The 56953-nt window shown below is 52.7% G+C and carries 61 protein-coding genes (1 of these 61 cut by a window edge); 22 read left to right on the forward strand and 39 right to left on the reverse strand.

The genetic code is table 11. The features are described from left to right. The 4 genes in view from thiK to hinT are tightly spaced (at most 18 nt apart) and all read right to left on the reverse strand, a layout consistent with a single transcriptional unit that may run on beyond the window. On the reverse strand, positions 1 to 329 hold the start of the coding sequence (gene thiK / locus F3J38_RS05165) for a thiamine kinase (RefSeq protein ID WP_167135796.1). Its footprint begins 487 nt before the window's first position; only the first 329 of its 816 coding nucleotides appear in the window; its start codon is at positions 327 to 329; its stop codon lies off the left edge, out of view. After that, positions 316 to 912 (reverse strand): penicillin-binding protein activator LpoB, encoded by a 597-nt coding sequence (gene lpoB / locus F3J38_RS05170; protein WP_167135798.1) that lies wholly within the window; start codon positions 910 to 912, stop codon positions 316 to 318. The genes thiK and lpoB overlap by 14 nt, the downstream gene beginning before the upstream one ends. 10 nt (positions 913 to 922) lie before the next feature. Further along, positions 923 to 1288: a YcfL family putative periplasmic lipoprotein gene (locus F3J38_RS05175; protein WP_167137043.1), complete on the reverse strand. Its 366-nt coding sequence runs from the start codon at positions 1286 to 1288 to the stop codon at positions 923 to 925. An 18-nt stretch (positions 1289 to 1306) separates the two neighbouring features. After that, on the reverse strand, positions 1307 to 1657 hold the full coding sequence (gene hinT / locus F3J38_RS05180; protein ID WP_084935316.1) for a purine nucleoside phosphoramidase: 351 nt from the start codon (positions 1655 to 1657) through the stop codon (positions 1307 to 1309). A 357-nt stretch (positions 1658 to 2014) separates the two neighbouring features. Between hinT and F3J38_RS05185 the strand changes: the two genes are divergently transcribed. Together F3J38_RS05185 and bglB are read left to right on the forward strand one after the other, a co-directional pair. Next, positions 2015 to 3619 carry an MFS transporter gene (locus F3J38_RS05185; RefSeq protein ID WP_167135800.1) on the forward strand — a complete coding sequence of 535 codons (1605 nt, stop codon included), beginning with the start codon at positions 2015 to 2017 and terminating at the stop codon, positions 3617 to 3619. Beyond that, entirely contained in the window at positions 3616 to 4755 is a 1140-nt protein-coding gene (gene bglB / locus F3J38_RS05190; protein ID WP_167135802.1) for a beta-galactosidase BglB, read from the forward strand. The genes F3J38_RS05185 and bglB overlap by 4 nt, the downstream gene beginning before the upstream one ends. A 309-nt stretch (positions 4756 to 5064) precedes the next feature. Here bglB and ptsG read toward each other — a convergent pair whose 3' ends face one another. The 14 genes from ptsG to yceD all read right to left on the reverse strand — a co-directional run bounded on the left by ptsG (position 5065) and on the right by yceD (position 17294). After that, a complete protein-coding gene (ptsG, locus tag F3J38_RS05195; RefSeq protein WP_167135804.1) occupies positions 5065 to 6498 on the reverse strand; it encodes a PTS glucose transporter subunit IIBC in 1434 nt (477 codons plus the stop codon). Positions 6499 to 6781: 283 nt separating this feature from the next. Then, a complete protein-coding gene (locus F3J38_RS05200; protein WP_084935312.1) occupies positions 6782 to 7573 on the reverse strand; it encodes a metal-dependent hydrolase in 792 nt (263 codons plus the stop codon). Positions 7574 to 7591: 18 nt separating this feature from the next. Then, a complete protein-coding gene (gene holB / locus F3J38_RS05205; RefSeq protein WP_167135806.1) occupies positions 7592 to 8581 on the reverse strand; it encodes a DNA polymerase III subunit delta' in 990 nt (329 codons plus the stop codon). Then, positions 8578 to 9213, reverse strand: coding sequence for a dTMP kinase (gene tmk / locus F3J38_RS05210; RefSeq protein WP_167135808.1), 636 nt, complete (start codon positions 9211 to 9213; stop codon positions 8578 to 8580). Before tmk ends, holB begins: the two co-directional genes overlap by 4 nt. Then, positions 9203 to 10222 carry an endolytic transglycosylase MltG gene (gene mltG / locus F3J38_RS05215; protein WP_167135810.1) on the reverse strand — a complete coding sequence of 340 codons (1020 nt, stop codon included), beginning with the start codon at positions 10220 to 10222 and terminating at the stop codon, positions 9203 to 9205. The genes tmk and mltG overlap by 11 nt, the downstream gene beginning before the upstream one ends. Beyond that, positions 10219 to 11031 (reverse strand): aminodeoxychorismate lyase, encoded by an 813-nt coding sequence (pabC, locus tag F3J38_RS05220; protein ID WP_167137044.1) that lies wholly within the window; start codon positions 11029 to 11031, stop codon positions 10219 to 10221. The genes mltG and pabC overlap by 4 nt, the downstream gene beginning before the upstream one ends. Before the next feature lie 122 nt (positions 11032 to 11153). After that, positions 11154 to 12395, reverse strand: coding sequence for a beta-ketoacyl-ACP synthase II (fabF, locus tag F3J38_RS05225; RefSeq protein ID WP_034830699.1), 1242 nt, complete (start codon positions 12393 to 12395; stop codon positions 11154 to 11156). 86 nt (positions 12396 to 12481) lie between these two features. Next, a complete protein-coding gene (acpP, locus tag F3J38_RS05230) occupies positions 12482 to 12718 on the reverse strand; it encodes an acyl carrier protein (RefSeq protein WP_007885774.1) in 237 nt (78 codons plus the stop codon). A gap of 153 nt (positions 12719 to 12871) precedes the next feature. After that, positions 12872 to 13606: a 3-oxoacyl-ACP reductase FabG gene (fabG, locus tag F3J38_RS05235; protein ID WP_034830697.1), complete on the reverse strand. Its 735-nt coding sequence runs from the start codon at positions 13604 to 13606 to the stop codon at positions 12872 to 12874. Positions 13607 to 13616: 10 nt separating this feature from the next. Beyond that, positions 13617 to 14549, reverse strand: coding sequence for an ACP S-malonyltransferase (gene fabD / locus F3J38_RS05240; RefSeq protein WP_167137047.1), 933 nt, complete (start codon positions 14547 to 14549; stop codon positions 13617 to 13619). A 16-nt stretch (positions 14550 to 14565) separates the two neighbouring features. After that, positions 14566 to 15519 (reverse strand): beta-ketoacyl-ACP synthase III, encoded by a 954-nt coding sequence (locus F3J38_RS05245; protein WP_167135812.1) that lies wholly within the window; start codon positions 15517 to 15519, stop codon positions 14566 to 14568. Beyond that, the gene (gene plsX, locus F3J38_RS05250) at positions 15520 to 16560 is read right to left on the reverse strand and encodes a phosphate acyltransferase PlsX (RefSeq protein WP_167135813.1); all 1041 of its coding nucleotides are present in this window, start codon (positions 16558 to 16560) and stop codon (positions 15520 to 15522) included. Between the two features lie 27 nt (positions 16561 to 16587). Continuing rightward, on the reverse strand, positions 16588 to 16758 hold the full coding sequence (gene rpmF, locus F3J38_RS05255) for a 50S ribosomal protein L32 (RefSeq protein WP_007885783.1): 171 nt from the start codon (positions 16756 to 16758) through the stop codon (positions 16588 to 16590). Positions 16759 to 16772: 14 nt separating this feature from the next. Beyond that, positions 16773 to 17294 carry a 23S rRNA accumulation protein YceD gene (yceD, locus tag F3J38_RS05260; RefSeq protein WP_167135814.1) on the reverse strand — a complete coding sequence of 174 codons (522 nt, stop codon included), beginning with the start codon at positions 17292 to 17294 and terminating at the stop codon, positions 16773 to 16775. Positions 17295 to 17437: 143 nt separating this feature from the next. On the opposite strand from yceD, the gene F3J38_RS05265 reads away from it, so the two are divergent. Next, positions 17438 to 18019, forward strand: a complete 582-nt coding sequence (locus F3J38_RS05265; protein WP_205298161.1) for a Maf family protein — start codon at positions 17438 to 17440, stop codon at positions 18017 to 18019. A gap of 11 nt (positions 18020 to 18030) precedes the next feature. Here the strand turns inward: F3J38_RS05265 and rluC are convergent, their stop codons facing one another. Beyond that, a complete protein-coding gene (rluC, locus tag F3J38_RS05270; protein WP_167135816.1) occupies positions 18031 to 18987 on the reverse strand; it encodes a 23S rRNA pseudouridine(955/2504/2580) synthase RluC in 957 nt (318 codons plus the stop codon). A 299-nt stretch (positions 18988 to 19286) separates the two neighbouring features. Here rluC and F3J38_RS05275 point away from each other — a divergent pair, with 299 nt between their 5' ends. Together F3J38_RS05275 and rne are read left to right on the forward strand one after the other, a co-directional pair. Then, positions 19287 to 19496 (forward strand): hypothetical protein, encoded by a 210-nt coding sequence (locus F3J38_RS05275; protein ID WP_167135817.1) that lies wholly within the window; start codon positions 19287 to 19289, stop codon positions 19494 to 19496. Positions 19497 to 19561: 65 nt separating this feature from the next. Then, a complete protein-coding gene (gene rne, locus F3J38_RS05280; RefSeq protein ID WP_167135818.1) occupies positions 19562 to 22933 on the forward strand; it encodes a ribonuclease E in 3372 nt (1123 codons plus the stop codon). Between the two features lie 276 nt (positions 22934 to 23209). On the opposite strand, the gene flgL is transcribed toward rne, so the two are convergent. From flgL to flgB, 11 genes are all read right to left on the reverse strand, one after another. Further along, positions 23210 to 24172, reverse strand: coding sequence for a flagellar hook-associated protein FlgL (gene flgL / locus F3J38_RS05285; protein ID WP_167135819.1), 963 nt, complete (start codon positions 24170 to 24172; stop codon positions 23210 to 23212). A gap of 21 nt (positions 24173 to 24193) precedes the next feature. Beyond that, complete coding sequence (gene flgK / locus F3J38_RS05290) at positions 24194 to 25840, reverse strand: flagellar hook-associated protein FlgK (protein ID WP_167135820.1); 1647 nt, start codon at positions 25838 to 25840, stop codon at positions 24194 to 24196. A gap of 118 nt (positions 25841 to 25958) precedes the next feature. After that, positions 25959 to 26900, reverse strand: coding sequence for a flagellar assembly peptidoglycan hydrolase FlgJ (flgJ, locus tag F3J38_RS05295; protein ID WP_167135821.1), 942 nt, complete (start codon positions 26898 to 26900; stop codon positions 25959 to 25961). After that, positions 26900 to 28006, reverse strand: coding sequence for a flagellar basal body P-ring protein FlgI (locus F3J38_RS05300; protein WP_167137050.1), 1107 nt, complete (start codon positions 28004 to 28006; stop codon positions 26900 to 26902). Before F3J38_RS05300 ends, flgJ begins: the two co-directional genes overlap by 1 nt. Positions 28007 to 28017: 11 nt before the next feature. Further along, positions 28018 to 28728: a flagellar basal body L-ring protein FlgH gene (locus F3J38_RS05305; RefSeq protein ID WP_167135822.1), complete on the reverse strand. Its 711-nt coding sequence runs from the start codon at positions 28726 to 28728 to the stop codon at positions 28018 to 28020. 61 nt (positions 28729 to 28789) lie between these two features. Continuing rightward, the gene (gene flgG / locus F3J38_RS05310) at positions 28790 to 29572 is read right to left on the reverse strand and encodes a flagellar basal-body rod protein FlgG (protein ID WP_039333642.1); all 783 of its coding nucleotides are present in this window, start codon (positions 29570 to 29572) and stop codon (positions 28790 to 28792) included. Between the two features lie 17 nt (positions 29573 to 29589). Beyond that, positions 29590 to 30348 carry a flagellar basal body rod protein FlgF gene (locus F3J38_RS05315; RefSeq protein ID WP_167135823.1) on the reverse strand — a complete coding sequence of 253 codons (759 nt, stop codon included), beginning with the start codon at positions 30346 to 30348 and terminating at the stop codon, positions 29590 to 29592. A 20-nt stretch (positions 30349 to 30368) separates the two neighbouring features. Next, positions 30369 to 31589 (reverse strand): flagellar hook protein FlgE, encoded by a 1221-nt coding sequence (flgE, locus tag F3J38_RS05320; RefSeq protein WP_167135824.1) that lies wholly within the window; start codon positions 31587 to 31589, stop codon positions 30369 to 30371. A gap of 25 nt (positions 31590 to 31614) precedes the next feature. Further along, positions 31615 to 32289, reverse strand: coding sequence for a flagellar hook assembly protein FlgD (gene flgD, locus F3J38_RS05325; RefSeq protein ID WP_167135825.1), 675 nt, complete (start codon positions 32287 to 32289; stop codon positions 31615 to 31617). 12 nt (positions 32290 to 32301) lie between these two features. Then, positions 32302 to 32706, reverse strand: a complete 405-nt coding sequence (flgC, locus tag F3J38_RS05330) for a flagellar basal body rod protein FlgC (RefSeq protein WP_034830669.1) — start codon at positions 32704 to 32706, stop codon at positions 32302 to 32304. Between the two features lie 2 nt (positions 32707 to 32708). Beyond that, positions 32709 to 33122, reverse strand: a complete 414-nt coding sequence (flgB, locus tag F3J38_RS05335) for a flagellar basal body rod protein FlgB (protein ID WP_034830667.1) — start codon at positions 33120 to 33122, stop codon at positions 32709 to 32711. Positions 33123 to 33275: 153 nt separating this feature from the next. Between flgB and flgA the strand changes: the two genes are divergently transcribed. From flgA to flgN, 3 genes are all read left to right on the forward strand, one after another. After that, a complete protein-coding gene (gene flgA, locus F3J38_RS05340) occupies positions 33276 to 33935 on the forward strand; it encodes a flagellar basal body P-ring formation chaperone FlgA (RefSeq protein WP_167135826.1) in 660 nt (219 codons plus the stop codon). A gap of 105 nt (positions 33936 to 34040) precedes the next feature. After that, positions 34041 to 34349, forward strand: a complete 309-nt coding sequence (flgM, locus tag F3J38_RS05345) for a flagellar biosynthesis anti-sigma factor FlgM (protein ID WP_167135827.1) — start codon at positions 34041 to 34043, stop codon at positions 34347 to 34349. Positions 34350 to 34354: 5 nt separating this feature from the next. Further along, complete coding sequence (gene flgN / locus F3J38_RS05350; RefSeq protein ID WP_167135828.1) at positions 34355 to 34786, forward strand: flagellar export chaperone FlgN; 432 nt, start codon at positions 34355 to 34357, stop codon at positions 34784 to 34786. A gap of 219 nt (positions 34787 to 35005) precedes the next feature. Here the strand turns inward: flgN and F3J38_RS05355 are convergent, their stop codons facing one another. The 5 genes from F3J38_RS05355 to rimJ all read right to left on the reverse strand — a co-directional run bounded on the left by F3J38_RS05355 (position 35006) and on the right by rimJ (position 39388). Next, positions 35006 to 35545, reverse strand: a complete 540-nt coding sequence (locus F3J38_RS05355; protein WP_167135829.1) for a hypothetical protein — start codon at positions 35543 to 35545, stop codon at positions 35006 to 35008. A 24-nt stretch (positions 35546 to 35569) separates the two neighbouring features. After that, positions 35570 to 37108, reverse strand: a complete 1539-nt coding sequence (gene murJ, locus F3J38_RS05360; RefSeq protein WP_167135830.1) for a murein biosynthesis integral membrane protein MurJ — start codon at positions 37106 to 37108, stop codon at positions 35570 to 35572. 121 nt (positions 37109 to 37229) lie between these two features. Next, entirely contained in the window at positions 37230 to 38150 is a 921-nt protein-coding gene (locus F3J38_RS05365) for a Gfo/Idh/MocA family protein (RefSeq protein WP_167135831.1), read from the reverse strand. 1 nt (position 38151) lies between these two features. Then, the gene (locus F3J38_RS05370; protein ID WP_167135832.1) at positions 38152 to 38781 is read right to left on the reverse strand and encodes a DUF480 domain-containing protein; all 630 of its coding nucleotides are present in this window, start codon (positions 38779 to 38781) and stop codon (positions 38152 to 38154) included. Between the two features lie 19 nt (positions 38782 to 38800). Next, the gene (gene rimJ, locus F3J38_RS05375; protein WP_167137052.1) at positions 38801 to 39388 is read right to left on the reverse strand and encodes a ribosomal protein S5-alanine N-acetyltransferase; all 588 of its coding nucleotides are present in this window, start codon (positions 39386 to 39388) and stop codon (positions 38801 to 38803) included. Positions 39389 to 39633: 245 nt separating this feature from the next. Here rimJ and mdtH point away from each other — a divergent pair, with 245 nt between their 5' ends. The 10 genes from mdtH to F3J38_RS05425 all read left to right on the forward strand — a co-directional run bounded on the left by mdtH (position 39634) and on the right by F3J38_RS05425 (position 47365). Then, the gene (mdtH, locus tag F3J38_RS05380) at positions 39634 to 40836 is read left to right on the forward strand and encodes a multidrug efflux MFS transporter MdtH (protein WP_167135833.1); all 1203 of its coding nucleotides are present in this window, start codon (positions 39634 to 39636) and stop codon (positions 40834 to 40836) included. A gap of 89 nt (positions 40837 to 40925) precedes the next feature. After that, complete coding sequence (gene grxB / locus F3J38_RS05385) at positions 40926 to 41573, forward strand: glutaredoxin 2 (RefSeq protein ID WP_167135835.1); 648 nt, start codon at positions 40926 to 40928, stop codon at positions 41571 to 41573. A 110-nt stretch (positions 41574 to 41683) separates the two neighbouring features. After that, positions 41684 to 42247 carry a lipoprotein gene (locus F3J38_RS05390; RefSeq protein ID WP_167135837.1) on the forward strand — a complete coding sequence of 188 codons (564 nt, stop codon included), beginning with the start codon at positions 41684 to 41686 and terminating at the stop codon, positions 42245 to 42247. A 134-nt stretch (positions 42248 to 42381) separates the two neighbouring features. Beyond that, positions 42382 to 43428: a dihydroorotase gene (gene pyrC, locus F3J38_RS05395; RefSeq protein WP_167135839.1), complete on the forward strand. Its 1047-nt coding sequence runs from the start codon at positions 42382 to 42384 to the stop codon at positions 43426 to 43428. 68 nt (positions 43429 to 43496) lie between these two features. Then, positions 43497 to 43742, forward strand: a complete 246-nt coding sequence (dinI, locus tag F3J38_RS05400; RefSeq protein WP_167135841.1) for a DNA damage-inducible protein I — start codon at positions 43497 to 43499, stop codon at positions 43740 to 43742. A gap of 143 nt (positions 43743 to 43885) precedes the next feature. Further along, on the forward strand, positions 43886 to 44155 hold the full coding sequence (locus F3J38_RS05405; protein ID WP_167135842.1) for a hypothetical protein: 270 nt from the start codon (positions 43886 to 43888) through the stop codon (positions 44153 to 44155). A 287-nt stretch (positions 44156 to 44442) separates the two neighbouring features. Next, positions 44443 to 44697 carry a biofilm formation regulator BssS gene (gene bssS, locus F3J38_RS05410; protein ID WP_013508627.1) on the forward strand — a complete coding sequence of 85 codons (255 nt, stop codon included), beginning with the start codon at positions 44443 to 44445 and terminating at the stop codon, positions 44695 to 44697. Positions 44698 to 44802: 105 nt separating this feature from the next. Next, positions 44803 to 45918 carry an N-methyl-L-tryptophan oxidase gene (gene solA / locus F3J38_RS05415; protein WP_167135844.1) on the forward strand — a complete coding sequence of 372 codons (1116 nt, stop codon included), beginning with the start codon at positions 44803 to 44805 and terminating at the stop codon, positions 45916 to 45918. Between the two features lie 294 nt (positions 45919 to 46212). Further along, complete coding sequence (locus tag F3J38_RS05420; protein WP_369410991.1) at positions 46213 to 46788, forward strand: cytochrome b; 576 nt, start codon at positions 46213 to 46215, stop codon at positions 46786 to 46788. Position 46789: 1 nt separating this feature from the next. Continuing rightward, complete coding sequence (locus F3J38_RS05425; RefSeq protein ID WP_167135848.1) at positions 46790 to 47365, forward strand: YceI family protein; 576 nt, start codon at positions 46790 to 46792, stop codon at positions 47363 to 47365. 44 nt (positions 47366 to 47409) lie between these two features. Here the strand turns inward: F3J38_RS05425 and trhO are convergent, their stop codons facing one another. Further along, complete coding sequence (gene trhO, locus F3J38_RS05430) at positions 47410 to 48465, reverse strand: oxygen-dependent tRNA uridine(34) hydroxylase TrhO (protein WP_167135850.1); 1056 nt, start codon at positions 48463 to 48465, stop codon at positions 47410 to 47412. Positions 48466 to 48732: 267 nt separating this feature from the next. On the opposite strand from trhO, the gene F3J38_RS05435 reads away from it, so the two are divergent. The 3 genes from F3J38_RS05435 (at position 48733) to F3J38_RS05440 (ending at position 50999) form a co-directional block, all read left to right on the forward strand. Continuing rightward, positions 48733 to 49656, forward strand: a complete 924-nt coding sequence (locus F3J38_RS05435) for a Kdo(2)-lipid IV(A) acyltransferase (protein WP_167135852.1) — start codon at positions 48733 to 48735, stop codon at positions 49654 to 49656. Positions 49657 to 50214: 558 nt separating this feature from the next. Beyond that, positions 50215 to 50481, forward strand: a complete 267-nt coding sequence (locus F3J38_RS28075) for a hypothetical protein (RefSeq protein WP_084935275.1) — start codon at positions 50215 to 50217, stop codon at positions 50479 to 50481. 119 nt (positions 50482 to 50600) lie between these two features. Then, complete coding sequence (locus tag F3J38_RS05440) at positions 50601 to 50999, forward strand: MysB family protein (protein WP_167137055.1); 399 nt, start codon at positions 50601 to 50603, stop codon at positions 50997 to 50999. A gap of 3 nt (positions 51000 to 51002) precedes the next feature. Here the strand turns inward: F3J38_RS05440 and F3J38_RS05445 are convergent, their stop codons facing one another. The 3 genes from F3J38_RS05445 to F3J38_RS05455 form a co-directional block, all read right to left on the reverse strand. Continuing rightward, on the reverse strand, positions 51003 to 51242 hold the full coding sequence (locus F3J38_RS05445) for a YceK/YidQ family lipoprotein (RefSeq protein WP_167135854.1): 240 nt from the start codon (positions 51240 to 51242) through the stop codon (positions 51003 to 51005). 174 nt (positions 51243 to 51416) lie between these two features. Next, complete coding sequence (gene mdoH / locus F3J38_RS05450) at positions 51417 to 53966, reverse strand: glucans biosynthesis glucosyltransferase MdoH (protein ID WP_167135856.1); 2550 nt, start codon at positions 53964 to 53966, stop codon at positions 51417 to 51419. After that, positions 53959 to 55494, reverse strand: a complete 1536-nt coding sequence (locus F3J38_RS05455) for a glucan biosynthesis protein G (RefSeq protein ID WP_205298165.1) — start codon at positions 55492 to 55494, stop codon at positions 53959 to 53961. Before F3J38_RS05455 ends, mdoH begins: the two co-directional genes overlap by 8 nt. A 279-nt stretch (positions 55495 to 55773) precedes the next feature. Here F3J38_RS05455 and mdoC point away from each other — a divergent pair, with 279 nt between their 5' ends. Then, a complete protein-coding gene (gene mdoC, locus F3J38_RS05460) occupies positions 55774 to 56913 on the forward strand; it encodes a glucans biosynthesis protein MdoC (RefSeq protein WP_167135860.1) in 1140 nt (379 codons plus the stop codon). Positions 56914 to 56953 lie beyond the last annotated feature (40 nt).

Here is a 56953-nt window from a genome sequence, read left to right on the forward strand (position 1 = left end):
AGCACCGCGACCTGCTGCTGGTTGAATTGTTCGGGCGTCAGCACCGTACCTGCTAGCCAACTCTGTAATAGCCAGGGCTGATACCAGCGGGCAGGCTCAGGGCCGAGTGATGCATGGCGCATTTTGCGCAATACACGAAATTCGCGCTGTCGATCGACAAACGGGATGGGTTGCAGCGGCGCACGTCTTGCCAGCAGTTCACCCTGCTCTGTTTGCACGTGGATACTGTTGCCGCTTAATCCGGGAAGCGCGAAAAAATGACCGCCAGCTTGCGCCGTCGGCCATTGTTGCTCAATCAGGTGTTGCAGCAGTGGATCAGGGTTGTGCAATACCATTACCTGACCAGATGATTTCACCGGTCTGCACCAGCATCAGCTGCATTTGCAGAGTGGGTGATTTCACATCACCTTGCGCATTACTGTAGAGCACATACTGCGCGTTGACGTTGCGTGCCAGGCCAATGGCCTTGCTGCGCGAGTTCAGGCTGTCATCTGCGGATAATCCCAATGTTTGCTTCGCTTGCGCCAACTGATCGGGAGTAACCAGCGTAAATTTCCCATTGTTCGCCAAAGCACTTTGAATCGCATCGGTAGCTTTATCGCTTTGCAGCGCGCCATTGGTACTGTTTTTAATCCGATCCACCAGCAATACGCTGCCTGGGTTGACCCCGGCCGACTGCACCATGTTTGCCACTAATGGCTGTACGCTGGCACTCCAGTTAATGGTTTTCAGCTTAGGAGGCTGCGGCACGTTTTGCGGCGGTGGTACCGGCTGCGTTGGCGGCTGCTCCGGTTGTGCCGGCGTGGTTGGCTGAGTCGGTTCGACCGGTGCCGGAGTTTGTTGTTTCACCACACAACCGGTGAGCATCAGCGCAAATAAAAGCGCGCTGGAACGTTTTACACTGCGAATCACAGCTTACTCCTCAGAGAAAAAGATAGAGACGCACCTTGCTGGCGGTCAAATTGCCGATTTGCGAGACAACTTCTGTGCTGCCATGCGCCGGAACGGTTTGAGTTTGCGCCGGTTCTTCAGGCGTAATCTCCAGACCTTTGTCGTCATACCAATAGAAACGATAGTGCACTGTCACCGGAGTTTCACGCTCATTATAGAGCACGCTTGACGCACGCTTCTGCCCATCACGGCTCGCCAGCGTGGGTTCATCGGTGATGATACCGGCAGAAAGCACCGAGGATTCCATCACCAGCGACTGCGAGGTGTTGATCATCGGTTTGTTGCTGCTACAACCCGCAAGAGTCATTAACAGCAGTCCACACAGACATAGACGCATCACAAGGTCCGCCTGAGATTAAATAGCCAGCATCGGACCCAGTGGCTGTCCGCCCACCAGGTGCATATGAATGTGATAAACCTCCTGACCGCCGTGACGATTACAGTTCATGATCAGGCGATAACCATCCTCGGCAATGCCTTCATCACGCGCAATTTTCGCCGCCACAGTAATCATACGACCCAGCGCCTGTTCGTGTGCTGCTTGCACATCGTTGGCCGTAGGAATCAATACATTTGGGATGATCAGAATATGCGTCGGTGCTTTGGGCGCGATATCGCGGAAGGCGGTGACCAGTTCGTCCTGATAAACCACGTCGGCGGGGATTTCGCGACGGATGATTTTACTGAAAATCGTTTCTTCAGCCATGGTGCATTTCCTTAAGCCTGGAGTTCAGTCAGGCAGTATGCGTGAGGAATTCTATTTCTTTCAACCTCAGTACCACTTTTCTTGCACTAATTGGCTGCCTTTACGCCATTTTTTCTGTGGCAACACCGGTGTGAGTCACCTCGCATTTTTAATCTTCGGATAAACAAAAAAATGAAACGCTGTTTTATAAATTAGAGATATCGCGTCAATATCTTTGTGTTTTTGCCACTTGCTTGCCAACCCTTGCCAAATTGCGAAGGTTTGCAGGGGCGTGGCGCTCTACTTTCTATCCAATCCGGGCAAGCAGTACGGAGTAAAGAGGGATGTGCAATCCGTCGATTTCAAGGAGAACCTGCCATGCAGTCTCGTAAGATTGGTCTGGGCCATTATCTGGCTTACGGTTCCGGGGATTTCCTCGGTGCAGGCACCACGGCGCTCACCGCCGCCTGGTTGCTCTATTTTTACACCACCTTCTGCGGGCTTTCGCCCATAGAAGCCACGTTTATTTTTGCTGCTGCCCGCGTGCTGGATGCCGTCGTGAGTCCGCTAATGGGCTTCCTGACGGATAATTTCGGCTCTACCTGGCTCGGCAAACGCTTCGGCCGTCGCAAATTCTTTATCCTGCTCGGGATCCCCTGTGTCTTCAGCTATAGCCTGATGTGGCTGAGTGACATGAGTTTCTGGTGGTATCTGCTGACCTATCTGCTGTTCGATATGGTCTACACCATGATTCTGGTGCCTTACGAAACACTGGTTCCGGAAATGACCGACGACTTCAAACAGAAAACCCGATTTTCCGGTGCGCGTATCGCGCTGGCACAACTGTCATCCATTTTGGCCGCCTTCCTGCCGGGCATTCTGATTGGCTGGTTCGGTAAAGAAAACCCTATCTCGTTCTTCTATGCCAGTCTGGTGTTCGCCGTGATCTGCGCCCTGGTGCTGACGTTGGTATGGCGCTTTACCTGGGAACGTGAGCCAGACGATTTTTCCGCTGAATCGCGCCGCGCGGAAGCAGATAAAGCGCAACTCTCGCTGTTGCAAAGTCTCAAGCGTCTGTATGTCGAACTGGCCTCAACGCTGCGTGTGCGTATCTTCCGCCAGCATCTCGGCATGTATCTGGGTGGCTATATCGCGCAAGATGTCTTTAATGCGGTCTTCACCTGGTACGTGGTGTTTGTCCTGATGCAGAGTGCGCAAATTGCCTCAAACCTGATGGGGACGATGGCGGTACTGCAATTTATTGCGGTGATGGCCATGATCCCACTCTGCATCCGCATTGGGCCTGCACCGGCCTATCGCTTGGTCGTGGTGCTGTTTGGTCTGAGCGCCCTCTCCTACGCTGCGCTCTGGTACACCGGCATGAACGATAACTTTGCCTTGCTGGTGCTGATTTCCGCATTAGCCGGTTTGGGCCGTGGCGGCATTAACTATGTGCCCTGGAATACCTATACCTATATTGCCGATGTGGATGAAGTGATCACCGGTCAGCGCCGAGAAGGCATTTTCGCTGGGATCATGACGCTCACCCGTAAAGCCTCTCAAGCCGGAGCCGTAATGATTGTAGGCATTGTGCTGCAGTTAGCCGGTTTTGCCTCCGGCAAAGCGGAACAGGTTCCTGCGGTTGGCCACACTATTCTGCTGATCCTCAGTGTGGGCACTGTCTGCGTCTTAATTTGTGGCTTTATCGTTTCACTGCGTTTCAAACTGAATCTGCATACTCATACCGTGTTACGTGAAGAGACACTTAAAATGCGCGAGGCCGGGCGCGTGGTGCCTGAACACATTACGCCGCAAGCGCGCGCCATCGTCGAATCCCTGGCGGGGATGCCCTATGAGAATCTCTGGGGCAATAACAACGTCGGTTACCTCAACCGCCATAAGCCTGCTGCAACTTCACTGCCTACACAGCGCGGCACACTACACCCTCTCCCTACCCTGATTAATGATAGGAATGAACCATGACTGTATTTCCTGTAAAGCACAGCGCGTTGTTGCGCCAGCCTGAGTATCTTTTGCCGCGCAGTGAGTTAGTGCAGCTAATCCATAAACTGACCGACAATTTAGTGAACATCACCGACCACAGCGGCGAATTTTTGCTACGCCTGGATGATGGCCGAGTGATTGATACCAAAGGCTGGGCCGGTTGGGAGTGGACGCACGGTATCGGTTTGTACGGCATGTTGCATTACACACAGCAGACCGGCGATCAGGAAACGCTGAAAATTATCGATGACTGGTTCAGTGCCCGACTGGCAGAAGGCACACCGACGAAGAATGTGAACACCGTATGTCCGTTTTTGACGCTGGCTTATCGTTACGAGGAGACAGGCAATGCGGCATGGCGCCCGGTGTTGGAGCGCTGGGCAGAGTGGGTGATGTATGAGATGCCACGCACCGAGCAAGGGGGTCTACAGCATATCGTTTATAACAACGAAAATACGCAGCAGCTGTGGGATGACACGCTGATGATGAGTGTCATGGCACTGGCGAAGATTGGTCAGTTGTTGGATCGCCCAGAATTTGTCGAAGAAGCCAGCTATCAGTTCCTGATTCATACCCAATATCTAATGGATCGCCAGACCGGCTTATGGTTCCACGGCTGGACATTCGACGGTCGCCATAATTTCGCCAATGCCCGCTGGGCACGCGGTAACAGTTGGCTGACCATCGTCATTCCGGATTTCCTCGAAATGATGAACTGGCCGGAACAGCACGCGACACGCCGTTTTCTGCAGCAGGTGCTGGCAAGCCAGGTAAAAGCTCTGGCAGCCTGCCAGCACAGCAGCGGATTATGGCATACCCTGCTCGACGACCCACAAAGTTATCCGGAAGCCTCAGCCACTGCGGGATTCGCCTATGGCATTCTCAAAGCGGTGCGTAAGCGCTATTTGTCCGAAGAGTATCGCCCGATGGCGGAGAAGGCATTGCGCGGGGTGATCGCCAATATTGACGAGGACGGAGAGTTGAAACAGGTATCCTTTGGCACCGCGATGGGAAGCGATCTGGACTATTACCGTCAAGTACCGCTGACGTCGATGCCTTATGGCCAGGCGATGGCGCTGCTGTGTTTGACGGAGTATTTGCGGGTGTATTTGTGATCAAAAACCCTTACCGGGGGGAGACGGTAGTTCCATTGAGTTTCTCCAATCTCAATGTCTTATGGCACAGCAATGGCGCTTCTATGCCAAACGAAGCTATAGCGGTTTTACAAAAAACCGCACCCCAGTTGGGGTGCGAGGGAGCGGCGCCAGAGGAGTAAAGCGTCCCGCGACAAGGATGTCGCGGGACGAGCCCCAGGGATGGTTTATGGCGTCTTTACGATCTGCCGACGCTTCATCGCACAGGCTCGACCTCTGCCCTGACTTCGACCTTGACCTTAAACTCAGCCTCAATCCAAGCCCCAGCCTTTACATATTACGAATATAATCATCCATTTCAGTTTTCAGGTTATCGGACTTGGTGCCGAAAATCGCCTGCACACCGGAACCTGCCACCACGACACCACGTGCGCCAAGATTTTTCAGCTCAGCTTGATTAACCTTAGCGACATCCGCCACGCTGACACGCAGACGGGTAATACAGGCATCAAGGTTGGTGATGTTCTCTTTGCCACCAAATGCGGTAACCAGTTTACCCGCCATTTCACTGCCAGTTGCACTGCTCTGTTCCATTGCCGTGTCCTCACGTCCAGGTGTTTTCAGATTCAGTTTCACGATCAGCACACGGAAAACGGTGTAATAGATCAGGCCGTAAATGATACCAACAATCGGGAACAGCCAGATCTTGCTGCTGTTACCGCTCAGCACCACGAAATCGATCAAACCGTGTGAGAAACTGGTGCCGTCGCGCATACCCAACAGAATACAGATAGGGAATGCCAGACCAGCCAAAATCGCATGGATCACGTAAAGAATTGGAGCCACGAACATGAATGAGAATTCAATCGGCTCGGTGATACCGGTCAGGAATGAAGTCAGCGCGGCGGAGATCATGATGCCGCCTACTTTGGCGCGGTTTTCCGGCTTAGCTGAGTGCCAGATAGCAATTGCAGCGGCTGGCAGGCCATACATTTTGAACAGGAAGCCACCAGAAAGTTTACCCGCAGTCGGATCGCCCGCCATGTAACGAGGGATATCACCGTGGAACACCTGACCCGCGGCGTTGGTGAACTCACCAATCTGCATCTGGAAAGGAACGTTCCAGATGTGATGCAGGCCAAACGGCACCAATGAACGCTCAACCACACCATAAATGCCGAACGCAACAACCGGGTTTTGATAAGCCGCCCACTGTGAGAAGTCCTGAATCGCGCTACCAATCGGTGGCCAGATAAAGGACAGCACAATACCGGTGAAAATCGCGGTCAGACCCGAAATAATCGGTACGAAACGTTTACCGGCAAAAAAGCCGAGGTACTCAGGCAGTTTTATGCGGTAGAAGCGGTTGAACATATACGCGGCAATCGAACCGGCAATGATACCGCCCAATACCCCTGTATCGGCCAAATGCTTTGCATCAATCTCCGCAGCGGGTAGATGTAACACCAGAGGTGCAACCACCGCCATGGTCTTCACCATGATGCCGTAGGCCACCACGGCAGCCAGTGCCGAAACACCGTCATTATTCGTAAAACCTAAGGCGACACCAATCGCGAAGATCAACGGCATATTAGCAAAGACGGAACCGCCCGCCTCTGCCATCACATGGGAAACAACAGCAGGTAACCAGCTGAAGTTTGCTGAACCAACACCTAGCAAAATACCGGCAATCGGCAGAACCGAAACCGGCAACATCAGCGATTTACCTACTTTTTGCAGGTTCGCAAATGCGTTCTTGAACATAGAAGCTCCTGAGTATGAGTGCATTTTTGCGCAGTGCGCATGGCAAAGGGGGAGGATCCTTCACCGGGGTGACGCTGAGCGTCTTTTGATTTATTACGAAGGGTAAAATAAATAGAGATTTGGTACTTTGACGGCTATCACGTTTCGCTGATGATCATCACTTGCTTTCAGTTATTTCTGACTGACTTGCCTTAAAATACAGCAATAAAACACTGCCCGAACCGCCTTATCGGCAGCTCAGGTCAGTGCTATCAAATTAATTCAGAGTTTGAAATAAAACGAATCAGCCGCCGAGACGACTCATTGGAACATGGAAGAGACGTGAGAAGTTTTCAGTCGTTGCAGCCGCCAGCGTTTCGATATCCACCCCTTTGAGTACTGCCATGTAATCGGCCACATCACGGGTAAAGGCGGGCTGATTCTCTTTGCCACGGTGCGGCACAGGGGCGAGGTAGGGTGAATCGGTCTCCACCAGCATGCGATCCAGCGGCACGTAACGCGCCGCGTCACGGATTTGCTCGGCATTACGGAAGGTCAGAATACCGGAAAACGAAATATAGAACCCCATATCCAACAATTTTGCGGCGGTGGCTTGGTCTTCTGTAAAGCAGTGCAGCACACCACCACACTTTTCAACTTGCTCCTCACGCAGAATGGCGAGCGTATCTTCGCGCGCGTCACGCGTATGCACGATGATCGGCTTATTCAACGCAATGCCGGTACGGATGTGTTCGCGAAATGAGGCTTGCTGCTGCGCTTTGGTTTCCTGCTGATAAAAATAATCCAGACCCGTTTCACCCAGCGCGATAACCTGCTCTTCTGCAGCCAAACGACGAAACTCTTCCACATCGTAAGGCGCTTCCTGATTGAGCGGATGCACACCGCACGCCAGTGCGATGTTCTCACGCCCAGCCACCAGCTGTTTGATTTTGTAGTAATCCGGCAGCGTAGTGGCAATCGCCAGCATAAACTTCACGTCACGCGCTGCGGCTTTTGCGATCACATCATCAAGGTCGCGGTGCTGCTTTTCATAATCAAGGCCATCAAGATGGCAATGCGAATCAACAATAAACATAGTTTTCTCTTTGTTCATTTAACCGACGGTCGCGGGCGTAATCAACTGTCCCCAGGCTAACAGTCGGTCGGTCAAAATCAGTTCACGATTCAGTGCAGCGACATGTAAAAGCTGCTTACGGCACTGCATCCACTGCTGTGCGCTGGCATTCAAGGCGCTGCTGTTGAGCTGCTGAGCCAGCTGTGTGACCACATCAGGACGATCGCCATTGCTGAGCCAATTACTGGCACCTTGCTGCACTTTCATTGCATCAACCAGCAGCGAAATCAGCCAACTCAGACGCTCTGCCACATCGTCACTGTTTAACGCAGGCAAAAGTTGCAATACATCACCGTTCAATGCGGTCAACAACATTGCGCACAGCTTCTCACGTGCCTGCCAGCGTTCAGGCTGCAGCAGTGCTAAGGCTGCTGCAGGTGCTCCGTTGCTTAACCGCAAAGCGGCACGCAACACCGCTTCCGATTGCGGCTGCTGCTTTTGCAGCCAGGGTAAACTCTGAATCTCCTCCGGCGGAGACAGATGCCACGTCATACAGCGACTGCGTAGCGTGGCCAGTAACCGCGAGGGTTCGCGTACGCTGAGAAAGAACCAGCAGTTTGCAGGCGGCTCTTCCAGCGTTTTCAACAGGGCGTTGGCCGCAGCTTCAGTGAGCTGAGCAGCATCCGGTAGCCAGACAATCTTGGCCCCACCCTGCTGAGCAAAATGGTAGAGCTTTTCAGTGACATCTCTGACCGCGTCGATGCCCAATGAAGATTTGCCCTTTTCAGCTTCCAACCGATACCAGTCAGGGTGTGTATGCGCCTGCATCAACTGACAGCCATGGCAATGCCCGCAACTTTTTAACCCCTCCGGCTGCTGGCACATCAACCATCGGCTGACACCCCAAACCAGCGCATCATCTCCCATACCCTCAATGGCTTGAATCAGTAAGGCGTGATGCGCCTGCCCAGCCTGATGACGGGTGATAATCTGCCGATAAGGCTGGTTCAGCCACGGATACCAGTTCATGCCATCTGGCCTGCTAGCCAGTTACGCAATGCCAGCTGAAGCGATGATGTTACGCCACTGATATTTTGTGTCGCATCGATGGTGATAATCGAAGGGTCGGACTCCGCTAAGGCGAGATAACGTTCACGCGTGCGCTCAAAAAAGCGCAGCGATTCCTGTTCGATGCGATCCAGCTCTCCGCGTGCACGTGCACGTTGCAAACCAATTTCTGGCGTCACATCCAGATAAAGCGTGAGGTCGGGACGAAAATCACCGAGCACGGCATCGCGTAGCGTGGTCATCAACTGCGTGTCCAAACCACGACCGCCGCCCTGATAGGCTTGTGAGGATAAATCATGACGATCGCCAATCACCCACGCGCCGCGTGCCAGAGCAGGTTTGATCACATTCTCCACCAACTGCACACGTGCTGCGTACAGCATCAACAATTCGGCTTTATCAGTCACCTGTTCGCCATCTATCCCCTGTTTAACCAGGACACGTAATTGCTCAGCGAGCGGCGTCCCACCGGGTTCACGGGTAAAGACGACATCATGAATACCCTGCTCATGCAGAACCGCGACCACTGCATCACGCGCTGTGGTCTTGCCTGCACCCTCCAGGCCCTCAATGACGATAAACTTACTTTTCATTTTTTTCCTTCATAGCCAGTCGGTATACCTGCACCGCTTTATTGTGACTGGCGAGATTGGTGGTAAAGGTATGACCGCCTTTACCATCAGCAACAAAATAGAGGTAATTTGTTTTCTCTGGATGCGCCGCAGCTTCCAGTGAGGCACGCCCCGGCATGGCAATGGGACCGGGCGGCAAGCCACTGATGCTATAGGTATTGTAATCGGTTGGCGTTTCCAGATCTTTACGCGTCAAGGTGCCGGTATAGCTGTCTCCCATCCCATAAATCACGGTGGGATCAGTTTGCAACTTCATGCCGGTACGCAGGCGGTTGATAAACACTGACGCAACCCGTGCGCGCTCTTCACTCACGCCGGTTTCTTTCTCGATGATCGATGCCATCGTCACCAGGTCCTGCTCTTTTTTATAAGGCAGATTATCCATGCGGCCCTGCCAGATTTCATCGACCAGCTTATTCATGCGGGCGTGAGCACGCTCTAACAGCGCCACATCGCTGGTATTGGCGGTGTAGAGGTAAGTATCCGGGTAAAAAGCGCCCTCGAGCTGGCTGGCATCCAGTTTCAAGGCGGTCGCCACCGTGGCAAACTCATCGTCCGTCAGCGTGTGTTTGATGTAAGGCGCTTTGCGCAGTTCTGCCAGCCACTCTTTAAGACGAGAGCCTTCAACAAAACGTACCGGGAATTGAGCCTCTTTGCCACTGGCTAACAACTCAAGCAGTTGGCGCACCGTCATGTTGCTTTCCAGCCGATAGGTTCCCGCTTTGAATTTGGCCAACTCCGGCTCAAGTTTCAGCAACGGGCCGAACCAGATGCTGTCAGGAATGATGTGCTGGCTCTCCAGCTGCGCTTCCAACACCACGCGACCACTGCCTGCGGGTAGCGTGTAAATGGTTTCCTGGTTGATGGTCAAAGGTGTATCGGCTAAACGTTGAATCTGCCAATAACTAAATGCAGCCGCGAGGCCTGCAATCGCCACCGCGCTGGCGAAAATTTTTTTCATTCGGGTCATGATGCTTCCATCGTCTGGCAACTGGCCTGCAGTTGCTGATACAGCGTGCGTGCGGTAAATGAGACATCGTCAATTTTCCGCACAGGTAAAACCGGCATCAGGGCATTGCAAATCACCACTTCATCGGCGTTCAGTACATCGTCCCTGCTGCCGTCAATCAACTGACAAGCCTGGCCTGATCGCGCCATTTGCGCCATCAGATAACGGCGCATAATGCCGTTAACGCCTGCTTGTTCAAGGCGCGGCGTAAAAATGTTATTGCCTTTGCGCCAGAATAAATTGGCCGCACAGCATTCCACCACCGTCCCCGCAGTGTCAAGCACCAGCGCTTCGTCAGCTTCCGACTGATCAAGATGATGGCGAATCAGTACTTGTTCCAGTCGGTTAAGATGCTTAAGTCCCGCCAGCAAGGGATTGCGCGCCAGCGTGATCGGGCTGGTCACAAGGGACGCACCCTGCTGTTGCAAGGTTGCGTAATGCTGCGGCCAGGGTGAAAGTGACAGAATGCGTGTCGGTGCCGCGCAGCCCTTGCGGCTGTAGCCTCGACCGCCTGCGCCTGGCGTCAAAATCACTTTCAATACAGCTTGGCTTTGCTGGGCGGCAATCTGCTGCATCTCGGTTGCCAACTGCGGCAGATTGGGTAATGGCATAAACAAGCGCTCACAGCTTTCTTGCAATCGCTGTAAATGGGCTGCCAATAACTGGATTTTGCCGTCCAGTATGGCCGCCGTTGTAAAACAACCGTCACCAAACTGTACCGCGCGATCCCGCGCAGCAATGTCGGTCTGTTCAATGCCGTTTATCCACATAGCCATTGCCCCTAACTACTGTGCTGTCTGAATACCACTGACAGAAGTAAGAATCCACGTTGTTGCGTGACAAAATATAAAAAAGGCCCGCAATGCGGGCCTCTGTTTGGGCTAGGTAGGGATTATACCTTGCGGAAGATCAGCGAGCCGTTGGTGCCGCCAAATCCGAAGGAGTTACACAACGTGTACTCCAATCCACTCACCTGACGCGCCGTATGCGGCACGAAGTCAAGGTCGCAACCTTCATCTGGGTTATCCAGGTTGATGGTTGGTGGAACCGCTTGATCGCGCAGCGCCAGAATCGAATAAATCGCTTCTACCGCGCCTGCTGCACCCAGCAAGTGGCCGGTCATGGATTTGGTAGAGCTCACCATAACGCTGTGAGCCGCTGCACCAAATACAGACTTGACCGCCTGAGCTTCAGCTTTGTCACCCGCTGGCGTTGAGGTGCCATGCGCGTTGACGTAGCCAATCTGTTCAGCATTCAGCTGCGCATCACGCAATGCATTCACCATCGCGGCGGCTGCACCTGAACCATCCTCCGGCGGAGACGTCATGTGGTAAGCATCGCTGCTCATGCCGAAACCGATGATTTCAGCATAAATTTTCGCACCGCGCTTTTTCGCATGCTCGTACTCTTCCAGCACCACAATGCCCGCACCGTCACCCAACACGAAACCATCACGGTCTTTATCCCACGGACGGCTTGCCGCCTGCGGATTATCGTTGTTGGTGGAAAGCGCACGTGCAGCACCAAAGCCACCTACACCCAGCGGGGTACTGGCTTTTTCAGCACCACCGGCCAGCATGACATCGGCGTCGTTGTACGCAATGATACGCGCAGCATGACCAATGTTATGCACGCCTGAAGTACAAGCGGTAGCAATTGAAATGCTTGGACCTTTCAGACCGTACATGATGGTCAGGTGACCAGCCACCATGTTAACAATGGTAGAAGGAACAAAGAACGGGCTGATTTTGCGCGGACCGCCGTTGACCAGAGAACTGTGGTTATCTTCAATCAAACCCAGTCCGCCGATGCCGGAACCGATTGCCGCACCGATGCGACCGGCATTCTCATCAGTTACGACCAGACCGGAGTCTGCCATAGCTTGAATACCGGCAACAATCCCGTATTGGATGAAGTCATCCATCTTGCGCTGATCTTTGCGCGAGATGAATTCATCGCAATTAAAATCTCTTACTAAGCCCGCAAAGCGTGTTGCGTAGGCACTAGTATCAAAATGGTCGATCAGGCTGATGCCGCTCTGACCGGCAAGGAGAGCACTCCAGGTAGACTCTACGGTATTGCCGACAGGAGACAACATGCCAAGACCAGTCACAACTACACGACGCTTAGACACGTACGTCCTCCAGGGAGGGAAAAAATAACGCTATGTGGGGCAAACATAAAACTCAGGCGGTCGAGGTGACCGCCTGAAGATATTCATTAGCCTTGGTGGCTATTGATGTAATCGATCGCTGCCTGAACGGTAGTGATTTTCTCAGCTTCTTCGTCTGGAATTTCAGTATCAAACTCTTCTTCCAGAGCCATTACCAGCTCAACGGTGTCAAGAGAATCTGCACCCAGGTCTTCAACGAAAGAAGCAGTGTTAATCACTTCGTCTTCTTTAACACCCAGCTGCTCAGCTACGATTTTCTTAACGCGTTGTTCGATATCGCTCATACTATTTAATTTCCTATCAAAACTCGCTTTCGCGATGGTTTTCGTAGTGTATAAAATGTTGAAAAAGATGCAACAAAATCCCGGCTGGTCGAACCACGATTTTGCGCTATTCTGCGGTGTTTACCGCAGATAATGCAAATGTTTTCGTGATTATCAGACCATGTACATGCCGCCATTGACGTGCAGCGTCTCACCCGTGATGTAAGAGGCTTCGTCAGAGGCTAAGAATGCAACAGCATTGGCAATCTCCTGCGGGTCGCCTAAACGACCTGCCGGCACTTCTGCCAAAATACCAGAACGTTGATCTTCGTTCAGTGCACGCGTCATGTCCGTCTCAATAAAGCCCGGAGCCACGACGTTTACGGTAATGCCACGTGACGCGACTTCTCGCGCCAGTGATTTGCTAAAGCCAATCAAACCTGCTTTTGCTGCCGCATAGTTTGTTTGGCCCGCGTTACCCATGGTTCCAACTACAGAACCGATGGTAATGATACGGCCCACGCGTTTTTTCATCATGGCACGCATAACCGCCTTAGAAAGACGGAAGACAGATGTCAGGTTGGTATCGAGGATATCCGCCCATTCATCGTCCTTCATGCGCATCAGCAGATTGTCACGCGTAATGCCTGCATTATTGACTAAAATATCCACTTCGCCAAATTCAGCGCGAACTTTCTCGAGCACGCTCTCAATGGAAGCGGCATCGGTGACGTTCAACAGCAGACCTTTACCGTTATCGCCGAGGTAAGCACTGATTGCTTCCGCACCGCTTTCACTGGTGGCAGTTCCCACCACTTTCGCACCGCGTGCCACCAACGTTTCCGCGATCGCACGACCAATGCCGCGGCTTGCGCCAGTCACCAGCGCTACTTTACCTTCAAAGCTCATGTTTTTCCTCTTATTCCTGTGTAAGCGCAGCATTCAGTGATGCAGAGTCGTTCACTGCGGCTGCGGTCAGGCTGTCCACAATACGTTTGGTCAAACCGGTCAGGACTTTACCTGGACCGATTTCCAGCAACTGGCCAACGCCTTGTGTTGCGATAAATTCAACGGCTTCCGTCCAACGCACCGGGCTATACAGCTGGCGGACCAGTGCACTGCGAATCGCAGTTGCATCGGTTTCGCACTTCACGTCAACGTTGTTAACAACCGGCACGGTTGGCGCACTGAAGGTAATGCTTTCCAGTGCAACCGCCAGTTTATCCGCTGCGGGCTTCATCAACGCACAGTGTGATGGCACGCTGACAGGCAACGGTAAAGCACGCTTTGCACCTGCAGCCTTACAAGCTGCACCAGCACGTTCAACGGCTTCTTTGTTGCCCGCAATCACCACTTGGCCCGGCGAGTTAAAGTTGACAGGAGACACCACCTGACCTTGCGCACTCTCTTCGCAAGCTTTACGGATCGATTCATCATCGAGGCCGATAATCGCTTGCATCGCACCTGTGCCTTCCGGTACGGCTTCCTGCATCAGCTTACCGCGCAGTTCGACCAGTTTAATGGCATCGGCAAAGTTCAGCACGCCAGCACAAACCAGCGCAGAGTATTCACCCAAGCTGTGGCCAGCCATCAGCGCAGGCTGTGGGCCGTTTTTGCTCTGCCAGACGCGATAGATGGCAACAGAAGCCGCCAGCAATGCAGGTTGGGTCTGCCAGGTTTTATTCAGCTCTTCAGCCGGGCCTTGTTGCACCAGCTGCCATAAGTCGTAACCCAGTGCATCAGAAGCTTCACGGAAGGTGGCTTCAACCTGCGGATTTTCGACAGCCAAGTCAGCCAACATGCCAACGGTCTGCGAACCCTGTCCTGGGAAAACAAAAGCAAATTGCGTCATCATTCGTTCCTGTCAATCAAAAGCGAACCAGCGCCGAACCCCAGGTGAAACCGCCACCAAAGGCTTCAAGCAGAATCAGATGTCCTGGCTTGATACGACCATCGCGCACCGCTTCATCCAGTGCAGTAGGCACTGACGCAGCAGAAGTGTTGCCGTGGCGATCCAGTGTCACCACCACTTTTTCCATACCCATGCCGAGCTTTCTGGCGGTTGCGCTGATAATGCGCAGGTTGGCCTGATGCGGCACCAGCCAGTCGAGCATTTCACGGTCAAGGTTATTGGCTTGCAGCGTCTCGTCCACGATGTGGGCAAGTTCGGTCACAGCCACTTTAAAGACTTCGTTACCGGCCATCGTGAGATAGGCAGGCTCATCCTGATGTTCACGATCTTGGTACGGTAGCGTCAACAGCTTGCCATAACGACCATCAGCATGCAGATGCGTTGACAGGATACCCGGTTCTTCACTTTGACCCAGTACCACAGCACCTGCGCCGTCACCAAACAGAATAATGGTGCCACGATCGTTAGGATCGAGGGTGCGGGCTAAGACGTCCGCACCGATCACCAACGCATGTTTAACCGCACCATTCTTGATGTACTGATCGGCAACGCTAAGTGCATAAGTGAAACCTGCACATGCAGCAGCCAGATCGAAAGAAGCACAGTCATTAATCTCCAGCATCTGCTGGATCATGCACGCTGAACTTGGGAAGGCATGGCTTGAAGAGGTGGTCGCCACAATAATCAGGCCGACATCGCTGGCCGCAACACCTGCCATCTCTAGCGCGCGCTGTGCAGCCGCAAAGCCCATAGTGGCAACCGTTTCATCTGGCGCGGCAATGCGGCGCTCACGGATACCGGTACGCGTGACAATCCACTCGTCCGAAGTCTCCACCATTTTTTCCAGATCCGCATTGGAGCGAACCTGCTCAGGCAAATAGCTGCCCGTACCGATAATTTTGGTAAACATCTACGCTTTGTCACTCCTGGCTAATACAGCGTCAAGGCGCGCCGCAATCCTCTCTGGGACTTGCCTGCGCACCGCCTGCTCTGCCTGCTCTATCGCCACGGCAAACGCACGTTGATTCGCCGCACCGTGGCTTTTGATCACTGTCCCGCGCAATCCTAACAGACAAGCGCCATTGTACTGGTCGGGGTTGAGATGGCCGAAACGTTTAGCCAGACGCTTTTGTAACCAGCGCCCGACCCATTTCAACCACCACGCCCGTTTTTTCCCATCCTCTGACGACTTGAGCAGAGAAAGAAACATTCTTACCACGCCTTCCATGGTTTTAAGCGTGACGTTTCCCACGAAGCCATCACAGACCAGCACATCCGTCTTGCCGGTGAGGAGATCGTTCCCCTCAAGGTAACCAATATAGTTGATTTGCGGTGAGTCTCGCAGAACCGCAGATGCTGTACGAATCGTTTCCAGCCCTTTGGTCTCTTCCTGACCAATGTTGAGTAAGGCAACACGCGGTTGCGTTATCTCCAACACCTCTTCGGCCATCACCGCACCCATAATGGCAAACTGCACCAGCATTTCGCTGTCGGAGTCGACGTTGGCCCCGAGGTCTAACACCACCGTTTTGCCATGCTGCTGATGCGGTAACACTGTCATCAACGCCGGGCGTTCAATGCCCTCCAGCGGCTTCAACAGCATTTTTGCCAGCCCCATTAACGCGCCGGTATTACCCGCACTGATACAGGCTTGCGCGTTACCCTCTTTCACCTGTTCTAACGCCACACGCATCGAGCTGCCGCGGCTGTTTCGAATGGCTTGAGAAGGCTTGGCATCACTTGCAATAACCGATTCGGCAGGAATAACCTGCACACGCCCCAGTAACGAGGAATCTGCTTTGGCAAGAAATGACGAGATGATGTCGGGATCACCGACCAGAAGAAGAACCAGATGCGTATGAGAGGCCAGTGCCTGCAAGGATGCAGGCACTGTCACGCAGGGACCGAAGTCCCCGCCCATGGCATCAACTGCCAGGGTCAAACGTGTCAAGGTATCGCCTTGCGTAACCGCAAAGAATTACTTGGTGATAACCTTGCGACCGCGGTAGTAACCATCCGCAGTGATATGGTGACGCAGATGAGTTTCGCCAGAAACTTTATCTACTGACAGAGCTGCGGTGGTCAGCGCATCGTGCGAACGACGCATACCACGCTTAGAACGGGTTGGTTTATTCTGTTGTACGGCCATGGACCTTACTCCTATTACTTACGCTTTAAACTGGCTAATACGGCAAATGGATTTGGTTTTTCTGCCTCTGCAGGCAACTTCCCAAATACCATGTCCGCGTCGGACACTTCACAGTGTTCAGAATCATGCACCGGAACTACAGGCAGCGCGAGGATGAGTTCATCTTCGATAACTGCCAGCAAGTCGATTTCGCCGAAATCATTGATATCAACTGGCTCGTAAGCTTCCGGCAGTGCCTCGGCCTGCTCATCAGAAGAGACAGGACTGAAGCAATAGCTTACGTGGACAGCATGCGGGAATGACTGGTTGCAGCGTTGACACGACAATGTCACCTGCACATCAGCTGTTCCTTGCAGAACCGCTAAGCGCTGGTTGTCAATCGCAAACGACATGGTGCATTCCACATCACTGTCCACACTCACGACCGTTTCGGCCAAGCGCGCCACCAATTCAGGTGCATACACACCTTGGTAATCAAGGCGCTTTTGCGCGGCACGGGCCACATCGATCGTCAGGGGTAATTTTACCTTTTGCATAGGGCGCGCATATTAACTTTGTAACGTCATAGAGTCAAAGAAAAAGGCCGGTTTACAGCATCTTTCACCCGTTAGTCGCATCCAGTGCGGCGCATAGTTTAAAATGACTGTCATCTTTACGCTATCTATTCTGAAAAAAAATGATGACACCCCTAATCCTTGCTTCCACCTCGCCTTTCCGTCAGTCACTTTTGAGCAAACTTGGCCTGCCGTTTATGGCTGTCGCGCCACAGTGTGACGAAACCCCACGGGCCGGTGAATCTGCGCAAAATCTGGTTCAGCGTCTGGCATTAGGCAAGGCGCAGGCGTTAGCCACCGACTATCCCGGCCACTGGATTATCGGTTCAGACCAGGTTTGTGTACTGAATGGCTCCATCACGGGTAAACCTCATACTGTCGAGAATGCCTGTCAGCAACTCGCTGCAGCGAGCGGCAAAATTATTACCTTTTATACTGGCTTGGCACTGATTCAACCGCAAAGCGGGCAACAGTTCGTCATCTGTGAACCTTTCAACGTGCACTTTCGCTCATTGAGCACAGCTGAGATTCGTCACTATGTCGAAAAGGAGCAGCCGTTGAACTGTGCGGGTAGTTTTAAAAGTGAAGGGATGGGGATTTGTCTGTTTGAACAGCTAGAAGGACGTGATCCCAATACGCTGATTGGTTTACCGCTGATCGCTTTGAATCAGATGCTGCTAAAAGTGGGCATCAACGCATTAAGCTGATGCCCGGAACATCAGGCTTTTTTGTTACGCAACTGTGTCAGACAGCGCTTTAGCGCGCCATCAAGCGGCGCTTCCATCCGCAACACTTCTCCGGTGTTCGGATGGGTGAAGGTCAGTGCTGCCGCGTGCAAGAACAGCCGCGCCAAACCCGTTGAAGCGAGTTGGCGATCAAACTCACGGTCGCCATAGCGATCGTCGAAAGCGATAGGATGGCCGCCATGCAGCGTATGGACGCGAATCTGATGCGTGCGGCCGGTCACCGGACTCGCCTTCACTAAGGTCGCGAAACCAAAACGCTCTTCCACTTTGAAACGCGTTTCTGAAGGTTTACCTTCAGCACTGACACGCACCACGCGTTCACCGCTCTGCAGAATGTTTTTCAGCAGCGGTGCCTGCACCACTTTCAGATGCGAAGGCCAGTCACCACGCACCAGTGCCAGGTAATCTTTCTGCATCCCTTTTTCGCGTAACTGCTCGTGCAGCGAACGCAATGCCGAACGTTTCTTAGCCACCAGCAAAATGCCGGAGGTGTCACGATCGAGGCGATGGACTAATTCCAGGAAACGCGCTTCCGGTCGTAACGCGCGCAAACCTTCAATCACGCCAAAACTCAGCCCGCTGCCACCATGTACCGCTGTACCTGAAGGCTTATTGAGGACTAACAGGTGATCATCTTCATACAGGATGGCATCCGCCAGCGCGGCAACCTTATCCAGTTTCGGTGATACCGCCTGGTCTTCACGCTCGGCCACGCGCACCGGCGGAATGCGTACTTCATCCCCTTCTTGCAACTTGTACTCGGGTTTGACGCGCCCTTTATTCACTCGCACTTCGCCTTTACGCAAAATGCGATAAATCATACTTTTCGGCACGCCCTTGAGTTGGGTGCGCAAAAAGTTATCAATTCGTTGTTCGGCATTTTCAGCCGTAATGGCGACATAAAGTACGCCGGGATTCTCTGTTTTCATGGCGGCGATTCTAAATAGTGTCCCCGGATAGCGCCACCCCTTTTTCTGTGCTTAACTCTCTCTTTATCGCGTTGGGAAAAGGTCATAATGATGACTTTTTCATCGATACGATGTTAAGCCCTGCAAATGAACAGGTTAAGGACGCACAAACTTCACAGCTCGGCAAAAGTCGCCTTGCTATATGTTGGTGAGCAATGGAATAATGCAGGGGTTTCTGTCCTGGAAAGAGTCAGGCAGGAAAAAGAGCGAAATTAAGGTATTTTGCCGGATAAAACGGACACGCAGCAATGGCGTAAGACGTGATGTTTAATCAGGCACTTAGCGGGCTGCGGGTTGCGGCCTGGACGACAGACTGGGATGTGTGGATTTCTGAATACTCTGTAGCATTTCCACCTTCAGGCGCTGGTTTTCCTTATGAAAAACAGGCCACCGACAAGATTTGCGCCTCTTTAGCCGCCGACAACCGTGAGGTTGACGTCAGTGCATTAAGACACGAGGCCATCGGTTGATTCTCGTCCATGGGTAACGATGCCCGCAGCTTTATCACTCATGTGAGAATAACGAGTAAGTCACGATGAAAAGAATGTTAATTAACGCAACTCAGCAGGAGGAGTTGCGCGTTGCCCTTGTTGACGGACAACGTCTGTACGATCTGGATATCGAAAGCCCCGGACACGAGCAGAAAAAAGCCAACATTTACAAAGGTAAAATCACCCGTGTTGAACCCAGCCTTGAAGCTGCGTTTGTCGACTACGGTGCTGAACGTCACGGTTTTCTCCCTCTTAAAGAAATTTCCCGCGAATATTTCCCTGCCAATTACAACGCACATGGTCGTCCAAACATCAAAGATGTGCTGCGTGAAGGCCAGGAAGTTATCGTTCAGATTGATAAAGAGGAGCGCGGAAATAAAGGTGCAGCACTGACAACCTTTATTTCACTGGCCGGTAGCTATCTGGTTCTGATGCCTAACAACCCTCGCGCCGGTGGTATTTCTCGCCGTATCGAAGGTGATGACCGTACCGAGCTGAAAGAAGCCCTCTCCGCGCTGGAATTGCCAGAAGGTATGGGGCTGATCGTCCGCACCGCAGGCGTCGGCAAATCTGCCGAGTCACTGCAGTGGGACCTCAGCTTCCGCCTGAAACACTGGGAAGCGATTAAAAAAGCCGCCGATAGCCGCCCTGCTCCTTTCCTGATCCATCAGGAAAGTAACGTGATTGTGCGCGCTTTCCGCGACTACCTGCGCCAGGATATCGGTGAAATCCTCATCGATAACCCAAAAGTCCTGGAGCTGGCTCGTCAGCACATCGCGGCTCTTGGCCGTCCAGACTTCAGCAGCAAAATCAAACTGTACACCGGTGAAATCCCGCTGTTCAGCCACTACCAAATCGAATCGCAGATTGAATCTGCTTTCCAGCGCGAAGTGCGTTTGCCTTCCGGTGGTTCGATTGTTATCGACAGCACCGAAGCGTTAACCGCTATCGACATCAACTCCGCTCGCGCAACACGCGGGGGTGATATCGAAGAAACGGCGTTTAACACCAACCTGGAAGCAGCCGATGAGATCGCTCGCCAACTGCGTCTGCGTGACCTCGGTGGCCTGATTGTCATCGACTTCATCGACATGACCCCTGTTCGCCACCAGCGCGCGGTAGAAAACCGTCTGCGCGAAGCGGTGCGTCAGGATCGTGCGCGTATTCAGATCAGCCATATCTCTCGCTTTGGCCTGTTGGAAATGTCGCGTCAGCGTCTCAGCCCATCTTTGGGTGAATCCAGCCATCACGTCTGCCCACGCTGTAGCGGTACGGGTACCATTCGTGATAACGAATCGCTGTCGCTGTCGATTCTCCGCTTAATCGAAGAAGAAGCGCTGAAAGACAACACCAAAGAAGTGCATGCGATTGTGCCTGTGCCTGTCGCGTCCTACCTGCTGAACGAAAAGCGTGATGCAGTCAGTGCGATTGAGAAACGTCAGGGCGGCGTGCGTGCCGTTATCGTGCCAAACGATCAGATGGAAACGCCACACTACTCAGTCCTGCGCGTGCGCAAGGGTGAAGAGACACAAACGCTCTCTTATCACCTGCCGAAACTGCATGAAGCGGAAATGGCTCTGCCTTCCGAGGAAGAGAGTGCCGAGCGTCGTCGTCCTGAGCAGCCAGCACTGGCTGCTTTCGTGATGCCAGATGCGCCACCTGCGCCAGTTGAGGTTGAACAAGAGATTAAGCCAACTGCAAAAGCAGAAGCTAAGCCGACTAAAGCAGTGGCGGCACCTGCCGCTGCCGCTAACCCAGGCTTTATTGCACGTCTGTTAGGCGGCTTGAAAAAACTGTTTGCCGGCGATGCGCCAGCAGCTGCACCAGCAGAAGTGAAAACGGAAGAGAAACCGGCTGCTGAGAGTGAAAATAACGCTCAGCGTGGTGACCGTCGTAACAATCGCCGCAGCAATAATCGTCGTGAGCGCACACCGCGTAATGGCGAGAATGCTCAGGGTCGTGAAGGCCGCGAGCCACGTGAAGCACGCGAACCTCGCGAGTCTCGTGAACCGCGCGAAGCCCGCGAGCCACGTGACAACCAAGACAATCGCCGCAACAAGCGTCAAAACGAGCCACGTGGCGAGCGTCCGGCACTGACCGAAGAGCAGTTGCAGCAGCGTGATGAGCAGCAGCAACAACGTCGCGAACAGCGTGCTGAGCGTCAGCGTCGTCGTCAGGAAGAGAAACGTAATCAGCAGCAGGATCAAAAAGCCGCTGAGACCGTGGCCCAGACCGATACCGTTGATGAAGGCGTTGCGCAGGAAGAAGAGCGTGTGCAAGTGATGCCTCGTCGCAAACAACGTCAATTGACCCAGCGCGTGCGTGTGGGTGATACGACTGAAGTCGCGGCCGAGATTCCAACACCTGTCGCCACCGAAGCTGCCGTTGAAACCGCACAGCGTGTGCAGTTCAATGAACAAGCTGAAGTGGTGCAGGAAGACCAGGAAGAAGGCGATAGCCGTGATAGCGCCAATATGCCGCGCCGTTCACGTCGTTCCCCGCGTCATCTGCGTGTCAGTGGCCAGCGCCGTCGTCGCTATCGTGACGAGCGTTACCCAACACAGTCTGCAATGCCGCTGGAATCTGCTGCTGCCTCTCCAGAGATGGCGTCAGGCAAAGTTTGGATTACCTACCCGGTTGCCCAGACCCACGAGCAGTTCACCTCTCAGGAGGCGCTGAACGAAATGCCAGAATACGGCTATGATGCCCCAGCGGCGGAAGAACAGCCGGTAGCCGTTGAAGCCGCATCAGCCGTCGTGGCGCAGCCAGAAACACAAGAAATTGTTCATCAGGTTGAACCGCAGGCACACACTGAAGTGCCGGTGGTGAATACCGATGATCTTTCACCTGTAGCTGCCCCTGTTAACGAAGAGCCTGCTGTGATTTCTGCAGCTCAAGAGCAGACGGCACAAGCAACAGCTGCTGAAGCCGTCTCGGCGGTTGAAGTTGAAGATGCACCTATTGCAGCTGTTCCGGTTACTGAGGTTGAAACGGCTCCAGTAGAAGCGGTTGCTGCTCCGGTTGAAGAAGCCGCAGCTGAACCTGTCACCGCGCGCGTAAGCGAAGCCGTTGAGACAGCTCAGCAGGCACCGGCAGAGGTTGCACCAGCGGTTGAAGCCCAGGTGGAAGAAGTTCTGAGTGCGCCTGTTGCTGCGGAAGCACCTGTTACCTCAGTGGTTGAACCTCATGCCCCTGTTGCTGCACGTGATACCGCAGTGAACCATGCTGAAACCCGCTGGAAACATCACGCAACGGCACCGATGACGAAAGCACCAGCCCCCGCTTGGGAGCCAGAACCCGTTCGCCACAGTGACTGGGTACGTCCGGTGTTCGACTTTGACGGTCGCGGTTCTGCAGGTGGCCACAGCGCTACCCATCAGGCAACTGCACCGGCAACGCGTCCAGAGAGCGTTTAAGTCTCAGCAGTAAAATAGCCTTACCTAAACCCCGACTTGTTCGGGGTTTTTTATTGGTTTTTTTCCTGAAAAGTAAGACTGTTATCCATCGCGCAGTCTCTCAGCAAGAGCGCCAGTGACAGATGGCATTGCCAGATCACCCCACTCTCTTCAGCGCTTCACAACCTTCGCGGTTGGCGATTCGAAACAGGCAAAAAAAATCCCACGCCTCGAAAGGCAGTGGGAGAAACTAAGCGCGCCCGGTTTAAGCACGCTCAAATTTTCAGGTCAGATAAATTAAGAGTTCAGCTGGAACAGCGACATCTTCGACATATCAGTGAAGGTTTTATAAGACGCTTGCAGCGCTGTTTGTTGCATGGTGTAGCTGGAGATCGCTGAGGTGTAATCCACCTCGACCAGATTACTCATCTGCGTGGCCATAATGGTGTCATTGGTGTCACCTTGCGCATCGAGCGTATCCAGTTCATCCAATTTAATACCGACATCAGAACGCACCGCCAATACGTTGTTCAGTGAGTTAGACAAACCACGGTTGGTTTTATCCATCGCGTCCTGAAACGCCTGTTTTGTCGCATCATCGGCATCATCCTGCGGAACTTTCAGCGCCGCAATCGCACTATCCAGCATGTCAAACAGATTAGTTTCGCTGGCGCTGCCGTCAGGTTCAGCCTTAGCGTTACTGGTGATCGACATAAATACGGAATCACCGGTGTTACCCACCGTCATTGTGCGGCTGTCATCCACTTTCTGACTAATCGCATCGGTGCTACCGACATAGGTCACACCCGTGCCAGTATCGCTAAAAGGTTCAGACTCTGTTTTATAACCGGCAAAGATGTAGCGCCCACTGGCATCTTTACTGTTTGCCAGTCCCAGAAGTTGGTCACGCAGCCCCTGTAATTGAGTGGCGTAAGATTCACGGTCGTCATCGCTGAGCGTACCCGTCGATGCAGCAACAATAGCGGTCTGAGCATCCTGAATAGCAGACGTTACACCCTGCAACGTATTCTCTTCCAATGACAGACTCTGATTCGCGAATGTTCTTGCCGTCGCATACTGACTGCTTTTCGCCTGCGATTGAGCCAGTACCACTGAACTTGCGGCGGCAATAGGATCATCAGAAGGTGTGTTAACGCGCAGACCGCTAGAAAGCTGCTGCCCTACTTTCAACCACGAGGATTGCGAATCGGTAATACCGCGCACTTGCTGATTGAAAATCATATTCGTACTAAGACGCATGGGTTCTTATCCTCTGTTTGCTTAGCTCATGATGCCGATCAGTGCATTGAAAATCGTATTCGCCGTTTGCAATACCTGCGCATTCGCTGTGTAAAATTGCTGATACTTGGTCAGGTTGGCGTACTCTTCATCAAGGTTAACGCCGGAGACGGATTGCTGGCGATCGGTTAACTGATTGACCACGCTTTCTTGAGTCGTGCTGGCGGTTTCCAGTGAGCTGGTTTTGTTACCGACAGTGCTAACAATGGTGGCATAGGCTTGCGCAAGTGTGGCATTGCCCCCTACTAGATTCGCATCCTGTAAATCGAGCATTTTTTGCGCATTGGTGTTATCACTCTCACCGCTAGTCGCAGATGAGGCGGCGGCAATTTGCGACTCATCGGTAATCGCGACCGACATATCACCGATCACGTTTTGTACCGGCTTCACCAAGAAGCTATCTTTGGCTTTCGCATCACCACTTACCGTCAGGTCTAAGCCATCAAAGCTCAGCGTGGTATTGCCATCACTGTCTGTTCCCTGCGTCGCGGTCACTTTGACGTTATCCGACATGCGTGTCACAGACCAGTTGGTGCCGTCATAGCTCACGGTGTAATTTGATGCCTTTAACGCGCTGCTGTCAGACCATTCAGCAGTCACTTCAGCACTACCCGTATTCTTGGTATTGCTTAACACCGTGGGGCTGCCGATGGTAAAGAAATCAGTGCCCTGATCGCCGTTGCTATCGTAACCCGCAGTCTGCACCGCATTGAAGCTGGTGGTGAAAGCGGCAGCCAACTGACCCAACTGATTCTGCGCAGTATCCAAATCCTCAGTACGGAAAGCCAGTAATCCACCCAATGAACCGGTAGTCAGCGTTTTTTCTGGGATTTCAACATTACCGGCAAGCTTATCAACATAGCCAACCGTGGTACGTGATGGATCGCTACTGGAAGGCATCGCCACTAACTGCGTGGTGTTTTTGCCGTTAACCAACGTGGTGCTACCCATCGAGACGATATAACTGCCGTCCTGCTGTGACACGCTAACGCCAACAATATTATTCAGGTTATTGACCAACTCATCGCGTTGGTCGAGTAAATCATTTGGCGCAGCGCCGCCTGCCGTGGTCAGTTTGGCGATCTGAGTATTAAGATCGGCAATCTGGCTGGTGTAGGTATTGATCTGATCAACACTGGACGTGATATCGGTATTCACGCTGCTCTGCATGTTCGTGAGGTATTGCGCGGTGGTCTGGAACTGGTTCACCAGTCCTTGGGCATAGCTTAGCATTGACTGACGCGCCGAGGGGTCATCTGCGTTGCTGACCACGTTAGAGACGTTGGTAAAGAAGCTCTGAATCGACGTTGACAGACTGGTGGTAGACGTTGACATCAGATCGTCAATATTCGAGATCTGCGAATATTGTGAGTTCACCGCACTATAGCTCGCGCTGGAACCGCGCAGTTGGGCAGTAATGAACTCATCATATTCACGTTGCACACCCGTGACAGTCACACCGTTACCGTAATAGCTGCTGCCCGAGAGGGTACTGTTTGCCTGGTTCAACAGAATGGTCTGACGCGAGTAACCCGCTACGGTGTAATTACTGATGTTGTTACTGGTGGTGCTTAATGCGGCCTGTGCGGCGCTCAGCCCACTCATCGCTGAGTTAATTATGCTGGACATCTCGGTTCCTTAATTTCCCGTTAACCGGGCTGGCAGTCATCAGTGCGATTGTGCGGGCCAAGGTGCCCGCAGCTTATGATGGTTATCGGCGTGCTTAAGTGAAACTTGAGGTAAAAAATCAGAACAAATCAGTAATATCCTGGCTGTAAGCCTTCACCACTTTTTCGCCCATGTTTTTGAATTGCTGGATCATTCCTACTAATTTTTGTGCATATTTAGGATCGGTAGCGTACCCGGCCGCCTGAAGAGCACGCGCGCCCTGTTCAGGCGTGGCGGCATTGGCCACAGCCGCATAGCGAGGGTTATTGGAGAGCAATTTGACGTAGTCGCTGAGCGCTTCCATATAAGAGCCATACACACGGAATGTGGCACGCACTTTTTTCGCCACGCCACCTTCGTACTCCGTGGTCATAATATCGGTGGTCTCGCCCTTCCAGTCTCCGCCCGCCTTAATGCCAAACACGTTGTAACTTGGCTTGCCATCACGGGTGAGAATCTGACGCTGGCCCCATCCCGATTCCAACGCCGCCTGAGCCAAAATCAGGTGATGCGGAATACCACTCTGTTGGCTGGCCACCTGCGCCGGTTGTGCCAACTGAGCAATAAAGTCATTGCTGTCAGCCGGGAAGCTTGAGGGTGAAACCGGCAAGCGTGGCACCGCTTTACGCACCATCTGCTCCAGTTGGCTGGAGGGCAGATTGCTATAGATAAAGCTGTTATCCAGCTTCATCGGGACCGTACCAGCGGTTTCATCAGGCTCTTGTGCCGGCTGCATCTGCTTGACGATCAGATCTGCCATGCCTAACCCATGCTTGCCAATCTCCTGCGCAATCTGCTGATCGTACATCGAGGTATACATACGTGTTGAATCGCTGCTGAAAATGCCATCTTTCGGCAGCGTGTCACGCATACTCTTCAGCATCATCTGCACGAACATGCCCTCAACCTGCTTAGCGACCTGCAGCGCCTTCCCTTTCGGGTCGGCGGCGGCTTCACGTTTTAGGTCGTTAAGCGAGCGGCTGTCATACGCCGCATTCATCAGCGATTGCGTATCCGTCATCAGATGATTTCCAGTTTGGCGCGCAGGCAACCTGCACTTTCCATCGATTGCAGAATCGACATCAGCTCAATCGGGGTTGCTCCCAAGGCATTCAGTGCGCGCACCACATTGTTCAGGTTGGCGCTGGAGTTAACCCGCTGCAGTGCCCCACCACTCTGGCGTAAATCGATCTGCGTCTGCGTCGTCGCGACAGTCTGACCACCAGCAAACGGTGTGTTCGGCTGGCTGACATTCTGCTGCTGGTTCACCGTCACTGAGAGATTGCCTTGCGCAACGGCACAGGTATTGAGCGTCACTTCGCGGTTCATCACTACAGAACCGGTACGCGAGTTGATAATGACCTTGGCATCTTCAAGCGGCACCGCGACATCGATATTCTGGATTTCAGATAACAGACGCACCTGCGAACTGTTATTCGGTGACACACGAATCTGCACCGTACGGGCATCCAATGGCTGTGCTGAACCCATTCCACGGCTATTGATGGCATCTGCAATGCGCTGTGCCATGGTGAAATCTTCATTATTCAACTGCAGGTTAATGGTGTTCTGGCTACCAAAATTACTCGACAGCTCACGTTCAACCGTCGCCCCTCCGGTGATGCGACCACCGTTGAGTTGGTTGACCTGCACGCTGCTGCCGCCCGCTGACGCACCGGCACCACCGACCAAAATGTTCCCTTGCGCCAACGCATAGACCTGGTTGTCGACACCTTTCATCGGCGTCATCAGCAGCGTACCGCCACGCAGGCTTTTGGCGTTACCGAGTGAGGAAACCACCACATCGATGTTTTGCCCCTGACGCGCAAAAGAGGGCAACTTGGCCGTTACCATCACCGCCGCCACGTTTTTCAGCTGCATATTAGTACCAGTTGGTACCGTAATACCCAACTGTGACAGCATGTTGCTAACCGTCTGGGTGGTGAACGGGGTCTGCGTGGTCTGGTCACCGGTACCATCTAAACCCACCACTAAGCCGTAACCGATCAGTTGGTTATCGCGCACGCCCTGCACGGAAGTCAGATCGCGAATACGATCAGCGTGAGCCATCAGGCTGACACCGAGCAGGAAGCTCAGGCTCAGACGCAGCAGAGTGTTTATTTTCATCATTACCTCGATTACATCGGCGAGACGTTCAGGAAGAAACGCTGGAACCAGCCCATGGTCTGCGCCTCATTGATATAGCCATTTCCGACATACTCTATACGTGCATCGGCCACCTGCGTTGACAACACGGCGTTGCTGGCGCTGATGGTGCGTGGGTTAACCACACCCGAGAAGCGAATAAACTCGGTTCCCTGGTTAATCTCGATCTGCTTCTCACCGACCACGCGCAGGTTGCCGTTTGATAGCACCTGATTGACGGTAACGGTGATGGTGCCGGTAAAGGTGTTATTCGCCGTTGCGCCACCTTTGCCAGCGAAATCATTTTTACCTTCCGCATCCAGTCCCACTTTTTCACCGCTGGCGCCAAGTAAGCCACTCATCGCAGTTGGAACCGAACTTACCGCTAAACTGTTACTGCCATCACGGCTGGCATTGGCGGAAGAACTTTTGCTGGCGCTGACGTTCTCTTGCAGCGTGATCGTCAGTGTGTCGCCAATATTACGTGGGCGGCGATCCTCAAACAGCGGCTGATAGCCGTAGTTCAGTGGCGCCACGCCCTGAAAAATAGACCCATTCACCACCGGCGGTGCAGACGGCGTTGGCTCTGCCGTGGTTGCACCCTGTACCAGTGGTGTGCGCGGAACCAGCGCACAACCGTTAAGTGTCAGTAGCAGCGTGGCTACTAACCAATGCCCAGGCTTGAGAATCACTTGCTTCGCCACGGAGTTCTGACCTTTTTCATGTTCTTAATCAGGCCAGTTGGACTGGCCCAATGACACCAGATTAGATCTGGGTTAATTTCTGCAGCATCTGATCAGAAGTGGTGATCGCTTTGCTGTTGATTTCATAAGCACGCTGCGTCTGAATCATAGTGACCAACTCTTCCGCCACGTTGACGTTAGAGGTTTCAACATAACCCTGATACAGCAAGCCCGCGCCGTTCTGGCCCGGTGTACTCTGTGTTGCCGCACCTGATGCCTGCGTTTCCTGATAGAGGTTTTCACCCAGGCTATCGAGACCCGCATCGTTCATAAAGGTGCTCAGCGTCAGCTGTCCAACCTGCGCTGGGTTAGTCTGCCCCTGCTGCGTGACGCTCACCACACCGTCACGGGAAATGGTGATGCTGGTGGCGTTGGCCGGAATAGTGATCCCTGGCTGCACCGGATAACCGGCGTTGGTCACTAACTGACCATTCTGATCGACCTGGAATGAACCATCGCGGGTATAAGAAGAGGTGCCGTCCGGCATCTGCACTTCGAAATAACCCTGACCATTAATCGCGACGTCTTTGGAGTTGCTGGTCTGCGACAAGTTACCTTGCGTATGCAGGCGTTCGGTGGTCACCGGACGCACACCCGTACCAATCTGTAAACCAGACGGCAGTGTGGTTTGTTCGGAGGACTGGGTGCCCGGCTGACGCAACGTCTGATACATCAGGTCTTCAAACACCGCACGCGAACGCTTGAAGCCGTTGGTCGACACGTTGGCGAGGTTGTTGGAGATGACGTCCATATTGGTTTGCTGGGCGTCAAGGCCGGTTTTGGCGATCCATAAAGAACGAATCATGCTGTTTTCCTTACGCCTTAGCTGCTCATATTGAGCAACTGGTTGGCTTTTTGTTCGTTTTCATCGACGTTAGTGATGACTTTCATCTGCATCTCAAAACGTCGGGCGTTGGCGATCATATCGACCATGGTTTCCACGGGCTTGACGTTGCTGCCCTCCAGCACGCCCGGCATCACCGCCACAGTGGCGTCGTTAGCCAGTGCGGCACCGCGCGTGGCCTGAGTCGCTTGGGTCGGACGGAACATACCGTCATCACCACGTTGCAGCTCTTTGCCCGTGGCCTTGACCAGCTTCAGCTTGCCAATCTGCACCGTGGCGTTCGGTGCATCGCCCGCATTACGCGAGGTGATGGTACCGTCGGCCGCAATGGTCAGTTCGGAGCCTTGTGGAATAGCGATTGGACCGCCATCGCCCATCACGGGATTGCCCTGAATGGTCAAAATACCGGTGGAGCTGATCTGCATGTTGCCGTTGCGGGTGTAGGCCTCAGAACCGTCAGCGGTACGCACCGCCAGCCAGCCATCTTGCTGTACTGCCACGTCCAACGGGCGTCCGGTATTGTCCATCGCGCCAGGTGTCATATCGGCACCCGGCGTTGATGCGGCAACTAAGGTGCGCGTCGGCAGCGACCAACCGTTGACCGGCACCGCGCGCAACGCGTTGAGCTGGGCGCGGAAGCCCGGCGTTGAGGCGTTGGCGAGGTTGCTGGCGGTCACCGATTGCTGTTCCATCGTCTGACTGGCCGCGCCCATCGCGGTATATATTGCGTGATCCATAGTGCAATCCCGTTAGCGTATTAACGTAAGTTAACCAGGGTGTTCAGAATCTGGTCCTGCGTTTTGATGGTCTGCGCGTTAGCCTGATAGTTGCGCTGCGCCACGATCATGTTGACCAATTCTTGGCTCATATCTACGTTGGAAGCTTCCAGCGCGCCTGATGTGAGTGAGCCGTAGGTGCCAGTGTTTGCCAGACCAATCGCCGCCTGACCTGAAGAGCTGGTCGCTGACCACACGTTGTCACCTTCAGACTGCAAACCCTCTGGGTTAGAGAAGCTGGCCAGCACAATTTGGCCGAGTAACTGAGTCTGTTGGTTAGAGTAGGTACCGGTGATGGTGCCGTCATCGTTAATTGCGTAGCTGGTCAAATCACCTGGAGCGTAGCCATCCTGCGTGGGGTTACCAAACGTGGTGGTACCGGTGTTTTGCTGCAGACTACCGCTCATGCTCAGGGTGATTGTCTGCCCTGCGGCTGCACCATTGGTGCCATTGATGGACAGAGCCACAGAGGTTGCGCCTGCCACACCCCCTAAGCTGGTCATGTTACCGTTTTCATCGAACACGGCCTGGAAATCCCCGGCGCTGGTGCCAGTGGTCGAATCCATTGCATGCACGGTCCAGGTGTTGTCCGCCGTTTTCACATAGTACAGATCCAAGGCGTGATCATTACCCTGTGAGTCATACACGGTTACCGTACTTTTGGCGTTGTAAGTGTCGACGTTGGAAGCATCAAAGGCGGTATCGTCCAATGCAGTACTGGTTGAGTTCAAGTTCGCTACTTGTGTCGCAGTCGTTGTGGCACGTGCAGACATCTGAGTGGTAGGCACACTCAACGCAACCGGGTTAGCACCGGTTTGAATGGTAGGTGGAGTACCTGTAGCGGGATACCCAGTGACTGAGAGGCCTTGGGTGTTCACCAGATTACGGTTCTCGTCCAGAGTGAACTGACCGTTGCGTGAATAATACACTGCACCACTGGCGTCGGTCATACGGAAGAAACCGTTACCGCTCAGGGCCACATCGAGGCCACGGCTAGTGGTGGTGGTGGTGCCATCGTTGAAGTTCTGGATGACTGCGGCCACTTTGGTACCCATACCCACGTTTGAACCGGCAAACATATCGGCAAATGAGATGGTGCTGGATTTGAAGCCGGCAGTGGCGGAGTTCGCAATGTTGTTACCGATGACATCAAGGTTACTGGAAGCAGCACTCAGGCCACTCACCGCTTGTGAAAAAGACATATTATTTCTCCTGCTAGAAGGTTAATCAGAGAATCTGACGAATTTCATCAAGGGTCGCAGTGCCCATGGTGCCGAGATCCAGAGTGGAGGTGTCATCGACCGTGCTGACGCCATTGACGTAGGCGTAGTTGAGCGGCTGAGCCACCAATTGTGTTGTGCCGTTACTGGCAGCAATCGATACTGAATATTTCCCGTCTGCAACGGTAGCGCCATTTGCATCGGTGCCGTCCCACGAGAAGGTATGCACTCCGGAAGACAACGCACCCAAGTCAATGGTACGAACCACCGTACCGCTGCTGTCTTTTATCGTCGCAGTGGTCGCTGTAGACGCGGTGGTTAATTCGACACCAAATGGTGTAGTCGTACCACTGCCAACCAGCACCTGGCTGCCATCGACCATCACACCATGGCCAATCAGTGTGGTGCTCTGCAGTGACTGACTGGTAGTGAGCTGACCAGAGATAGAACCTAAGGTGGTATTCAACTTCTCAATGCCGCTCAGGGTGTTAATCTGTGCCAACTGCGTGGTGAGCTGGCTGTTATCCATTGGATTGGTAGGATCCTGATTCTGCAACTGCGTCACCAGCATGGTCAGGAACTGGTTCTGCAGATCTTCTGAAGTATTCCCTGTGCTCGATGAGCTGGATGAACTCAGTACCGTTGGATCAAGTGACTCATTTACGCCGACTGCAATACTCATGTTATTTCTCCGTTATTGGCCCATCGTCAGGGTCTTCATCATCATTGATTTCACCGTGTTCAGCACTTCGACGTTGGCCTGATAGCTGCGCGACGCTGACATGGTGTTAACGGTTTCTGAGACGACATCGACGTTTGGCATCTTGACGTAGCCCTTTTCATCCGCCATTGGATTACCGGGGTCATACACCAGTTTGGCAGGAGTCGGATCGTTAACGACACCCGCCACTTTGACACCACCGGTCGCCGCGCCTGGCGCCGCATCGGTTTGGAAAATCACTTGTTTCGCCACATACGGCTGGCCATCTGGGCCCGTCACACTGTCGGCGTTCGCCAGGTTACTGGCACTGACGTTGAGGCGCTGTGATTGCGCCGTCATCGCAGAACCGGCGATATCAAAGATATTCAGCAATGCCATGGTTATTGCCCCTGCAGCACGCTCATCATGCCTTTGATCTGGCTACTGATGAGGGTGAGATCAGTTTGGTATTTCAGACTGTTGTCTGCGAACTGCGTACGTTCACGATCCATATCCACGGTGTTGCCATCCGCGGCGGGTTGATCGGGAATGCGGTACATCAGGTCCATAGATGGCTGCGAGTTGGTTTCTGCGGCAATATGACGAGAAGAAGTCACCTTCAATGCCATGCTGCTGCCTTCTGCGCGGCCGTTTTCCATTACCTTGCTCAGTTGGCTGGCAAAGTCGATATCCCGCGCCTGATAGCCCGGGGTATCGGCGTTGGCAATGTTAGACGCCAGGATTTCCTGACGCTGAGCACGCAGGTTTAACGCTTCTGTACCAAATCGCAGCGCGGCATCGAGTTTGTCGAGCATGCTTCCTCCGCGAATGAGAATTTCGAGTGGACAGCTTAATTGGACAAAAGCAAGGGCTATCGTCTGAATAGCAGCAAAAATGACGGCTATTTTTGACATTGAATTTTTCGCGCGAAGAGTAGACTCAGGCCATCTTCTCGACAGGAGGCGTTTATGCGCAATTCTTCCCCCTTGCTGGCGACACTTTTGCTGGCTATCGCGCTGCCCGGTCATGCGGCGGACCTGACCGCCCAGTTAACGCAGTTTTTTAAAGCACGCGATCCACAACATGCCGCGGGTATGACCGTGGTGATACGTACACCGAAAGAGCAGTGGCCCAGCTGCGAAACGCCGGAATTACAACTTCCGGGTAACAGTCGCCAATGGGGTAACCTCAGTATTGCAGCCAACTGCGCGCAAAATCGTCGTTTTTTGCAGGTACAGATTCAGGTGACAGGGCAGTATCTGGTTGCCAGCCGTCAGGTGACACGAGGCAGCGCGCTGGATCCAAATGACTTCCGTATGGAAACCGGCCGCCTGGATGAATTACCGCCACGCGCCCTGTTTGATAGCAGCAGCGTGGTCGATGCCATTGCCCTGCGCGATATCCCACCAGGGCAGGCAGTGACAGCCTCAATGCTGCGCCAGCCCTGGCGCGTGAAAGCAGGTCAAAATGTGATGGTGGTCGCCAGTGGAAACGGGTTTAATGCCAGTAGCGAAGGACGTGCGCTGAACAACGCCAGCGCGGCTCAGATGGTGCGTGTGCGCATGGGAAATGGTCAGGTTGTCAGTGGTCGCGTCGACGCGGATGGGAATATTCTGATATCGCTATAAAGCGTTAAAGAACCCTGTTGTTCTGCCGATAGAGATATCAAGAAAGACATTACCCTATGCTGACTCAGTTGGCTGACCCCCAACTGACCTTACAGGAGCAATACCATGAGCATCGACAGAACGCAGCCTTTAACCCCGGTTAGCACTGTGCAAACCCGTGATACCAACGACAACAGCAGTAAAGTGCGCCAGAGCGCAACGCCTGCCGTCACCACGACCACCAGCGAAAGCGGTGCTGAAGTGAAGTTGAGTACCGCCCAAGCACAACTGATGCAGCCAGGCAGTAAAGACATCAACACCGCACGTGTTGAGCAGCTGAAAACCGCCATTCGTAATGGTGAACTTAAAATGGATACCGGTAAGATCGCCGACGCGCTGATCGCCGATACCAAGGCGTATTTAGAGGGTAACTAATCCCAATGGACAATCTGCTGACCACTTTAGACAAAATGCAGGACGTGTTGGCTTCACTCACGGTCGTGATGAATGAAGAACAACAGCAACTTTCTGCCGGCCAGGTGAATGGCAACTTGCTGCAGCGCATCTCAGAAGATAAAAGCGCGCTGCTGACTACGTTGAACTATCTGGACGAAATGCGCCGCACTACTGAGAAGACACTCGGTACGCAGGCTCCCTATGGTGGTCACAGCGATCGTGAACGTCGTTGGCAGAGCATTCAGCAGCATACCGCTCGCTTGCGTGATGCCAACACGCACAATGGTATTCTGTTGCAACATCAAATCAGCTTTACTAACGAGGCGCTGGCGGTACTGAAACCACATCAGACGCAGGCGTTTTACGGCCCCGATGGATTAGGTAAAGGTCAGGCGACGCTCAGTCGCAAAGGGTAAAATGAAAAATCCCGCCGAGGCGTAATGCCTGTCAGTTAAGGTCCTGTTCGAATGAGGCCGCCATTTTCTAAAATGGCGGCCTTTTTTAATGTGCGCGGGTGGGCATGTTGGTGCGGGCCCCAGCACCTCTGCTGCTGCCGGGCCGTCCTCGCGCCGCTGCGCGGTGCCCTCAGCTGCATCAGAGGCGCTGTGGCCTCAAACATTGTGCCCTTTGCAGAATCAAGGGCGATGTGGCCTCAGACACAGTGCGCTTTGTAGCAGTAAAAGCGCTAAAGTCTTCACCATCGTGCCTTCTCCAACAGCGTAAACAGATGTTAGCAAGCAGGCTGGTGCCGCTCTGGGGATGGCATTTCGCAGCGCTGAACGGAATGAGGAAACCAGGAGAGCCAGCATGGATGCTGGCGAAAGGTGCAGCCGGGACAGGGAAAGTCCCGTCTGCACCGGTCCGTCAGGCGGACGAGTGAAGTGAAGGTACCGCGTCAGCGGCGCGAGGACAGCCAGCCCCAGAGCGGCACCAGACTGCGTTATCACCTTTACCGCCAACCCCTGAGCGGCACCAGACTGCGCTGTCACCTGTACCGCCAACCCCTGAGCGGCACCAGACTGCGCTATCACCTGTACCGCCAGCCTCAGAGCGGTACCAGACTGCGTTATCACCTGTACCGCCAGCCCCAGAGCGGCGCCAGACTGCGTTATCACCTGTACCGCCAACCCCTGAGCGGCACCAGACTGCGCTATCACCACATGCTTAACTGACAAGAATTTCCGCCGAGGCGGGATTTTTTATGCCAGCGTACGGCGGGCGAAATCTTTAGGTCGGAAGCCGAGTAAACCGAGCATCACGAAGTAGGCCCCGCCGCCGATGGCGCACACCGCCGCCAAACGCACCAAACGCCACCACATCTGCCCCTCTTCCCAAGCGGGCATGACATGCAAGATCCCTAATAGCGCTGCCGCCATCACCACCACCGCGATCAACAAACGCACCAGAAAACTCATCCAGCCGGGTTGTGGCTGGAAGATATCCTGTTTACGCAGTTGCCAGTAAAGCAGTGCGGCATTGAGACAGGCTGCCAAACCGATTGAAAGCGACAGGCCAGCATGTTTAAGCGGGCCAATAAAGGCCAGGTTCATCAGCTGCGTCATGATTAAGGTGACAATGGCGATTTTGACCGGCGTTTTAATGTCCTGACGAGAATAGAAGCCCGGAGCCAGCACTTTCACCACGATCAGGCCCATCAATCCGACGGAATACGCCACCAGTGCACGTTGCGTCATTGCAGCGTCAAAGGCAGTGAACTTACCGTACTGGAACAGGGCTACCGTGAGCGGGCCAGAAAGAATGCCTAAAGCCACGGCACTCGGCAGCGCCAGCAGGAAGCACAGGCGAAGGCCCCAGTCCATTAAGCGCGAGTACTCAGCATGGTTGCCGCTGGAAAAACTCTTCGCTAAGGATGGCAACAAAATCGTGCCTAAGGCCACGCCTAACACACCGGACGGGAACTCCATCAGACGATCCGCGTAGTACATCCATGACACCGAACCGGATACGAGGAATGAGGCAAAAATCGTGTTGATGATCAACGATATCTGACTCACCGATACGCCAAGAATCGCCGGCCCCATCTGACGCATCACACGCCAGACGCCTGCATCGCGCAGATTGACGCGTGGCAGCACCAACATGCCAATTTTCTTCAGATGTGGCAGTTGATAGAACAGCTGCAACACACCGCCCACCACCACCGCCCAAGCCAGCGCCATCACCGGAGGGTGGAAGTGCGGTGCCGCAAACACCGCAAAACCAATCATGCTGATGTTCAGTAACGTAGGTGCAAAGGCAGGTACCGAGAAGCGGTTCCAGGTATTGAGTATCGCGCCGGCCAGAGACGCCAGCGAGATCAGCAGGATATAAGGGAAGGTTACGCGCAGCAGCGAACTGGTCAGCGCAAACTTATCCGCCGTGTCGGCAAAGCCGGGGGCGGTCACAATAATCACCCAAGGTGCGGCTACCATCCCCAAGACCGTGACCACCGCCAATACCAATGTCAGCAAACCGGACACATAGGCAACGAATACGCGCGTCGCGTCTTCGCCCTGCTTGCTTTTGTATTCAGCCAGAATGGGAACAAACGCCTGAGAAAAGGCGCCTTCCGCGAAGATGCGTCGCAGCAAATTAGGCAGCTTAAAGGCCACGAAGAAGGCATCGGTGGCCATACCGGCACCAAATACACGAGCCACAATGGCATCACGGGCAAAGCCCAGCACGCGAGAAAACAGCGTCATCGAACTGACTGCCGCCAGCGATTTCAACAAATTCATAATGAGTGGCGCATCCTGAAAAGTATCGGATAAATGAGCAACTTAGCGCGAGCATCCTGTGATGCCCGGCGATAGTCTACTGACACGGTAGGAAATGACCAGCATTGAGTGTTACAAGGGGTTATTCCTGTTCGGCATCGCGCCACAATTTCTCCACCAGACGCTGCGCCGCTAGCGCCTGCTCACCACTGGTTTCAGGTATCGTCTGATTTTGAACACACTGAATAAAATGATGGGCTGCACCGCTGAAACCGCGCTGCGTGAGATGGCTTTGCCATGAGGGGGAGGCTTCACAGCGCAAGCCCTGGGTATTCTCTTGCTGCCAATCGCGCATTTCATTAATTTCAATATAATCACCGTCACAGATAGCTCTGACAACCTCACGCTGCGTCCCGGCGCGACGGTGCATACTGGTGGTGATTTGCAGCGAACCCGCCGAGAAATGGTGCTCAGCAAAGAGCATGGCACCCTCATCGTTGGTTTCAATGTGACCCTGCTCTCGCGTGAGTTTGCCGCCCGCCAGCCATAGCGCGGTATCCACCACATGCAAGTAGTCATCCAGCAGCGTAAAACGGAGATCGTGCGGGCCAACACTGTCGGCGCGATGTTTTTCGATTCGCAATGAGGCGGCGCGTGGCATCTCGGCCTTCAGTTGTTGATAACGCGGCGCGAAGCGGCGGTTAAATGCCACCATCAACTTACGTTTGCGCTTTTCCGCTAAGGCCACCAGCGACTCCGCCTGTTGCAGCGTTTCAGCCAGCGGTTTATCGACACAGACGTCTTTCCCCGCGAGCAATAGCGCTTGTACTACCTCAAAATGGCTGGCGGTGCTGCTATGGACAAATACTGCATCGCTGGCAGCAGCCAGCGCATCCAGTTGGTTAAAATAGGGAATGCGGTAGCTGTCGCAAATAGGTTGTGCTTTCGCCTGACTCGGTGAAAAAGCGCCCGCTAATTGCCAATCAGTGGCTTGCGACAACACCGGTAGCCACGCTTTTTGTGCGATCCCCCCCAGCCCCACGATACCAATACGTAACGTCATATCAGTGCTCCTGTTGCAGTAATTTTTCCAACTGGGCGACACGCGCTTCTAACTGCGCCACGCGCGTAGCCAGATCTTCATTGTCTGCCGTAATGAGGTTCTCGGTGGCATCTTCTGTTACTTCGCCACCAAACAGATGCATATAGCGGCTTTCCCGCTTGCCCGGCTCGCGCGACAGTCGCACTACCATTGGACCATCATCACGCGTGATCAAACCACTTAGCGTCTGTTCAACTTCACTCATATCGCTAAACTCATGCAGGCGCCCACTGCGAGTACGCAGCTCACCTGGCGTCTGAGCGCCGCGCAAAAACAGCAGCGTTAATACCGCCACTTCTGCACTGTTGAGTTGCAGGTTGCCAAACGCTGAGTTGCAGAAGCGCTGTTCGTATTTACTGACACGCTGCCCAAAGCCGCTATTAGAGGTGGCGAGATGTTTTTTTACTAACTCATCCAGCTGCGATTGCACCTCCGTTTCACTGAGATTCATCACCGGTTCACGATTGGATTTTTGATTGCAGGCAGTGACAACGCCATTCAGTGAAAGTGGATACTGGTCTGGGGTGGTGACCTGCTTCTCCAGCAGGCAGCCGATAACGCGCAGCGCTTGCGCAGAAAGTGCCATCTTCATTTCTCAGTCCTTATTATGTTCAACGACGATCCGGGGTCCACTCGCGCCAGGTCAGGGCAGTCAGCACGTGGTCCTGCCAGCGACCATCAATGAGCAGATAGTCTTTTGCGTAACCTTCTTTCTCAAAACCAAGGCGAGCGAGCAGATCACCACTGCGCTGATTGTGTGGCATATAGTTTGCCATGATGCGATGAATACGTTGCTGACGCTGCATATAGCGAATGGCGGACTGCAGTGCTTCAAACATCATGCCCTGCCCTTGCCACTTTTCACCCAGTGAATAACCGAGATAGCAGGCGTGAAAGGAACCGCGCAACACATTGCTGAAGTTGGCGACTCCGCGCACCTCACGCTCTTCCTGGTCCATCAACACAAAATAGTAAGCCGATCCCTGTTTATGCATATCGGCTATCAAGCCAAGACGCGCTTGCCAACCGGAGGGGTAGCAGTGACTCTCATCGCGCACCGGCTCCCAAGGCTTGAGAAAAGCGCGATTCTCAGCGTAGTAATCAGCCAATCGCCAGGCATCACGTTCGTGTACTAAACGGACCACCAAACGATCGGTAGTGAGGCGCACGCGTGGGCCAGCAGAACGATAGCCAAACATCATGACTCCTGAAATCCATAACTTTAAGAAAGATGTACGCCAGCGGCGATACTTCTCACTATAACCGTCCCCTTCGCTGCGGTAAAACCCTCGCAAGCAGGCAACGTCATTGTTCCTGATTCAGGATTAAATTTTCTGCGCATTCGATTAAAAAATATCATCCTGATAAAACTATGTTTCCCGCCTGAGCAGGCAGAAAATAGACCAAACGGTCTCTTATTCCACTCTCTTGCTCAGGATAAAGCATGTCTCGGGTTGCGCGGGCACGACGCCTTGGTAAAACATTTTTATTAGTCGATAACATGCTGGTCGTGTTGGGTTTCTTCGTCGTTTTCCCGCTAATCTCCATTCATTTTGTTGAACAGCTCGGTTGGGCGGCATTAATGGTGGGTATTGCGCTGGGATTGCGCCAGTTTGTCCAGCAGGGATTCGGCATCTTTGGCGGGGCCATTGCCGATCGCTTTGGTGCTCGCCCCCTTATCGTCACCGGGATGTTAATGCGCGCGGCCGGGTTCGCTTGTATGGCCTTAGCACATCAGCCTTGGCTGCTGTGGTTAGCCTGTGTGCTCTCCGGCCTTGGCGGCACGTTATTTGATCCTCCACGCAGTGCCATGGTGGTTAAACTGGTGCGCGAACGCGAACGCGGCCGTTTTTTCTCGCTGTTAATGATGCAGGACAGTGCGGGCGCGGTGCTCGGAGCGCTGGTTGGCAGTTGGTTACTGGCATGGGACTTCCGTTTGGTCTGCTGGGTGGGCGCAGGGGTGTTTGTTACCGCAGCAATCTTTAATGCCGTCTGGCTACCCGCGTGGCGTATCTCAACTGAACGCATTGCCATGCGCGAGGGCTTGCAGCGTGTCTGGCAAGATAAGCGCTTTCGCCTCTATGTTTTGACGCTCACCGGCTACTTTATTTTGGCGGTACAAGTCATGCTGATGCTGCCGGTGATGGTGAACCAAGTCGCGGGATCGCCAGCCGCCGTAAAATGGATGTACGCCATTGAAGCCATGCTCTCCCTGAGTCTGCTCTATCCGATTGCGCGCTGGAGCGAAAAGCGTTTTCGGCTGGAAACGCGCCTGATGGCCGGTCTATTCCTGATGACCTTTAGCCTGCTCCCGGTCGGCATGACGGATTCACTTCCCTCGTTGTTCATGCTCATCGGCGTGTTTTATCTCGGTTCGATCATTGCGGAACCCGCACGTGAGACACTCAGCGCTTCACTGGCCAGTTCTCGTGCTCGCGGTAGTTATATGGGCTTCAGCAAATTAGGGCTGGCCATTGGCGGCTTGATTGGCTACTCCGGTGGCGGCTGGATGTTTGATATCGGGCAACAGATGGCGCTACCGGAACTGCCTTGGATGCTGCTAAGCAGCATCGGCATGTTCACCTTGCTGGCATTGTGGTGGCAATTTCAACCGCGGCCCGTCGCACCGGTCATCTTCAGCAGCTAGTTTGCCCCTTCAGACAATCTCTTCCATACTTCCCGCACGTCCGGAAAAAGGGTGACTACTGTCACCCTTTGCATCAAAGGAGAAACGGGATGAAACTTTACATCTACGATCACTGCCCTTTCTGCGTCAAAGCGCGCATGATTTTCGGGTTAAAAAATCTGCCAGTGGAATTGATTGTCATGCTCAATGACGATGAGCAGATGCCCAAAAAACTCATTGGTCAGAAAATGGCGCCCATTCTGCAAAAAGCCGATGGTAGTGCCATGCCAGAGAGCATGGATATCGTCCGATTGGTGGATAAACAAGACCGTGAACCTTTGCTCAATGGCAAAAACAATCCTGCCATTAGCGAATGGCTGCGGCGTGTGAATGGTTATGTGAACAAGCTACTGATCCCACGCATTGCGGAGGCTTCGTTTGCCGAGTTCGCCACACCGGAAGCACGCAACTACTTCCGCGATAAAAAGCAGGCCAGCATTGGCGATTTCACCGAGCTACGTAAACACGCACCGGGACTGATCAAAAATATCAGTGATGACCTGCGCCAACTCGACAAGCTCATCGTCAAACCCAATGCGGTGAACGGTGAATTGTCAGAAGATGATATTAATTTGTTTCCTTTACTGCGCTCGCTCACGCTGGTCGCCGGTATTGATTGGCCGAGTCGCGTTGCCGATTACCGGGACAACATGGCGAAGCAAACGCAGATTAATCTGCTCTCTTCCATCGCAGCTTAGTGCTGTGCCTTGAGAAACGCTGCGGCGTTTCTCATCCCTCTCCTGGTGACACCTGGCACGCTTTCAGGCAGGCTATGGCTGTTTTGCCGTATCGTTCAGGATGAGGAAATATGAAAAAGGCGATCTCTGGGCTGCTGGCCCTGTTTTTAGCCGTGTTATTGAGCGGCTGTAACCAATTGACGCAGTACACCATCAGCGAGCAGGAAGTCAATCAGGCGCTGCAGAAGCGCAATAACTTCGAAAAAGACATCGGTGTTTCCGGGCTGGTGAATGCACACATTGTGCTGAGCGATCTAAACAGCCAAATCGGCCGTGAAGAACCCGGCAAGATTACCCTGTCTGGCAAAGCCAACATTAATGTCAGTTCGCTGTTTGGTCCGCAGCAGGCGGAAATGCAGTTGAAGATGAAAGCACAACCCGTATTCAATGCGCAAGAAGGCGCCATTTATCTGCACGATCTGGAGATCGTTGATGCGCAAGTGCAGCCAGAGAAGATGGCATCCATCATGAAAACGCTGACACCCTATTTAAATGAATCGTTGAAGCGTTACTTCAACGAAAAACCCGCTTATGTGCTGAGTGACGACCGCAGCAAAGGGGAAGCGCTGGCGAAAAAATTGGCTAAAGGTATTGAGGTTAAACCAGGAGAACTGGTCATTCCGTTTACGGATTAACCTCTGCAACCGCACCTCCGGGTGCGGTTTTCATTTCCCCGAATAAAATCCCGTGCAAACGGTTGCTCACACCCTTATGATTACTCCCCGGCCTAAACGTGCCCTTTCGTTTTTTCTTAGCCGGAGCCTTTTGAATGACAGCCCAACCTCAGCAAATCACGATTCGCCGCCCTGATGACTGGCATATCCATCTGCGCGATGGCGCGATGCTCAATGCCGTATTGCCTTACACCAGCGCGGTGAATGCACGTGCGATTGTCATGCCAAACCTGGTTCCACCGGTGACCAGCGTCGATGCCGCGATAGCTTATCGCGAACGCATTATGGCCGCGCTGCCCGCTGAGCACGCCTTTACGCCGCTGATGACCTGCTATCTCACCGATTCATTGGATCCCGATGAGATCGAACGCGGCTTCCGCAGCGGCATTTTCACTGCCGCTAAGCTCTATCCCGCACATGCCACCACGAACTCAAGCCACGGTGTCACCAATATCGCTTCCATCGCCAAGGTGCTGGAGCGGATGCAGCAAATCGGTATGCCGATGCTGGTACATGGTGAAGTGACCGATTCGCATATCGATATTTTTGATCGTGAAGCGCGTTTTATTGAAACCGTGCTGAAGCCGTTACGCCAGCAGTTCCCGGGCCTGAAAGTGGTCATGGAACACATCACCACCAAAGAAGCCGCGGAATACGTCGCCGCTGGCAACAATTTGTTAGGGGCGACGATTACGCCTCAGCATCTGATGTTTAACCGCAACCACATGCTGGTGGGCGGCGTGCGTCCTCATCTTTACTGCCTGCCGATTTTGAAGCGCAATATCCATCAGGAGGCACTGCGTAAACTGGTCGCCAGTGGCAACCGTCGCGTATTCCTCGGCACTGATACTGCGCCGCACCTGCGCCATCTGAAAGAAGCCAGCTGTGGTTGTGCCGGTGTCTTTAATGCGCCAACCTCGCTACCGGCTTACGCCACCGTGTTTGAAGATCTGCAAGCGCTCGAGCACTTCGAAGCATTCTGTTCAGAAAATGGACCTAATTTCTATGGTCTGCCGCTTAACGAAGGCACGCTGACCTTAGTCCGTGAGCCCTGGACGGTGCAAGAGACCATCGAGGTCGCCGATGACACGCTGGTGCCTTTCCTTGCAGGTGAAACACTGAACTGGCGTATCAAAGAATAATTTTGCGCTGCTTGCCTTTGGGATAATTATACTGTACAAATAAACAGTATATTATCCCGGAGGCTTTTATGCGTGTTGAAATTACCGTAGCGAAAACCCAGCCCCTTCCCGCAGGTGCGTTAGATGCACTGAGCGCCGAACTCACCCGTCGTATTTCTCTTGAATTCGCTGATGACGATCACCATGTCAAAGTCCGCTATGCGGGCGGTAATCAGCTCAGCGTATTTGGCGGCGGTAAAGAGACGCGCGAGCGCATCAGCGATATTTTACAAGAAACGTGGGAAAGTGCAGACGACTGGTTTATTACTGATTAACTGCCACTGTGCCGTTTTTGCCGGGTTTCGCCACCCGGCTTTTTTGTTTTTATTTCCCCCTCGCCAGATAAAGTTGCTGCATCTAGACTCTGATTAACCGATCCCCTATTCTTGCCTCGTCATGCTGACAGGAGATGATTTACATGACTACTGAGAAACCAGAAGAGGCGATGACGTTTGGTGAGTTGCTGGCATTAATTGCCGAACAGCAGCGTCGCTTAACCGTACTGGAAAATGCTTTTGCCAGTTTAACGTTCTGTCTTGACGATCGTGCCAGCCAACTGCTGGTGCATAATTTGTCACTTGAAGCGCAAAACCAGAACCACGACGCACAGTTACAGCAGCATTTTACCCGGTTGGCCGAGGAAATTCAGAAGCGTAATGGTCCGTTACCCGCCGATCCTCACGCCTGAGTGGGCAGCGTTTTAAACCCTTAACGCGCGCTAAAGTTCCACATGATGCGCGCCGATAACGCTGTTGTAGATGTTCTTTAGATAATCCAATAAATGCCCAGTGCATCGGGCATGCTATTATTCGTCAAAAATAGCATTCTAAACGCATTTATTTTAGAACTGTTTTATAACACCCACTTTTTAACTATTGTACCGCCTGTTTCATGTTATAATTGTCCCGCTAGTGCAAGAAAAGCCGCATTGAACCTCAAGAAGCACTTCGTTTAACGAGTAATATGGAGGTTATAATGGACAGAAATAAAGACGTCATCCAGACGCATCCGTTGGTTGGATGGGACATCAGCACCGTAGACAGTTATGACGCCATGATGATCCGCCTGCACTCGCTATCATCGCAGGATCAGAAAGAAGAAGAAGCTGACGTGGGCCCCACCTACTGGCTGACTACCGATGTAGCCAGACAGTTCATCTCGATACTCGAAGCTGGCATTGCAAAAATAGAGTCCACAGAGCAATACCTACGCGATAATCAAAAGCATTAATTCTTATCTTCGCGTGAAAGGGCACCCAATCGGGTGCCTTTTTCATGGGCGCTCTCTTTTGGTATGCTGTTGAAAAAATTCGCCGTTTGCAGGAGTGATGTGGTTATGGTTTATGATCTGATTGTGGTGGGCAGCGGGTCGGTTGGCGCAGCCGCCGGTTTCTATGCGACCCAAGCTGGCTTATCGGTATTGATGATTGATAGCGCCCATCCCCCACACAGCCAGGGCACACACCATGGTGAAACGCGCCTGATTCGCCACGCTTACGGCGAAGGTGAACGTTACGTGCCTCTGGTGCTGCGTGCCCAAGCCTTATGGGATGATCTGGAGCGTCAGAGCGGTGAGCGTATTATGCACCGCAGCGGCATCCTCAATCTCGCGCCACTGACCTCAACCTTTATTCAGAATGTCATCGACAGCGCTAAAGCCTTCAAGCTGGATGTGAAAGTGTTGCAGGCTGACGAGGTACGTAAGCGCTGGCCACAAGTTGGCGTGCCCGATGGATACATCGGCGTATTTGAGCCGAACTCCGGTTTCCTTAAATGTGAACAGGCAGTTCGCAGCTGGATACAGTTGGCTGAACAAGCCGGTTGCGCGCAGCTGTTTAATTGCCCCGTGAGTGAAATTAGCCGCGACGGCGACCTGCAGCAGGTCACTACGCGTGATGGCGTGTTCCGCGCACGTAAGCTGCTGGTCAGCGCAGGCACCTGGGTCAGTCAGCTGGTACAAGGTTTACCTGTCACCCCTGTACGTAAAGTATTTGCCTGGTATCAGGCCGATGGACGTTACAGTGAAAATAACCAATTTCCGGGGTTCACCGTGGAGATGCCGGATGGCACGCATTTCTATGGCTTCCCAGCGGATAACAATGCATTGAAAGTAGGACGCCATGATGGCGGCCAGCTGATGCAAAAACCTGAAGACCGTAAACCTTTTGGCAGCATAGCGGCGGATGGCAGTGAGGCATTCAGTTTTCTGCGCCAGTTCCTGCCAGGCGTCGGCGTGTGTTTGCACGGTGAAGCTTGTAGCTACGACAATACGCCGGATGAGGATTTCATTATCGATACGCTACCGGGTGAGCCGAATCGTTTGATCATCACTGGCTTAAGCGGCCACGGATTCAAATTTGCCAGCGTGTTGGGTGAACTCGCGAGCGAGTTTGCTCAAGACAAACCTTTCTCATTTGACCTCACGCCATTCTCACTCGCGCGCTTTAACTGATGAATATCGACGGGCTGGCGCACCGTCGCGCCAGCCTGATTGACATACATTGACGTTAATTCATATTTCATGAAGTTTTAAAACAGCCGTTGCCGCATTTGGTGTAGCAATTGATTTTTTAATCATTATCTCCCTCTCCAATAACCCTCAGCATTCAATAATCTTGCTCAAGATTGAAATAATTACTCATTTATTCCGAATGTCTTTTCGGAATTTATAGAAAAGTAAGCCTGATTGCTTTCACATTTCAAAATGTGGATGCTCATTGCTACTTATTTCATGCTCTGGTTAACAATCATGTGGCGTAATTCCACTCAACACTTCGGTCTATTCTCCCTTTTATTGCATTGGTTGATGGCGTTAGCCATTTACGGCATGTTTGCGTTGGGTTTATGGATGGTAGGCTTAGGTTATTACGATGGCTGGTATCGCAGCGCGCCGGAAATACATAAAGGCATCGGCATCTTATTATTTGCCGCCCTCCTGCTGCGGCTAAGTTGGCGCGTGATCTCGCCGCCTCCTGCTCCACTGGCACATTACTCACCACAGGTTCGTCGCGCCGCCTCTTTAGCACACTGGCTGCTGTATGGCCTGCTACTGGTTCTGCTGTTAAGTGGCTATCTCATCTCCACAGCCGATGGTAAACCCGTCTCCGTTTTCGGCTGGTTCAGCGTGCCCGCCTTGTTGAGTGGTGCGGGTACGCAAGCTGACCTGGCGGGTGACGTCCATTTATGGCTGGCCTGGGGGTTGGTGCTGCTTTCGGCCCTGCATGCGCTTGCCGCGTTGAAACACCATTTTATTGATCGTGATGTGACATTGAAAAGGATGTTGGGTTACCGCATCCCGTTAACCTCTGAAAAGGAAAAGTAATATGTTAAAGAAAACCTTACTGGCGCTCGGCGCCGTCAGCGTGCTCAGCGCCAGTGTGATGGCCAATGCCGCAGACTATAAGTTTGATAAAGAAGGCCAGCACGCCTTTGTCCAGTTCCGCATCCAGCATCTGGGCTACAGCTGGTTATACGGCACCTTTAAAGACTTTGACGGTACTTTCACCTTTGATGAGGCCAATCCAGCTGCAGATAAAGTGAGCGTAACCCTGAATACCGCCAGTCTCGACACTAACCATGCAGAGCGAGATAAACATATTCGCAGCGCTGACTTCTTAAATAGCGCTAAATTCCCACAAGCCACCTTCACTTCCACCGCCGTTAAAAAAGAGGGCAAGGAGTACAAGATTACCGGCGATCTCACGCTCAACGGTGTGACTAAACCGATTACGCTGGATGCCAAATTACTGGGTGAAGGCAAAGATCCTTGGGGAGGTTATCGTGCAGGCTTTGAGGCGAGTGGCAACATCGTGCTGAAAGAATTTAATATCAGTAAAGATTTAGGGCCGGCTTCGCAAACAGCAGAATTAATTATTTCCGTCGAAGGTGTTCGTCAGTAGAACAAAGGCAGTCTGAAGCAGGGTGCTTCAGACTGCCAACGGTATTACTTCTTCTCAGGCACTGGGATGGCCATGGTCATGTTCAATAATCCGCGAGATTTGTTGAACACTTTATTGCCATTTTCTCGACCCGCACGACGAGCGCGCTGCTCTTCCGGTGTCAGTTTCGACTCTTCCATGCAGATGGGGCTACAGCAGTTATGGTATTTCTCTGCGCAATTTGGGCACTGGATGAACAGCAGATGGCATCCATCATTGACGCAGTTGGTATGGCTATCACATGGGACACCGCACTGGTGGCAGCTGGAAAGAATATCATCAGAAATTCGCTCCCCCATACGCTCATCAAAGACAAAGTTTTTGCCTTTGAAACGAACAGGTAATCCCTGTTCGCGCGCACGACGGGTATATTCAATAATCCCGCCTTCAATGTGAGAAACATCGCTGAAACCGTTGTGTTTCATCCAAGCACTGGCTTTTTCACAGCGAATGCCGCCGGTGCAGTACATGACAATTTTTTTGTCTTTCTGATCCTGCAGCATGTCCACTGCCATCGGCAGCTGATCGCGGAAGGTGTCCGCGGGGACTTCAATCGCGTTATCGAAATGACCCACTTCGAATTCGTAGTGATTGCGCATATCGACAAAGACAACTTCTGGGTCGTCGAGCAAGGCATTGACGTCAGAGGCTTTTAAATAAGCACCGACATCACTGGCATCAAAGCTATTATCTTCAATCCCATCTGCCACAATGCGTTCACGCACTTTAAGACGCAAGACCCAGAAAGATTTACCGTCGTCATCCAGCGCAATGTTCATACGCAGATTGTTAAGCGCCGGATCAAATGCATACAACGCAGCCTTCATGTTTTCATATTGGCTGGCCGGGACGCTGATTTGCGCGTTGATCCCTTCATTAGCCACGTAGACGCGGCCAAACACTTTGAGCTTAGTCAGCTCAACATACAGGGCGTCACGAAAGGCTTTGGGATCGGCAATGTGGAAATACTTATAAAAAGAGACTGTGGTACGTGGTTCAGTTTCCGCCAACATACGTTCTTTCAGCTCTTTATTGGAAACAAGGTTGTGTAACACTGGCATGGTGTTCTTCCTGTTAGCAATCAGAGAAATTTAGCGCGCACATGATACCTGAATTCAACCTGAAGCAAAGCCTTTGGTGGCATTATCCTTTAGGTCGTGATTTCGGGCGCATTTCTCTGCCCCTATTGCATTTTAATGCGTAAACCTGCTGCCGACAGCCCAAGCGCACGCTATGCTTGATTTCAGTCAGCAAGAAAAAATGGCATAATCGCGGCAAATAACAGAAACCGGACTCTCTGGCACAAGACGCAGGATACTGACATTTCAATGACTCAACTTCCCCAATTTTCTCGTGAGCTTCTTCATCCACGCTACTGGTTAACCTGGATTGGCATCGGTTTTCTCTACCTGCTGGTATTGCTCCCCTACCCTCTATTGCATGCCATTGGTTGCGGTTTAGGCCGGATTGCGATGCGCTTCTTGAAACGCCGTGTGGAGGTCGCAGAACGTAATCTTGAGCTGTGTTTTCCTGATATGCCAACCAGCGAACGTGAGGCAATGGTGAAGCATAATTTCGAATCCGTAGGCATGGGACTGATCGAGACCGGTATGGCGTGGTTCTGGCCGGACTGGCGCATTCAAAAATGGGTCGCGACCACCGGGCTTGAACACGTTGCTAATGCTCTGGCTGAGAAACGTGGCATTCTGTTGATTGGCATGCATTTTCTGACCCTTGAGTTGGGCGCGCGCGTGTTTGGCATGCACAATCCGGGTATTGGTGTTTATCGCCCAAATGATAACAAGCTGATTGACTGGCTACAGACCTGGGGAAGAATGCGCTCCAATAAAAGCATGCTCGATCGTAAAGACCTTAAAGGCATGATTCGAGCCATGAAGAATAACGATATTATCTGGTACGCACCGGACCATGATTACGGTCCGCGCAGCAGTGTCTTCGCACCCTTCTTTGCCGTACCCAATGCCGCGACCACAACCGGTACCCATATGCTCATTCGCCTGGGTAACCCCAGTGTGATCCCTTTCCTCGCACGTCGTTTACCCAATGCTCGCGGCTATGAATTAAAAATGATGCCCGACATTCGCGATAAATTTTCCCTGGAAAATGAACTTGATACGGCCATTGTAATGAACAAAGTCGTAGAAGAGTCCGTACTGCTGGCGCCAGAACAGTACATGTGGCTGCACCGCCGTTTTAAAACTCGCCCCGAAGGTCAACCATCTCTGTATTAATGTGACATGGAGCACATTATGTGCTCCATCCATTCCTGGTTAAATTTGGCTTACGCCACGATGATATCCGGCTAAATTTGTGAAAACTGGACCAGCCTGAATTTGGGCCATGGGTTAAGACAGATCCAATACAAACGAGAAAAAGCATCAATAACCATAAAGGACAATGCAGAACCTTAACCCTTGTTAACAAAATGTGAACAGAAAATGGCGCATCTCATTGAATTCTCTTCTCACCGCATCAGCATCATTTACCGATTGAAATACACCCGCACGGATCTGAATTTGAGCAATTCCAGGCCTATTCCTATTTAATATTGCTGAATGCTTTGGCTTCGCTTATCAATCCAATAAAATTAACTTACTTAACAAGGTTTTGTCTTAGGGCTTTGGCCGTATATGCCTTTTCAATCAGACTAGCAATATCGTTATATCATTCTGGAATTTGTTCACGAAATCGATTCCAGTTAGTTTCAACCGTGACAGTTAGTTCAATAACTGCCCTTCTAAAAATATAAAAAGATTACACACAGCAAATATCTCGCAGGAACTCATAATATGAATAAAGGCATCTATTATTATGTCACGATCAGTACCGATCCAGAGGGATATCACCTCTTGCATCGGAAAGAGTGTAAGCGACTACCCGTAAAGGAGGACATGGTATTTATCGGTACACTCTATAATTTAAATCAGGCCTTATCGACCGCGCGAATTAATTTTAAAAAGGTGAAACCCTGTATTAAATGCTGCATTCGTTACTCTGCCCCTATTATTCGCGAGTCTGTACGTCCTGTACTGCATTTCCCGCAAAAGATGATCTAAACCGGCTGGGCGATTGAGACTCACTCAATCGCCCGCCGTTATTTCCATCCTGCCCTCCACTCCGCCATTTTTCGTCTATCCTTCTGAGAAATCCCCTTTCAACAGACATGGAGTTCATGATGAGCCTTTACAGCACCCTTGAAGAAGCCATTGACGCAGCACGTGAAGAGTTTCTTGCCAGCCAACCCGATACTGATGAAGACGATACCAGCATCAGCCAGTTCGCCCTGCAAAAGTACGTGATGCAGGATGGCGATATTATGTGGCAGGCCGAATTTTTTGCCGGTGAGGATGATCAGGGTGAATGCCTGCCTATTTACAGCGGTCAAGCGGCTCAGGCCGTATTTGACGGTGATTTTGACGAGGTGGAACTGCGTCAAGAGTGGCAAACAGAGAATACCTTGCACGAATGGGATGAAGGTGAATTCCAACTAGAACCACCGCGCGACCTCGAAGAAGGTGAAGCCGCAGCGGAAGAGTGGGAAGATGATGACAGCCCTTCAGACAACTGGGCGTAAATATTATTCGTAGGGACCATGATGGGCATCAACCGGTAACAACAGCGTGTCCATCACCAGCGACAGGGGCAGATCAAGGATGGTCAATACGCGCCAGGGACCCTCTCGCACATCCCATTGCACCCCAGGGTAATATTGACTGCCGTGCCCTTGGCCAGGAATGGTGCGGCTAATGATACTGCCACACCCGCTTAGCAGCAGGATGGCGGCGCTGAGCGCGGTTAATTTCAGGAAATCATTCACAACATTTACTCACAATGAACTGGCGCCATTTTAACCGTTGACGCACGCTAATAACCACACCCTAAAGCGTAAAGATTGCGTAGTGGCATCCATTATCATGCACCTTAAGCCCCTCTACTCAGGTATCCAACGGCAATAAAAAAGCGGCATTTCAGCCGCTTTTATGTTCCCATCTTAACGCTGAGGCAGCGCTTCAGGGTTGAGTTTCAACTTTTGATAGCTCTCCACCCACTGATGGTATTTATCCGCACTCTCCCAGAGCCGTGAATGCACGCGCGCCAGCACCACCGGGTCGCTGATCAACTGCAAGCGTTGTTCGCGGTTCAGCTTTTCAGGCGCATCGCTCAGCGCCTGATCGACACGACGATCGCGGGCATGATCAAGCAAGGTGCTCTGCTTGTGACGTGACGTTGCCATCGCAGTCGCCAATGCGTTAAACGCGGGGTTGAAGAGTGCATGCATAAAGCCATTCTTCAGCGCGCGCTCGCGGTTGAGTTGCAGATAGTTATCGGTATCAATCAGTTCCTTCGGCGGATCATACTCTTCCGGGATCAGGAATAGCTTCGCGTTCTTACTCTTCTGTCCCACAGTTGCGCGGCTGGACATCACCGACACAAACGGCGACAGAATCAGTGAGAACACGATCGGTGCCAGCCACCACAGGAAGTTGAGATCCAATACGCCCATGCCCACAGCCCACACCACGCCGAGCAGCATCTGTGAACCATGACGGCGGAAGGCTTCGCCCCAAGGGGTCGCATCATCATCACGCTGCGGCGAATTCCAGACCACTTCCCAACCCAAGAAAGCACTGACCACGAACACGGTGTGGAACAGCATACGCACCGGCGCCAGCAGCACCGAGAACAGCATTTCGAGGATCAGAGAGCAGAACAGACGTATTGCCCCACCGTAGGCTTTCGCACCTTTGCACCAAATCAGCACCACGCTCAGCAGCTTCGGCAAGAACAGGAGCACCAAAGTGGTAGAGAATAGCGCAATCGCTAAATCGGGACGCCACTGCGGCCACACCGGGAACAACTGGCGCGGTTGCAGGAAGTAGGTTGGCTCCATGAGCGTATGTACCACCTGCAAGGCAGTAGACAGCGCCAGGAACATAAACCATAAAGGTGCAGACAGATAAGACATCACGCCAGTCAGGAACACCGCACGGTGCACCGGGTGCATACCTTTCACCAGGAACAGACGGAAGTTCATCAGGTTACCGTGGCACCAACGACGGTCACGCTTCAGCTCATCCAGCAAGTTCGGCGGCAACTCTTCATACGAGCCCGGCAGATCGTAGGCGATCCAGACACCCCAACCTGCACGACGCATCAGCGCGGCTTCAACGAAGTCATGCGACAGGATCGAACCGGCAAAGGAGCCCTCACCCGGCAATGGTGCCAAGGCACAGTGCTCGATGAAGGGTTGAACACGGATGATGGCGTTATGGCCCCAGTAGTGCGACTCCCCTAACTGCCAGAAGTGCAGACCGGCGGTAAACAGCGGACCATAAACGCGCGTAGCGAACTGCTGGCAGCGGGCATACAGCGTATCCATACCCGACGCTTTAGGTGACGACTGAATAATACCGGCGTTCGGGTTAGCTTCCATCATGCGCACCAAGCCAGTGAGACACTCACCGCTCATCACGCTGTCCGCATCCAGCACCACCATATAGCTGTAGTTGCTGCCCCAGCGACGGCAGAAGTCATCAATGTTTCCGCTTTTACGCTTCACACGACGGCGACGGCGGCGATAGAAAATTTTACCTGCGCCGCCGACATCACGCACCAGCTCCATCCAGGCTTTCTGCTCAGCGATGGCGATATCCGCATCGTAGCTGTCGCTCAAGATATAAACATCGAAGTGCTCTGCATTACCGGTACGCTTCACTGATTCCCAGGTTGCACGAAGACCGGCGAACACGCGTTCGACGTCTTCATTACAAATTGGCATGATCAACGCCGTACGGTGCTCAGGGTTGAGCGGCTCGTCACCGGTGGTCGAGTACGAAATGCTGTATTTATCCCGTCCAATCAGCAACTGCAGGAAGCCCATCAAAGCGGTCCAGAAACCGGCGGATACCCAGCAGAACAGAATCGCAAACAGGAACAAAATCCCGGTTTGCAAAATGTACGGCAGAATCAGCTCAACCGACTGCAACCAGTTCTGGTTAAACAGCTCGATAGGATCGAGCAGCGTCCAGCCCTGATAGGGTAGAATGGTTTTCATGTACCAGGTGGCGATGACCGTCTGCAACAGCGTCAGGATCAACAACACATAACGGCGCATTGAACCGACATGACGCCATTTGTCTTCCGTCTTTTGCTCCTCCGCCGTCGCATAACGGGGAGTGGATTTCTGACCACGCAGTGAATCCCAGGCGCGCGCAATCGGGTTGGTGCGCCACACTTCCGGGAACATCAGCGAGCGCTTCACTTTCGGCATTGCCTTCAGTGTGGTGCGGTCGAGATAATCTTTACTGAGTTGCTGACCCTCAGCCAGTGAATCTGGCCAGGCCATTTGCACACGAGATGACACCGATTTCAGCGGTGCATCATCCGGGCGATCGCTGGCAGCGATATCTTGCCCCAGCGACGAATGAATAGCGTGGAACGCCTGAGCATGTTGCAGCGAATCACTCAGGCGGGCACGCCCTGCCGCATCAAGCGGCAGAGCTTCCACATAAGATTGAGGTAAAAATGTCGATTTATTCATTGGCAGGTAACTGATAGCTCCAGGTTTCCGTCAATGTCTTGTCGCCGCTTACTAGCGCCGCACGCATCTCGGTCGGCTGCTTGTTGTCCTTCACGCGCAGACGCAACACCAGACGCCAGCCTTTGGTCACCGGGTTGTAGCGAACACTCTGCTCAACGACATCGGCGTTATTACCAACACTGACCTGCGGCGCAACTTGCGTGTTATCCGGCAACTTGCTCATGGCTTTCCCCACAAAGTCGATGGTGAAGGCAATTGAGCCGTCTGGCTGACGCACCAGATTAGACTGTTTCACATCACCGGCAGAACGCAGGGTGTTTTTCACCCAAGCCACATCATCTTGATGCAGCAGGTTTTCATCACGCGTGAAGTGCAGGCGATACTGGAAGTTCATCTCTTTGCCTGGTTCAGCCAGTTTTTCTGGCGTCCAGAAGGCAACGATATTGTCGTTGGTTTCATCCGCCGTGGGGATTTCAACCAGTTCGACGCGGCCTTTGCCCCAGTCACCCAACGGCTCAACCCAGCCACTTGGACGCAGGTCATAGCGGTCGTCCAGATCCTGATAGTGGCTAAAGTCACGGCCACGTTGCAGCAGACCGAAGCCTTTAGGATTTTCGATGGTGAACGTACTCACCGCCAGATGTTTCGGGTTGTTCAATGGACGCCAGATCCACTCACCGTTCCCCGCGTGAATCGACAAACCGTTTGAGTCATGCAACTCATTGCGGAAATTGGTCACCGGTGATGGCTGGTTAGCACCAAACAGGAACATACTGGTCAGGGGTGCGACACCCAATTTGCCGACGTTATCACGCAGATATACCTTCGACTGCACATCCACCGTGGACTCTTTGCCTGGCTTGATAATGAAGCGATAAGCTCCTGCTGCGCGCGGCGAGTCCAACAGCGCGTAGATCACCAGCTGTTTATCCTGCGGTTTTGGACGTTCAATCCAGAACTCTTTAAAGCGCGGGAACTCTTCACCTGAAGGCAGCGCAGTATCGATAGCCAAGCCACGTGCTGACAGGCCGTAGACCTGACCCTCACCAATCACGCGGAAGTAACTGGCACCAAGGAAGCTTGCAATCTCGTCGTCTTTACCCTTTTTATTTAACGGATAGAGGACTTTAAAACCAGCAAAGCCAAGATTTTTAACCGCATCAGCATCGTGTTTCACGTTACCGAAGTTGAAATAATCAGGGTTATATTTGATTTCACTTACTGATGACGCAGTGACTTCATTAATTTTTACCGGGGTATCGAAATACATGCCCTGATGGTAGAACTCGAGCTTAAACGGCGTGCGCAGTTTGCCCCAATAGGCTTTGTCGTGGTTAAACTGAATCTGCTGATAATCCGCAAACTTCATATCACGAAACTGAGAGGGTAAATTGCTCTTCGGCGCTTCATAACCTTTTCCGGCCAACGCCTTGGCTTGTTTTGCTACATCATCAATGTTGAACGCCCAACTGTTGTTGGCGTACAACGCCAGCAGAACTGCCGCGCCTACCCAGCGCATTTTTACCAGTCCTACTTTATTATTCACTTTATTTAGCACATCCCCCCCTTTCGTGTGCTTAGATCAAACCTGTTTATCTTAAAGGATTATTCGGTTTTCCGACAGCATATGCACAAGATTGTTCCGCTGATTTGTAAGCTGAAAGTGTGCTTTTCGGATAATTAAACCCTTCAGGTTAAGATACAGAATCACCTGATAGTATACGCTGTTTACAGCAGGTAGAATTTTCATCCAGCATAATCTGGTTTCAGGGCGAAACCAGCAGGTAAACTGACAAATTGGAAGCTTATGAGTTCAGCAAAACCCGAACGTGAATATTTTCTCGACTCTATTCGAGCATATTTGATGTTATTAGGCGTACCTTTTCACGTCTCTTTGATTTACTCCACGCAACGCTGGGCGGTGAACAGTCAGGAAGCCTCGATGTGGCTGACGGTGTTCAATGATTTTATCCACGCCTTTCGCATGCAGGTCTTTTTCGTTATTTCGGGTTATTTTTCCTACATGCTATACCTGCGCTATCAACCACAGCGCTGGTTGAAGGTGCGCATGGAGCGCGTCGGGATCCCCTTACTGACAGCCATTCCACTCATCACCCTGCCGCAGTTTTTTATGCTGAAAAACCTGACGGATAAAGTGGGTGACTGGAACAGCTTTTCCCTCTACGACAAGTACAACACCCTGGCGTGGGAATTGATTTCTCACCTGTGGTTTCTACTGGTCCTGGTGATCTTAACCGCTTTAGGTATGCTGACCTTCCGCTGGTTGCGAAAACAACAGCGCCGCATTGATTATCAGCAAGTTGGCTGGGGAAAACTCACGTTGGCCTTTATGGTCTATGCCCTGTTGTGGTGTCTGTTGCGCCGCGCGCTGTTTTACACAGTACCCAATGTGTTTGCCGATGGTCTGTTTAGCGTCGCCGTGATGCAAACCCTGACCTTCCTACCCTTCTTCATGCTCGGCGCACTCGCCTGGAAACATCAGGCGCTTAAAGCGTTGTTTGTGCGCTTCAACCCGGTGATGTGTTTTGGTGCCATCTTCGTGTTTGCTGCCTACACGCTGAATCAGCGCTTCAGTAGCGGTGATGGTTGGTTGTATGAGATCGATGCCATCGTTTCGACCTTGATGGGGCTTTGCATGCTGAATCTGTGCTTCAGCGTGGGCCACAAGCTGCTTAATAGCCACTCACCACGCATCATGTATCTGGTCAATGCCTCACTGTTTATCTATCTGGTACATCACCCATTGACCATTTTGTACGGTATTTACGTCATGCCGCACATCAATAGCGATACGCTTGGCTTCTTTGTCGGTTTAGCAATGGTGTTCGCCGTGGCCTTTGCGTTGTATGAGATTCATTTGCGCATCCCACTGCTGCGTTTTCTTTTTTCAGGCAAACCGCAGCGCAAACAGCCCCTGAAAACGTAATGAGAAGGGTTAGCGGCGCCATGCATCGCGCATCCATTAG

Origin of the sequence: Candidatus Pantoea formicae, assembly GCF_011752625.1 — a bacterium.
GTDB classification, from domain to species: Bacteria; Pseudomonadota; Gammaproteobacteria; order Enterobacterales; family Enterobacteriaceae; genus Pantoea; species Pantoea formicae.

Bases quoted from the DNA above. Each gene is read 5' to 3' on its own strand.
- flgL (WP_167135819.1), bottom strand. From the start codon at position 24,172: ATGCGTCTTAGTACGAATATGATTTTCAATCAGCAAGTGCGCGGTATT.
- yceD (WP_167135814.1), bottom strand. From the start codon at position 17,294: ATGCAAAAGGTAAAATTACCCCTGACGATCGATGTGGCCCGTGCCGCG.
- flgG (WP_039333642.1), bottom strand. From the start codon at position 29,572: ATGATTCGTTCTTTATGGATCGCCAAAACCGGCCTTGACGCCCAGCAA.
- ptsG (WP_167135804.1), bottom strand. From the start codon at position 6,498: ATGTTCAAGAACGCATTTGCGAACCTGCAAAAAGTAGGTAAATCGCTG.
- flgK (WP_167135820.1), bottom strand. From the start codon at position 25,840: ATGTCCAGCATAATTAACTCAGCGATGAGTGGGCTGAGCGCCGCACAG.
- flgD (WP_167135825.1), bottom strand. From the start codon at position 32,289: ATGAGTATTGCAGTCGGCGTAAATGAGTCACTTGATCCAACGGTACTG.
- F3J38_RS05390 (WP_167135837.1), top strand. From the start codon at position 41,684: ATGAAAAAGGCGATCTCTGGGCTGCTGGCCCTGTTTTTAGCCGTGTTA.
- trhO (WP_167135850.1), bottom strand. From the start codon at position 48,465: ATGCCAGTGTTACACAACCTTGTTTCCAATAAAGAGCTGAAAGAACGT.
- mdtH (WP_167135833.1), top strand. From the start codon at position 39,634: ATGTCTCGGGTTGCGCGGGCACGACGCCTTGGTAAAACATTTTTATTA.
- flgJ (WP_167135821.1), bottom strand. From the start codon at position 26,900: ATGACGGATACGCAATCGCTGATGAATGCGGCGTATGACAGCCGCTCG.
- grxB (WP_167135835.1), top strand. From the start codon at position 40,926: ATGAAACTTTACATCTACGATCACTGCCCTTTCTGCGTCAAAGCGCGC.
- mltG (WP_167135810.1), bottom strand. From the start codon at position 10,222: ATGACCCGAATGAAAAAAATTTTCGCCAGCGCGGTGGCGATTGCAGGC.
- F3J38_RS05440 (WP_167137055.1), top strand. From the start codon at position 50,601: ATGAGCCTTTACAGCACCCTTGAAGAAGCCATTGACGCAGCACGTGAA.
- tmk (WP_167135808.1), bottom strand. From the start codon at position 9,213: ATGAAAAGTAAGTTTATCGTCATTGAGGGCCTGGAGGGTGCAGGCAAG.
- murJ (WP_167135830.1), bottom strand. From the start codon at position 37,108: ATGAATTTGTTGAAATCGCTGGCGGCAGTCAGTTCGATGACGCTGTTT.
- F3J38_RS05315 (WP_167135823.1), bottom strand. From the start codon at position 30,348: ATGGATCACGCAATATATACCGCGATGGGCGCGGCCAGTCAGACGATG.
- rpmF (WP_007885783.1), bottom strand. From the start codon at position 16,758: ATGGCCGTACAACAGAATAAACCAACCCGTTCTAAGCGTGGTATGCGT.
- F3J38_RS05425 (WP_167135848.1), top strand. From the start codon at position 46,790: ATGTTAAAGAAAACCTTACTGGCGCTCGGCGCCGTCAGCGTGCTCAGC.
- F3J38_RS28075 (WP_084935275.1), top strand. From the start codon at position 50,215: ATGAATAAAGGCATCTATTATTATGTCACGATCAGTACCGATCCAGAG.
- rne (WP_167135818.1), top strand. From the start codon at position 19,562: ATGAAAAGAATGTTAATTAACGCAACTCAGCAGGAGGAGTTGCGCGTT.
- bssS (WP_013508627.1), top strand. From the start codon at position 44,443: ATGGACAGAAATAAAGACGTCATCCAGACGCATCCGTTGGTTGGATGG.
- solA (WP_167135844.1), top strand. From the start codon at position 44,803: ATGGTTTATGATCTGATTGTGGTGGGCAGCGGGTCGGTTGGCGCAGCC.
- F3J38_RS05200 (WP_084935312.1), bottom strand. From the start codon at position 7,573: ATGTTTATTGTTGATTCGCATTGCCATCTTGATGGCCTTGATTATGAA.
- hinT (WP_084935316.1), bottom strand. From the start codon at position 1,657: ATGGCTGAAGAAACGATTTTCAGTAAAATCATCCGTCGCGAAATCCCC.
- flgA (WP_167135826.1), top strand. From the start codon at position 33,276: ATGCGCAATTCTTCCCCCTTGCTGGCGACACTTTTGCTGGCTATCGCG.
- fabD (WP_167137047.1), bottom strand. From the start codon at position 14,549: ATGACGCAATTTGCTTTTGTTTTCCCAGGACAGGGTTCGCAGACCGTT.
- flgB (WP_034830667.1), bottom strand. From the start codon at position 33,122: ATGCTCGACAAACTCGATGCCGCGCTGCGATTTGGTACAGAAGCGTTA.
- F3J38_RS05435 (WP_167135852.1), top strand. From the start codon at position 48,733: ATGACTCAACTTCCCCAATTTTCTCGTGAGCTTCTTCATCCACGCTAC.
- rimJ (WP_167137052.1), bottom strand. From the start codon at position 39,388: ATGTTTGGCTATCGTTCTGCTGGCCCACGCGTGCGCCTCACTACCGAT.
- F3J38_RS05175 (WP_167137043.1), bottom strand. From the start codon at position 1,288: ATGCGTCTATGTCTGTGTGGACTGCTGTTAATGACTCTTGCGGGTTGT.
- F3J38_RS05405 (WP_167135842.1), top strand. From the start codon at position 43,886: ATGACTACTGAGAAACCAGAAGAGGCGATGACGTTTGGTGAGTTGCTG.
- rluC (WP_167135816.1), bottom strand. From the start codon at position 18,987: ATGAAAACAGAGAATCCCGGCGTACTTTATGTCGCCATTACGGCTGAA.
- flgC (WP_034830669.1), bottom strand. From the start codon at position 32,706: ATGGCATTGCTGAATATCTTTGATATCGCCGGTTCTGCGATGACGGCG.
- F3J38_RS05245 (WP_167135812.1), bottom strand. From the start codon at position 15,519: ATGTTTACCAAAATTATCGGTACGGGCAGCTATTTGCCTGAGCAGGTT.
- F3J38_RS05185 (WP_167135800.1), top strand. From the start codon at position 2,015: ATGCAGTCTCGTAAGATTGGTCTGGGCCATTATCTGGCTTACGGTTCC.
- holB (WP_167135806.1), bottom strand. From the start codon at position 8,581: ATGAACTGGTATCCGTGGCTGAACCAGCCTTATCGGCAGATTATCACC.
- F3J38_RS05370 (WP_167135832.1), bottom strand. From the start codon at position 38,781: ATGAAGATGGCACTTTCTGCGCAAGCGCTGCGCGTTATCGGCTGCCTG.
- mdoC (WP_167135860.1), top strand. From the start codon at position 55,774: ATGAGTTCAGCAAAACCCGAACGTGAATATTTTCTCGACTCTATTCGA.
- F3J38_RS05300 (WP_167137050.1), bottom strand. From the start codon at position 28,006: ATGAAAATAAACACTCTGCTGCGTCTGAGCCTGAGCTTCCTGCTCGGT.
- flgN (WP_167135828.1), top strand. From the start codon at position 34,355: ATGGACAATCTGCTGACCACTTTAGACAAAATGCAGGACGTGTTGGCT.
- fabG (WP_034830697.1), bottom strand. From the start codon at position 13,606: ATGAGCTTTGAAGGTAAAGTAGCGCTGGTGACTGGCGCAAGCCGCGGC.
- flgM (WP_167135827.1), top strand. From the start codon at position 34,041: ATGAGCATCGACAGAACGCAGCCTTTAACCCCGGTTAGCACTGTGCAA.
- pyrC (WP_167135839.1), top strand. From the start codon at position 42,382: ATGACAGCCCAACCTCAGCAAATCACGATTCGCCGCCCTGATGACTGG.
- mdoH (WP_167135856.1), bottom strand. From the start codon at position 53,966: ATGAATAAATCGACATTTTTACCTCAATCTTATGTGGAAGCTCTGCCG.
- flgE (WP_167135824.1), bottom strand. From the start codon at position 31,589: ATGTCTTTTTCACAAGCGGTGAGTGGCCTGAGTGCTGCTTCCAGTAAC.
- bglB (WP_167135802.1), top strand. From the start codon at position 3,616: ATGACTGTATTTCCTGTAAAGCACAGCGCGTTGTTGCGCCAGCCTGAG.
- F3J38_RS05365 (WP_167135831.1), bottom strand. From the start codon at position 38,150: ATGACGTTACGTATTGGTATCGTGGGGCTGGGGGGGATCGCACAAAAA.
- dinI (WP_167135841.1), top strand. From the start codon at position 43,497: ATGCGTGTTGAAATTACCGTAGCGAAAACCCAGCCCCTTCCCGCAGGT.
- F3J38_RS05265 (WP_205298161.1), top strand. From the start codon at position 17,438: ATGACACCCCTAATCCTTGCTTCCACCTCGCCTTTCCGTCAGTCACTT.
- acpP (WP_007885774.1), bottom strand. From the start codon at position 12,718: ATGAGCGATATCGAACAACGCGTTAAGAAAATCGTAGCTGAGCAGCTG.
- pabC (WP_167137044.1), bottom strand. From the start codon at position 11,031: ATGTGGATAAACGGCATTGAACAGACCGACATTGCTGCGCGGGATCGC.